48 protein-coding genes and 1 tRNA gene (2 of these 49 running past the window's edge) are annotated in these 57671 nt (G+C 66.7%); 32 read left to right on the forward strand and 17 right to left on the reverse strand.

Going from position 1 to position 57671, the window contains the following annotated elements:
• The 7 genes from ABG80_RS19020 to ABG80_RS19050 all read left to right on the forward strand — a co-directional run.
• A protein-coding gene (locus tag ABG80_RS19020; RefSeq protein ID WP_058089132.1) for a lysylphosphatidylglycerol synthase domain-containing protein crosses the window boundary here: on the forward strand, positions 1 to 315 show its 3' portion. 681 nt of this gene lie to the left of the window's left edge; 315 of the gene's 996 nt are visible here — the last part of the coding sequence; its start codon lies beyond the left edge, outside the window; the stop codon is at positions 313 to 315.
• 25 nt (positions 316 to 340) lie between these two features.
• Positions 341 to 1381 carry a glycosyltransferase family 2 protein gene (locus ABG80_RS19025; RefSeq protein WP_058089133.1) on the forward strand — a complete coding sequence of 347 codons (1041 nt, stop codon included), beginning with the start codon at positions 341 to 343 and terminating at the stop codon, positions 1379 to 1381.
• 74 nt (positions 1382 to 1455) lie between these two features.
• Positions 1456 to 3228: an ArnT family glycosyltransferase gene (locus ABG80_RS19030; protein ID WP_058089134.1), complete on the forward strand. Its 1773-nt coding sequence runs from the start codon at positions 1456 to 1458 to the stop codon at positions 3226 to 3228.
• Between the two features lie 6 nt (positions 3229 to 3234).
• Positions 3235 to 4017 (forward strand): phosphatase PAP2 family protein, encoded by a 783-nt coding sequence (locus ABG80_RS19035; RefSeq protein ID WP_058089135.1) that lies wholly within the window; start codon positions 3235 to 3237, stop codon positions 4015 to 4017.
• A gap of 69 nt (positions 4018 to 4086) precedes the next feature.
• The gene (gene nadA / locus ABG80_RS19040; RefSeq protein WP_058089136.1) at positions 4087 to 5208 is read left to right on the forward strand and encodes a quinolinate synthase NadA; all 1122 of its coding nucleotides are present in this window, start codon (positions 4087 to 4089) and stop codon (positions 5206 to 5208) included.
• 59 nt (positions 5209 to 5267) lie between these two features.
• Positions 5268 to 6173 carry a carboxylating nicotinate-nucleotide diphosphorylase gene (gene nadC, locus ABG80_RS19045; RefSeq protein WP_058089137.1) on the forward strand — a complete coding sequence of 302 codons (906 nt, stop codon included), beginning with the start codon at positions 5268 to 5270 and terminating at the stop codon, positions 6171 to 6173.
• Positions 6174 to 6322: 149 nt separating this feature from the next.
• Positions 6323 to 6607, forward strand: a complete 285-nt coding sequence (locus tag ABG80_RS19050) for a late competence development ComFB family protein (protein WP_058089138.1) — start codon at positions 6323 to 6325, stop codon at positions 6605 to 6607.
• 15 nt (positions 6608 to 6622) lie between these two features.
• Here the strand turns inward: ABG80_RS19050 and nadB are convergent, their stop codons facing one another.
• Positions 6623 to 8278: an L-aspartate oxidase gene (gene nadB / locus ABG80_RS19055; protein ID WP_058089139.1), complete on the reverse strand. Its 1656-nt coding sequence runs from the start codon at positions 8276 to 8278 to the stop codon at positions 6623 to 6625.
• Positions 8279 to 8429: 151 nt separating this feature from the next.
• On the opposite strand from nadB, the gene ypfJ reads away from it, so the two are divergent.
• Both ypfJ and ABG80_RS19065 read left to right on the forward strand, forming a co-directional pair.
• A complete protein-coding gene (gene ypfJ, locus ABG80_RS19060; protein WP_058089140.1) occupies positions 8430 to 9323 on the forward strand; it encodes a KPN_02809 family neutral zinc metallopeptidase in 894 nt (297 codons plus the stop codon).
• 73 nt (positions 9324 to 9396) lie between these two features.
• Entirely contained in the window at positions 9397 to 10374 is a 978-nt protein-coding gene (locus ABG80_RS19065; protein WP_058089141.1) for an NADPH:quinone oxidoreductase family protein, read from the forward strand.
• Positions 10375 to 10409: 35 nt separating this feature from the next.
• On the opposite strand, the gene queG is transcribed toward ABG80_RS19065, so the two are convergent.
• Positions 10410 to 11534: a tRNA epoxyqueuosine(34) reductase QueG gene (queG, locus tag ABG80_RS19070; protein ID WP_058089206.1), complete on the reverse strand. Its 1125-nt coding sequence runs from the start codon at positions 11532 to 11534 to the stop codon at positions 10410 to 10412.
• A 78-nt stretch (positions 11535 to 11612) separates the two neighbouring features.
• Here queG and tsaE point away from each other — a divergent pair, with 78 nt between their 5' ends.
• Complete coding sequence (gene tsaE, locus ABG80_RS19075; protein WP_058089142.1) at positions 11613 to 12152, forward strand: tRNA (adenosine(37)-N6)-threonylcarbamoyltransferase complex ATPase subunit type 1 TsaE; 540 nt, start codon at positions 11613 to 11615, stop codon at positions 12150 to 12152.
• Complete coding sequence (locus ABG80_RS19080; protein WP_058089143.1) at positions 12145 to 13656, forward strand: N-acetylmuramoyl-L-alanine amidase; 1512 nt, start codon at positions 12145 to 12147, stop codon at positions 13654 to 13656. The genes tsaE and ABG80_RS19080 overlap by 8 nt, the downstream gene beginning before the upstream one ends.
• A gap of 76 nt (positions 13657 to 13732) precedes the next feature.
• Here ABG80_RS19080 and ABG80_RS19085 read toward each other — a convergent pair whose 3' ends face one another.
• Positions 13733 to 14392 carry a DedA family protein gene (locus ABG80_RS19085; protein ID WP_058089144.1) on the reverse strand — a complete coding sequence of 220 codons (660 nt, stop codon included), beginning with the start codon at positions 14390 to 14392 and terminating at the stop codon, positions 13733 to 13735.
• A gap of 125 nt (positions 14393 to 14517) precedes the next feature.
• Between ABG80_RS19085 and mutL the strand changes: the two genes are divergently transcribed.
• The 5 genes from mutL (at position 14518) to ABG80_RS19110 (ending at position 21021) form a co-directional block, all read left to right on the forward strand.
• Positions 14518 to 16536 (forward strand): DNA mismatch repair endonuclease MutL, encoded by a 2019-nt coding sequence (gene mutL / locus ABG80_RS19090; RefSeq protein ID WP_083506283.1) that lies wholly within the window; start codon positions 14518 to 14520, stop codon positions 16534 to 16536.
• 7 nt (positions 16537 to 16543) lie between these two features.
• A complete protein-coding gene (locus tag ABG80_RS24005; RefSeq protein ID WP_083506284.1) occupies positions 16544 to 17770 on the forward strand; it encodes a pseudouridine synthase in 1227 nt (408 codons plus the stop codon).
• Positions 17771 to 17778: 8 nt separating this feature from the next.
• Positions 17779 to 19059, forward strand: coding sequence for a multidrug effflux MFS transporter (locus ABG80_RS19100; RefSeq protein WP_058089145.1), 1281 nt, complete (start codon positions 17779 to 17781; stop codon positions 19057 to 19059).
• A gap of 66 nt (positions 19060 to 19125) precedes the next feature.
• Positions 19126 to 20124 (forward strand): tRNA (adenosine(37)-N6)-dimethylallyltransferase MiaA, encoded by a 999-nt coding sequence (miaA, locus tag ABG80_RS19105; RefSeq protein ID WP_058089146.1) that lies wholly within the window; start codon positions 19126 to 19128, stop codon positions 20122 to 20124.
• Between the two features lie 126 nt (positions 20125 to 20250).
• Positions 20251 to 21021, forward strand: coding sequence for an oxygen-binding di-iron domain-containing protein (locus ABG80_RS19110; RefSeq protein WP_058089147.1), 771 nt, complete (start codon positions 20251 to 20253; stop codon positions 21019 to 21021).
• 30 nt (positions 21022 to 21051) lie between these two features.
• On the opposite strand, the gene ABG80_RS22170 is transcribed toward ABG80_RS19110, so the two are convergent.
• From ABG80_RS22170 to ABG80_RS19130, 4 genes are all read right to left on the reverse strand, one after another.
• Entirely contained in the window at positions 21052 to 22650 is a 1599-nt protein-coding gene (locus tag ABG80_RS22170; protein WP_058089148.1) for a DHA2 family efflux MFS transporter permease subunit, read from the reverse strand.
• Between the two features lie 3 nt (positions 22651 to 22653).
• Positions 22654 to 23904, reverse strand: coding sequence for an efflux RND transporter periplasmic adaptor subunit (locus ABG80_RS22175; RefSeq protein ID WP_058089149.1), 1251 nt, complete (start codon positions 23902 to 23904; stop codon positions 22654 to 22656).
• Positions 23901 to 25352, reverse strand: a complete 1452-nt coding sequence (locus tag ABG80_RS19125) for an efflux transporter outer membrane subunit (protein ID WP_235513957.1) — start codon at positions 25350 to 25352, stop codon at positions 23901 to 23903. The genes ABG80_RS22175 and ABG80_RS19125 overlap by 4 nt, the downstream gene beginning before the upstream one ends.
• Positions 25353 to 25451: 99 nt before the next feature.
• Positions 25452 to 25979 carry a MarR family winged helix-turn-helix transcriptional regulator gene (locus ABG80_RS19130; protein WP_235513958.1) on the reverse strand — a complete coding sequence of 176 codons (528 nt, stop codon included), beginning with the start codon at positions 25977 to 25979 and terminating at the stop codon, positions 25452 to 25454.
• 107 nt (positions 25980 to 26086) lie between these two features.
• Between ABG80_RS19130 and ABG80_RS19135 the strand changes: the two genes are divergently transcribed.
• The 7 genes from ABG80_RS19135 (at position 26087) to ABG80_RS19165 (ending at position 40243) form a co-directional block, all read left to right on the forward strand.
• Positions 26087 to 27877, forward strand: a complete 1791-nt coding sequence (locus ABG80_RS19135; RefSeq protein WP_058089210.1) for an ABC transporter transmembrane domain-containing protein — start codon at positions 26087 to 26089, stop codon at positions 27875 to 27877.
• Positions 27878 to 27955: 78 nt separating this feature from the next.
• A complete protein-coding gene (locus tag ABG80_RS19140; RefSeq protein ID WP_058089151.1) occupies positions 27956 to 28642 on the forward strand; it encodes an OmpA family protein in 687 nt (228 codons plus the stop codon).
• 155 nt (positions 28643 to 28797) lie between these two features.
• Positions 28798 to 33096: a hypothetical protein gene (locus ABG80_RS19145; RefSeq protein ID WP_200964348.1), complete on the forward strand. Its 4299-nt coding sequence runs from the start codon at positions 28798 to 28800 to the stop codon at positions 33094 to 33096.
• A gap of 42 nt (positions 33097 to 33138) precedes the next feature.
• The gene (locus tag ABG80_RS19150) at positions 33139 to 37848 is read left to right on the forward strand and encodes a hypothetical protein (RefSeq protein ID WP_058089152.1); all 4710 of its coding nucleotides are present in this window, start codon (positions 33139 to 33141) and stop codon (positions 37846 to 37848) included.
• Between the two features lie 117 nt (positions 37849 to 37965).
• The gene (locus ABG80_RS19155; RefSeq protein WP_083506303.1) at positions 37966 to 38808 is read left to right on the forward strand and encodes a thymidylate synthase; all 843 of its coding nucleotides are present in this window, start codon (positions 37966 to 37968) and stop codon (positions 38806 to 38808) included.
• Positions 38809 to 38820: 12 nt separating this feature from the next.
• On the forward strand, positions 38821 to 39315 hold the full coding sequence (locus ABG80_RS19160) for a dihydrofolate reductase (protein WP_058089153.1): 495 nt from the start codon (positions 38821 to 38823) through the stop codon (positions 39313 to 39315).
• 172 nt (positions 39316 to 39487) lie between these two features.
• Positions 39488 to 40243, forward strand: coding sequence for a TerC family protein (locus ABG80_RS19165; protein ID WP_058089154.1), 756 nt, complete (start codon positions 39488 to 39490; stop codon positions 40241 to 40243).
• Between the two features lie 49 nt (positions 40244 to 40292).
• Here ABG80_RS19165 and ABG80_RS19170 read toward each other — a convergent pair whose 3' ends face one another.
• Positions 40293 to 41177 (reverse strand): GGDEF domain-containing protein, encoded by an 885-nt coding sequence (locus ABG80_RS19170; RefSeq protein ID WP_058089155.1) that lies wholly within the window; start codon positions 41175 to 41177, stop codon positions 40293 to 40295.
• The gene (locus tag ABG80_RS19175; RefSeq protein WP_058089156.1) at positions 41177 to 41467 is read right to left on the reverse strand and encodes a hypothetical protein; all 291 of its coding nucleotides are present in this window, start codon (positions 41465 to 41467) and stop codon (positions 41177 to 41179) included. Before ABG80_RS19175 ends, ABG80_RS19170 begins: the two co-directional genes overlap by 1 nt.
• 184 nt (positions 41468 to 41651) lie before the next feature.
• Between ABG80_RS19175 and xth the strand changes: the two genes are divergently transcribed.
• Positions 41652 to 42434, forward strand: coding sequence for an exodeoxyribonuclease III (xth, locus tag ABG80_RS19180; protein ID WP_058089157.1), 783 nt, complete (start codon positions 41652 to 41654; stop codon positions 42432 to 42434).
• Positions 42435 to 42440: 6 nt separating this feature from the next.
• On the opposite strand, the gene mutY is transcribed toward xth, so the two are convergent.
• The 3 genes from mutY to mutM all read right to left on the reverse strand — a co-directional run bounded on the left by mutY (position 42441) and on the right by mutM (position 46578).
• Complete coding sequence (mutY, locus tag ABG80_RS19185; RefSeq protein WP_407638777.1) at positions 42441 to 43541, reverse strand: A/G-specific adenine glycosylase; 1101 nt, start codon at positions 43539 to 43541, stop codon at positions 42441 to 42443.
• Between the two features lie 31 nt (positions 43542 to 43572).
• Complete coding sequence (locus ABG80_RS19190; RefSeq protein ID WP_058089158.1) at positions 43573 to 45606, reverse strand: dynamin family protein; 2034 nt, start codon at positions 45604 to 45606, stop codon at positions 43573 to 43575.
• A gap of 141 nt (positions 45607 to 45747) precedes the next feature.
• Positions 45748 to 46578: a bifunctional DNA-formamidopyrimidine glycosylase/DNA-(apurinic or apyrimidinic site) lyase gene (mutM, locus tag ABG80_RS19195; RefSeq protein WP_058089214.1), complete on the reverse strand. Its 831-nt coding sequence runs from the start codon at positions 46576 to 46578 to the stop codon at positions 45748 to 45750.
• Between the two features lie 126 nt (positions 46579 to 46704).
• On the opposite strand from mutM, the gene ABG80_RS19200 reads away from it, so the two are divergent.
• The 7 genes from ABG80_RS19200 (at position 46705) to pth (ending at position 53045) form a co-directional block, all read left to right on the forward strand.
• Positions 46705 to 48606 carry a tetratricopeptide repeat protein gene (locus ABG80_RS19200; protein WP_058089159.1) on the forward strand — a complete coding sequence of 634 codons (1902 nt, stop codon included), beginning with the start codon at positions 46705 to 46707 and terminating at the stop codon, positions 48604 to 48606.
• Positions 48607 to 48797: 191 nt separating this feature from the next.
• A complete protein-coding gene (locus ABG80_RS19205; RefSeq protein WP_160322608.1) occupies positions 48798 to 49259 on the forward strand; it encodes a lipoprotein insertase outer membrane protein LolB in 462 nt (153 codons plus the stop codon).
• 11 nt (positions 49260 to 49270) lie between these two features.
• Positions 49271 to 50233, forward strand: a complete 963-nt coding sequence (gene ispE, locus ABG80_RS19210; RefSeq protein ID WP_058089161.1) for a 4-(cytidine 5'-diphospho)-2-C-methyl-D-erythritol kinase — start codon at positions 49271 to 49273, stop codon at positions 50231 to 50233.
• A 127-nt stretch (positions 50234 to 50360) separates the two neighbouring features.
• Positions 50361 to 50437: transfer RNA gene (locus ABG80_RS19215), tRNA-Gln, on the forward strand.
• Between the two features lie 187 nt (positions 50438 to 50624).
• Complete coding sequence (locus ABG80_RS19220) at positions 50625 to 51587, forward strand: ribose-phosphate pyrophosphokinase (protein WP_058089162.1); 963 nt, start codon at positions 50625 to 50627, stop codon at positions 51585 to 51587.
• Between the two features lie 87 nt (positions 51588 to 51674).
• Entirely contained in the window at positions 51675 to 52295 is a 621-nt protein-coding gene (locus ABG80_RS19225) for a 50S ribosomal protein L25/general stress protein Ctc (RefSeq protein ID WP_058089163.1), read from the forward strand.
• 108 nt (positions 52296 to 52403) lie between these two features.
• A complete protein-coding gene (gene pth, locus ABG80_RS19230) occupies positions 52404 to 53045 on the forward strand; it encodes an aminoacyl-tRNA hydrolase (protein WP_058089164.1) in 642 nt (213 codons plus the stop codon).
• Between the two features lie 523 nt (positions 53046 to 53568).
• On the opposite strand, the gene ABG80_RS19235 is transcribed toward pth, so the two are convergent.
• Genes ABG80_RS19235 through rsmD form a run of 3 tightly spaced genes read right to left on the reverse strand, consistent with a single transcriptional unit; the run spans position 53569 to position 55176 of the window.
• The gene (locus tag ABG80_RS19235) at positions 53569 to 53853 is read right to left on the reverse strand and encodes a YfhL family 4Fe-4S dicluster ferredoxin (protein WP_058089165.1); all 285 of its coding nucleotides are present in this window, start codon (positions 53851 to 53853) and stop codon (positions 53569 to 53571) included.
• 10 nt (positions 53854 to 53863) lie between these two features.
• The gene (gene coaD, locus ABG80_RS19240) at positions 53864 to 54397 is read right to left on the reverse strand and encodes a pantetheine-phosphate adenylyltransferase (RefSeq protein ID WP_407638778.1); all 534 of its coding nucleotides are present in this window, start codon (positions 54395 to 54397) and stop codon (positions 53864 to 53866) included.
• 44 nt (positions 54398 to 54441) lie between these two features.
• Positions 54442 to 55176: a 16S rRNA (guanine(966)-N(2))-methyltransferase RsmD gene (rsmD, locus tag ABG80_RS19245; protein WP_083506304.1), complete on the reverse strand. Its 735-nt coding sequence runs from the start codon at positions 55174 to 55176 to the stop codon at positions 54442 to 54444.
• Positions 55177 to 55231: 55 nt separating this feature from the next.
• Between rsmD and ftsY the strand changes: the two genes are divergently transcribed.
• Positions 55232 to 56398, forward strand: a complete 1167-nt coding sequence (ftsY, locus tag ABG80_RS19250) for a signal recognition particle-docking protein FtsY (RefSeq protein WP_058089167.1) — start codon at positions 55232 to 55234, stop codon at positions 56396 to 56398.
• 39 nt (positions 56399 to 56437) lie between these two features.
• Here the strand turns inward: ftsY and ABG80_RS19255 are convergent, their stop codons facing one another.
• Positions 56438 to 57388, reverse strand: coding sequence for a DUF2726 domain-containing protein (locus tag ABG80_RS19255; RefSeq protein WP_058089168.1), 951 nt, complete (start codon positions 57386 to 57388; stop codon positions 56438 to 56440).
• A gap of 163 nt (positions 57389 to 57551) precedes the next feature.
• Positions 57552 to 57671, reverse strand: partial view of a signal recognition particle protein gene (gene ffh / locus ABG80_RS19260; RefSeq protein WP_058089169.1) — the final stretch only. Its footprint extends 1260 nt past the window's final position; the window shows 120 of its 1380 coding nt (coding positions 1261–1380); the start codon falls outside the window, past its right edge; it ends in the stop codon at positions 57552 to 57554.

Below are 57671 nucleotides of genomic sequence, written 5' to 3' on the forward strand. Positions count from 1 at the left end.
TGGGTGGTCAAACTGGCCGCCGGGGCCTGCCTGCTTTCTGCCATCGCCGATGTCCGGTTGCCCATCGCCTGGGCTGGCGCTTTGGGTGGAGAATTGGCGGCCATCGTGCCTTTGCAAGGGCCAGCCGGTTTCGGCACCTATGAAGCCGGCGTCTGGGCCGGCATGGCCACGAACCTGGGGACTGGCTCTGCGCTGCTGACTCAAGCCATCCCCGCCGCCATCGCGCTGCACCTGTGTTTCCTGGTGTGCGCTGTGGTCGCTGGCGTGGTCGCGCTGCTGCTGACCCGGCTGCAGCCCGCGCCCGCCACCCGCTGAACACACGAAAACACAAGAACAAGCCATGAACACTGCTGTGACCTCTGCCGCCACTTCCGCCTCGGCCCTTGCCGACGTGCCCATGCACCGCCTGTCCATCGTGGTGCCGATGTACAACGAAGTGGAGAACGTCGAGCCCTTCGTGAGCGCCGTGCACGAGGCCCTGGCGAACTACGGCTTCCCCTGGGAGCTGCTGATCGTCAACGACGGCAGCCGCGACGGCACGCAGCAGGCCCTCGACGAGCAGGCGCGCCTGCGCGGCCCACATGTGCGCCCCATCCACCTGTGGCGCAACTTCCGCCAGACGGCGGCCATGCAGGCCGGCATCGATGCCGCACGTGGCGACGTCATCGTGACCCTCGACGGCGACCTGCAGAACGACCCCAAGGACATCCCGAAACTGGTGGCCCGGCTGCTCAGGGACGACATGGACCTGGTGGCCGGCTGGCGCCAGAACCGCCAGGACGGCCTGTGGCTGCGCAAGGTGCCATCGCGCATCGCCAACCGACTGATCCGCAAGGTCACGCAACTCGAATTCCAGGACCTGGGCTGCAGCCTCAAGGCCTACCGCGCCAGCGTGCTCAAGCGCGTGAGCCTGTATGGCGAGATGCACCGCTTCATCCCCGCGTGGATGGCGACGGTGACGTCACCGGCACGCATGGCCGAAGAGCCGGTGAGCCACCATGCCCGCACCCGAGGTGAGTCCAAGTACGGCATCTCGCGCACGCTGCGCGTGGTGCTCGACCTGCTGGCGGTGAACTTCTTCCTGCGCTTCTCGGGGCGCCCCGGTCACTTCTTCGGCGGCGTGGGCCTGGGTGTGGGCCTGGTGGGCATGCTGATCCTGTCCTACCTGGCGGTGCTCAAGATGTTCGGCGAACAAATCGGCGGCCGCCCCCTGCTGTGGCTGGGCTTCTTCTGCGTGCTGGGCGGGCTGCAGTTCCTCACGACGGGGGTGCTGGCCGAGTTGCTGATCCGCATCTACTACGATCGGGGCGATGTGGCGCCATACCACACCACGCAGGGCCCTGAACTGGCCGCAGAATCGGCCTGGCACCAGCCACGCTGAGGCCGCGCGTCGACTTCGCAGAAAGTCCGCTCAAGCATGACCGTCCCGTCCGCTGTACCGCACCCGCATCACCCATGACCGCTCCAACGCCTGCCACCGCGCCGCCTTCACCAGAAGCCCGCAAACCCGTCGGTCAGCGTTGGCCCGCCATCTGGGGGCCCATGCTGTGGGCATTGATCGGTCTGGCGATGTTGCTCCTGCTCTACCGCGTCTGGGTGGTCCACCACAGTGGCATCTCGCTGTTCTTTGACGAGGCCCAGTACTGGGACTGGTCGCGCAGCCTGCAATGGGGTTATTACTCCAAACCGCCCGTGATCGCCGCGATCATCCGCGCCAGCACCACGCTGTTCGGTGACGGCGTCATCGGCGTCAAGCTGCTGGCCATGTTGCTCTACCCGGCCACGGCGCTGGTGATGGTCGGCTTGGCCCGTGCGCTGTGGCCCACCAGCAGCGGTGTGCGAACCGGCATCGTCGCCGGTGCCTTGTTCCTGTGCATGCCGATGGTCGGCACGATGGGCCTGTTCGCGAGCACGGACGCCCCCTTGCTGCTGTGCTGGACGCTGGCCGCATGGGCGCTGTGGCGAGCACAGGTCACCAATCGCTTCCACCACTGGTTGCTGCTGGGCATCGCTTGCGGCATCGGCATCCTGAGCAAGTACACGATGGCGGCGTTCGCGATCACCGCGGTTTGGGCACTCTGGGGGGTGCACGGCCCGCGCCGAGGCTTGTTGCGCGTCGGTCCTTGGGTGGCCGTGGCGCTGACCCTGCTGATCGTCTCGCCCAACCTGGTCTGGAATGCGCACAACGGCTTCCCGACGCTTCAGCACACGGCAGAACTCACCACGCAATCAGAGCGCTCGGGTGGCGTGCTCAAGCTGCTGGAGTTCCTCGGTGGACAACTCATGATGCTCGGCCCCGTGGCCATCGTGGCCGCAGCCTGGCTTTGGTGGCGCACCCGGCGCGTGCCGGCCGCCCCGCTGGCCCCGGGCAGCCAGTGGGCAGCCAGCACCCAGGTGTCACCACCCAGCCAATGGGCCCACACCACGGCCATGGGGGGCCACAGCCTGCCCCCCGGCACGCAACCCCAGCGCAAAGCAGCGGCGCGCACGTCGGCCTACTACCTGGCATCGGTTTCCAGCTACCGCTTCCTCTGGATGCTGAGCCTGCCTTTGCTCGGCATCGCGGCCGTGCAGGCCTTCATGGGTGGCGCTCACGTGAACTGGGCGGCCCCCGCCATGGTCGGGCTGACCCTGCTGCTGGCCTCGCTCCTGAGCGCCCCGCTGGTGCCGCTTGCCGCACCGAGGCCGCAGCGCTGGCTGCTGGCCATCTTGCTGAGCAACGTGCTGCTGACATCGCTGGCGCTGCATGCACGAGACATCCTCTCCGACCCCGTGAACCCCAAGCTCGATGTGCTGGTGCGCATGCGTGGCTGGCACGAGGCTTTTCAGCAACTCGAGCCGGTGGTCACCGAGCCCCGCATCGCGGGCCTGCCCATCCTGGCCGACCAACGCGTGCTGATCACCCAGGCGCTTTACAACTGGCGCCAGCACAAGGTCCGGGCCTTCTACTGGAACCCCGACGGCAAACGGGACAACCACTACCTGCTGCAGCACAGCCTGCCCAACAAGATCGGCCCGGACGTGTTGTTGCTGACGGCCGACCCGAAGCCAGACGACATCACCTCGCGTTTTGCGATCGTCAAACCCATGAAGTCGGTGCGCATCGAGGTCGCCGACCAGCGGTTTGTCGAAGTGCATGCCTTTTTCCTGCGAGGCTTCCTGGGCTACACCCAGCAAACCTACATGGAGCAGTCTGGCGGCAGCGGCCACTTGCTCGAAACGCCCTGAGTTGCGATGGCCCAAGCGCGCCCCGACGCGGCGTCCGATCCCGATGACGACGCCGGCATGGACAACCGCCTGATCTGGGCGGTGTTCTTTTTCGTTCTGGCGGTTTACGCCAAGTTCCCCGCGTTGGACCTGATGGTGTCCTCACGCTACTTTGACGCAGCGCGGGGTTTCTTTCATGCCCAAGATCCGCTGGTGCTGTGGCTCTACGACTGGACGCCTCCCCTGGGTCGTGGTTTGGCACTGCTGGCGGCCGCGCACGCCCTGTTCGCCCCCTGGATCGCCAAGGTCCTGAACGCGGCTGGACGCACGGAAGCGGCTCAGCAATGTCGTGGACCCTGGCGGCATGTCTCGACCGTCTTCCTTTGCGCCGCCCTGCTCGGGCCCGGGCTGGTCATCGAAGGGGTGTTCAAAAACACCGTGGGCCGGCCTCGCCCGGTGCAGATCGAGCCATTCGGGGGCACCCAGGCCTTTCAGGGCCCGTTTGCCTTGGGCGACAACCCCGAAGCACACCGCAGCTTCTGCAGCAGCCACGCAGCAGCCGGCTTCGCCCTCATGGGACTGGGCCTGACCTGCGGGCCCGTGTGGCGCCGCCGCTGGTTCCTGATCGGCCTCGTCAGCGGTGCGGTCATCGGTGCGGGGCGCATCATGCAGGGCGGACACTTCCTCAGCGACGTGATTTTTGCGTTCTATGCCGTGTGGTTGTCGTGTGAGCTGGTGGCGTGGATCGACCGCCGCCGAATGCGGCGCAACCAGCCGCCTCCTTCGCGTCCGCACCGCCCAACGCTTTGACCTTCGCCGCGCCGCCCCCTAGGCCAATCAGCTTGCAAGCATCGCCCCCTGCCCCCACCTGACAGCGCCATGAACAGCCCCACCACCGTCAGCTACGACTACGACCTGCAGGACGCCTCGGGCGCCACCTGCACCGCCCACGCCTGGGCCCGTGTGCCCGCACCTTTGAGCCCAACGGCCAAGGCCGCCACCAAGGCCCGCATTGCCGAGCTGCTCAAGGCCCGCAACGCGGTCTTGGTGGCCCATTACTACGTCGACGGCGACCTGCAGGACCTGGCCATGGAAACGGGCGGCTGCGTCTCCGACTCGCTCGAGATGGCACGCTTCGGTCGCGACCACGCCGCGCAAACGCTCATCGTCGCTGGCGTGAAGTTCATGGGTGAGTCGGCCAAGATCCTGTCGCCCGGCAAAACCGTGCTGATGCCCGACCTGGACGCGACTTGCTCGCTTGACTTGGGCTGCCCGGCCGACGATTTCACGAAGTTCTGCGATGCCCACCCTGACCGCAAGGTCGTGGTCTACGCCAACACCAGCGCCGCCGTGAAGGCCCGCGCCGACTGGATGGTCACCAGCTCGTGCGCGCTGGCCATCGTCAAGCACCTGAAAGACCAGGGCGAGAAGATCTTGTGGGCACCCGATCGCCACCTGGGCCGCTACATCCAGAAGGAAACCGGCGCCGACATGCTGATGTGGAACGGCGCCTGCATCGTGCACGACGAGTTCAAAGGCCTGGAGCTGGACCTGCTCAAGAAAGACCACCCCGATGCCCTGGTGCTGGTGCACCCCGAGTCGCCCGAAAGCGTCGTCGCCCAGGCCGACGTGGTCGGCTCGACCTCGCAGCTGCTCAAGGCCGTGGTCGAATCGAACGCGCCCGAATTCATCGTGGCCACCGACAACGGCATCCTGCACCGCATGCGCCAGCTGGCGCCCCACAAGGTGCTGATCGAGGCCCCGACCGCCGGCAACAGCGCCACCTGCAAGAGCTGCGCGCACTGCCCCTGGATGGCCATGAACGGGCTGCAAGGCGTGCTCGACTGCCTGGAGCGCGGCGTTGGCGAGATCACCGTTGAAGAGGCCACCCGACTCAAGGCGCATGGCTGCATCGACCGCATGCTCGACTTCGTCGCCAGGAACCCATCGGCCATCACCAAACCGGCGCAAGGCTTCGTGCCCAACATCGGCTCGGCTTGAAGTCACGCCGACAGCCCGCGCCGATTCAACGCCAGCCCTCATCCTGCTTGCCATCCCCCATGTTCGACCACAACGAAAACCTCGAAGAAGCCCGTGCCCGCAACGTCCGTGACGCCCTGTTTGAAGACGTGGGCGTTTGCGACTGGACCGCACAGCTGGTACCCGCCAACGAGCGCGTTCAGGCTCGTCTGATCGTGCGCGAAGAGGCCGTGCTGTGCGGTCGCGACTGGTTCGAGGCCTGCCTGCTGCAGCTCGACCCCCGCGCTCAAATTGATTGGTGCTACGAAGAGGGTGCGCTCATGGCTGCCGACACGCCGGTCTGCCACATCCAGGCCGATGCCCGCGCGCTGCTGACGGCCGAGCGCCCGAGCATGAACTTCCTGCAGACGCTCTCGGCCGTGGCCACGCTCACGCGCCGCCACATGCAGGCCATCGAAGGCGCCTCGCCCAACCCGCGCGGCTGCGTGGTGCTCGACACCCGCAAGACGCTGCCCGGCCTGCGACTGGCGCAGAAGTACGCCGTGCGCGTGGGTGGTGGCGCCAACCAGCGCCTGGCCTTGTACGACGGCATCCTCATCAAGGAAAACCACATCGCTGCGGCCGGCTCGGTCACGGCCGCCGTGCGCAACGCCCAGGCCCTGGTTGCGGCCCAGGCCTCGCCGCTGCGCGAGCAGATCACCATCCAGGTGGAAGTTGAAACGCTGGACGAGTTGCGCGAAGCCCTGGCCGCCGACGCGGTCAGCGTCCTGCTCGACAACTTCAGCCTGGAGATGATGCGCGAGGCCGTGCGCATCAACCAGGAAGTGGCCCAGGGTCGCGCCTTGCTGGAGGTGTCCGGTGGCGTCACGCTGGCGCAACTGCGCGGCATCGCAGAAACCGGCGTGGACCGCATCTCCATCGGCAAGCTGACCAAAGACGTTCAGGCCGTGGACTTCTCGATGCGGGTGCTGGGCAAGGTGGCCTGACCGAAGCGGCTGAACGGTTTTCTGCCGCTTTTTTCACACCCCGGGAAAGCCGACGTCGGCGACACTCCTGAGAACCACACGCGCCACCCGTGCCAGCTGCGCTGGCTTGCCTTGGCCGTTGCCCGACCTCAGCTCGCCCAGCCCCAGCCATGCCCGCCGACTTCACCACCCTCCACAACTACTACGAACAGCAGGTCGTGAACATGGTGATGGACATGGCGCATCGCTATCCGCTGCTCACAGAAGACCACCACCCCGATGTGGCCTGCGTGGCACTGAACCGCCTGCCGCCGCGCTACATCCGTCACCAGGTGGATCTGGCCTTTCACATGACCGAGAAAGAGCGCCAGGACAGCGAGCAACTGATCCTGGACACGGTGGTCTACGCCTTCGAGTTCGTGCAGGCGCGCTTTGCGATGCGCGCGCGCCGCTGAATCACCTGGCGGTCATCAAGGCAACCAGGCGTCCTTTTTCTTGGGCTTCTTGCACAAGATGGTCGGGAAGCTGACCGGCAGCGTGCGCGGGTAATCTCGGCTGAAGTGCAGGCCGCGGCTCTCCTGCCGCGACAAGGCCGAGCGCACGATCAACTCGGCGCAATCGACCAGGTTGCGCAGCTCCAGCAGGTCGCGGCTGACGCGGAAGGCCGCGTAGTAGTCGTCGATCTCCTGGCGCAGCAGCTTGATGCGGTGCAGGGCGCGCTCCAGGCGGCGCGTCGTGCGCACGATGCCAACGTAGTTCCACATCAGCAGGCGCAGCTCGTCCCAGTTGTGGGCGATCACCACCTCTTCGTCGGCGTCGGTCACCTGGCTTTCGTCCCAGTCGGGCAGCTTGGGCGACTTGGCCGGGCGGCTGGCCTCGATGTCATCGGCACAAGTGCGGCCCAGCACCACACACTCCAGCAATGAGTTGCTGGCCAGGCGGTTGGCGCCATGCAGGCCGGTGTAGGTGGTCTCGCCCACGGCGTACAGGCCGGGCAGGTCGGTGCGGCCTTGCAGGTCGGTGACCACGCCACCGCAGGTGTAGTGCGCCGCCGGCACCACCGGGATGGGCTGCTTGGCGATGTCGATGCCCAGCGAGAGGCAACGTGCGTGGATGGTCGGGAAGTGCTCTTTCAGGAAGGCTTCGCCCAGGTGGGTCGCATCCAGCCAGACGTGGTCCAGGCCGTGCTTCTTCATCTCGAAGTCGATGGCGCGGGCCACGATGTCGCGCGGGGCCAGCTCACCCCGCTCGTCGTGCGCGGGCATGAAGCGGGTGCCGTCGGGCAGGCGCAGGATGGCGCCTTCGCCACGCAGCGCTTCGGTGATGAGGAAGCTGCGCTCTTGCGGGTGGTACAGGCAGGTCGGGTGGAACTGGATGAACTCCATGTTGGCCACGCGACAGCCCGCGCGCCAGGCCATGGCGATGCCGTCGCCCGTCGAGGTCTCGGGGTTGCTGGTGTAGCGGTAGACCTTGCCCACCCCGCCCGATGCCAGCACCACCGCGGATGCTGCCAGCGTTTCAACCCGGCCATTGGACAAGTCAAGCGCGTAGACGCCGTGGCAGCGGCCCGCGTCGAGCGATCGCACCGCAGTGTCTTGCTGCGAACGCTTGAGGTGGCGGTTGGTGACCAGGTCGATCGCCATCCACTTCTCGCGCAGCTGGATGTTGGGGTGGCGCTTGACCTCGGCCAAGAGCACGTCATGGATGGCTTTGCCGGTGGCATCGGCCGCATGCGCGATGCGGCGCACGGCGTGCCCCCCTTCGCGCGTGAGGTGCAAGCCCAGCGGCCCTTGCGGATCAGGCGAGAAGGGCACGCCTCGGGCGACGAGCCACTCCACGGCGTCGGCACTGTGGCGGGCGATGAACTCGGCCGTGCGCTCATCGACCAGCCCGGCCCCGGCCTCCTGCGTGTCCCGAACGTGTGACTCGATGCTGTCGTCGCTGCCCAGCACCCCGACGATGCCGCCCTGGGCCCAGGCCGTGGCGGCTTCTTCGAGCTGCCGCTTGGCCAGCACGATCACAGGCTGGGTCTCAGCCAGGTTCAGGGCCACGGTCAGGCCAGCCAGGCCAGCGCCGATGATGACAACCGGCAGCTTTGCTGCCTGAGCGACGGGGGTGTCTTGCATGGGGCGATTCTATCGGGCCGCTGGCCATGCCCCACATGGGTGAAGCGGCGATGTCCCGTGCGCCAACGTGGCGCAAGCCCCCCCCCGAGCCAGCAACGGTGCACTGCTAACATCCAGCGCGTCACACCACCACCGGGCCCAGGGAGTTCGCATGAAACTGGATGGACAGCGCGAGAGCGAAAACGTCGACGACGTGCGCGAATCAGGCGGTGGCCGTGGCCCCCGGCTGCCTTTGCCAGGTGGCAGGCTCGGCCTGGGCACCGTGGCCATCGCACTGGTGGCCAGCTACTTCCTGGGCATCAACCCGATGACGGTGCTCAATGTGCTGGGCGGCATGCAGGGCGGCCCGAACCAGGCCAGCGGCGAGGTGCAACGCCCAGACCCCAGCGCCACCCCAGCCCAGGACGCGGGCTCGCGTTTCGTGCGCCAGGTGCTGGCCACCACCGAAGACGTCTGGCGTGGCCAGTTCCAGGCCCAGGGTGCTCGCTACCAGGAGCCTCGCCTGACGCTGTTCCGCGGCAGCACGCCCACGGCCTGCGGCCAGGGCGAGGCGGCCATGGGCCCTTTCTATTGCCCGGCCGACCAGCGCGTCTACATCGACCTCGACTTCTATGACACCCTGAAAAACCGCCTGGGTGCGCCCGGTGACTTCGCGCAAGCCTACGTGATCGCGCACGAAGTCGGCCACCACGTGCAGAACCTGGTGGGCACCAGCGCCAAGCTGGAAGAGGCCCGCCGACGCGTCAGCCAAGCCGAGTACAACGCCCTGAGCGTGCGCCTGGAGCTGCAGGCCGACTGCTACGCCGGCATCTGGGCCCACGACACCGAGCAGAGCAAAGGCCTGATGGAATCTGGCGACCTGGAGGAAGCGATGAACGCGGCCTCGCAGATCGGCGACGACGCCTTGCAACGCGGCGCCGGCCGCGAAGTGGTCCCTGAAAGCTTCACGCACGGCAGCAGCGCCCAGCGCATGCGCTGGTTCAAGCGCGGTTTCGAGTCCGGCGACATGGGCCAGTGCGACACCTTCAACACCCGGACGCTGTGAGCCCCCTCTCAACATCCGAACAAAACGCGCAACAAGCGCGCCCCTAGCGCATCACCACGAGGAGACACCCGCGATGCAAGCCTGGTTCTGCGAAACCCTGGATGGCCCCGAGGCCCTGACCTGGAAAGAAGCCCCCACCCCCGAGCCCAGCAAGGGCGAGGTGCGCGTGGCCATCAAGGCCGCCAGCCTGAACTTCCCCGACCTGTTGATCGTGCAGGGCAAGTACCAGATGAAGCCGCCGCTGCCCTTCGTGCCCGGCGCCGAGTTCGCTGGCATCGTCGAGGCGGTGGGTGAGGGCGTCAAACACCTGAGCGTGGGCACACAGGTGGCAGGCTTCGCCGGCACGGGTGGCTTTGGCACGCACGTGGTGGCCCCGGCCGCCATGTTGATGCCCCTGCCCCCGGTCTTCTCGTTCGAGGACGCCGCCGCCTTCCTGTGCACCTATGGCACCACTTATCACGCGCTGATGGACCGCGCTGCACTGAAGGCAGGTGAGACCGTGCTGGTGCTGGGCGCCGCCGGTGGCGTGGGCACGGCCGCCATCCAGATCGCCAAGGCCGCAGGCGCCAAGGTGATCGCCGCGGCCTCTTCGGACGAGAAGTGCGCGCTGTGCAAGGAGCTCGGTGCCGACGCCACCATCAACTACAGCACGCAGAACCTGCGCGACGAACTCAAGACCTTGACCGAAGGCAAAGGCCCTGATGTGGTCTACGACCCGGTGGGCGGCGAGCTGACCGAGCAGGCCTTCCGCTCGATTGCCTGGCGCGGGCGCCACCTGGTCGTGGGCTTCGCCAACGGCGCCATCCCCAACCTGCCGCTGAACCTGGCGCTGCTCAAGGGCGCCTCGGTGCTGGGCGTGTTCTGGGGCGAGTTCGCCAAGCGCGAACCGCAGAACAACGCCGCCTGCCTGATGCAGCTGGCTGCCTGGTACATGGAAGGCAAGATCAAGCCCGTGGTCGAGCACAAGCTGCCGATGTCGCAACTCAAGGAGGCTTTCACGCTGATGGGTTCGCGCCAGGTGCGCGGCAAGCTGGTGCTGGTCAACGGCTGATCAGGCTCGCGCTTCGGGGCGGGGACCCGCTCGCATCAAGGCGCCCGATCATCGGCCTGCGCCAGCGCCCAGGCGACGTGCTCGGCCACCAACGCATGGTGTTCGCCAAGTTCGGGCGGCTGCCGTTGCCAGGTCTGCAAAGCCAGCAGCAGCTCATGCCGCAAGGCGGTTGGGCAGGCGCCCTCGCCGCCATGCAGCCGCCCCGCCAGGGTGTTGCCGATGGCCACCGCGATGTTGCGCTGCCAACGCGCAAACCCGATGCGACGGATGGCGCTGCCTTCTGTCTGCTTGAGGAAGGTGGCCTCGTCCCAGCGCCAAAGCTGCAAAAGAGTCGGGTCGGCCAAGTCCGGGCGCACGTCGAAGTCCGGCACCACCGCGCGGCGGGCAAACTTGTTCCAGGGACAGGTGAGCTGGCAGTCGTCACAGCCGTAGATGCGATTGCCCATCAGGGGGCGAAGTTCGTGCGGGATCGGCCCGCCCTGCTCGATCGTCAGGTAGGAGATGCATCGGCGCGCATCGACCAGGCCTTCTTCGACGATGGCCTGGGTCGGGCAAACATCGACGCAGGCGCGGCAGGTCCCGCAGCGGGTGGGCTCTGAATCCGTCAGTGGCAAGGCCAGGTCGACATAGATCTCGCCCAGGAAGAAAGCCGAGCCAGCTTCACGAGAGAGCAACAGCGTGTGCTTGCCTCGCCAGCCGATGCCGCTGCGGCTGGCCAGTTCGACCTCCAGCACCGGCGCCGAATCCGTGAACACGCGGTGTCCAAACGGGCCGATGCGCTCGCTCAACCGGTCGGCCAGCTTCTGCAGGCGCGCGCGCAGAACCTTGTGATAGTCCCGCCCCCGGGCATAGACCGACACGGTGGCCGCACCGGGCGAAGACAGCCTTTGCCACTCGATGGTCTGCCAGCCGTCGGGGTCGTTGCCAGGCAGGCTGTCGGGCAGGTAGTCCATGCGCGCCGTGATCACGCGCACGGTGCCCGGCACCAACTCGGCGGGCCTTGCGCGCTTGAGGCCGTGCGAGGCCATGTAGTGCATGTCCCCGTGGAAACCACGCGCCAGCCAGTCCATCAGACCCGGCTCGGCACTTGACAAGTCGACACCAGCTACGCCAATCTGAGAAAATCCCAGCTCTGTGGCCCATTGGCGCAATTGCGCCAACAACTCGGGCGCCAACAACTCGGCATCCTGCCCGAAGCCCTCCCGGACGTCTTGTTGGGCCGAGTCGGGTCGAAGTTCATGACGCATCCGTCCATCCTAGCAAGCCATCCGGCACTCGCGACGCTCGAAGACACCTGGCCCGATGAGGCCGGCTGTGCTGCGCTGGCTGAACGACTGGCTTTGACGCTGGCTCCAATGCTGCGCCAAGGTGGCAGCCACGTCATCGAGTTGCATGGCACGCTGGGCGCAGGCAAGACCACGTTCACGCGCCACCTGCTTCGAGCGCTGGGCGTGCAGGGGCGCATCAAAAGCCCGAGCTACGCGGTGGTCGAGCCGCACCAGGTGCCTGGCATCGACATCCAGCATTTCGACTTCTACCGCTTCAACGACCCGCAGGAGTGGGAAGACGCGGGCTTTCGCGACCTGTTTGGTGCCAACGGGCTCAAGCTGGTCGAGTGGCCGGACAAAGCCGCTGGCCTGCTGCCCTGCCCTGACCTGCGGCTGCTGATCGAGCCGCTTGACGAGCATCGGCGCCAGGTTCGGCTGCAGGCTTGCACCGCCGCAGGCATCGCATCGCTCAACGCGATGGCCCAAGCTGGGGAAGCCGCACATGGCTGAGCCGAACAACACCCGCCGCCGTCTGCTCAAGCAGGCCTTGGGCGGCTCCGCCCTGCTGGTGCTGGGCCCCGTCGAGCTGGCCTGGGGTGCGCAACTGGTGGCCGTGCGCCTGTGGCCGGCCGAGGCTTACACGCGCGTCACCCTGGAGTCGGACACGGCGCTCAACGCCACCTTCTTCGCGGTGGACAGCCCCAACCGCCTGGTCATCGACATCGACGGCCTGGAGCTCAGCCCGCAGATCAAGGAGCTGGTGCGCAAGGTGCGAGCCGACGACCCTTACATCGCTGGCGTTCGCGTGGGCCAGAACCGGCCGAAGGTGGTGCGCCTGGTCATCGACCTCAAGCAGGCCATCAAGCCACAGGTGTTCGGCTTGCCCCCCGTGGCGGCCTACCAGCACCGCCTGGTGTTCGACCTCTACCCCAAGCAGGCCATCGACCCGAGGCTGGGGCTGCAGGCGGCCTCGGCCCCTGCCAGCGGGGCTGCCGTGGGCGCCGGCGTGCCAAACACGCCCAGCGTGTCCGGCCAGCCCAATGCAGGCAGTGCCGGCAGCGCGGCAGCTGCCTCCTCCGCCCCAACCGGTCAGGTCGGTCAAACAACAACTGGGCCGGCCAGCACATCTTCCGAGCAAGCGGCTGACTCCATGAACGATGCCTTGGGCGAGTTCATCGGCAGCCTGCCAGGCAAAGCAGGCTCACCGGCCGAGCGACAGGCACAAGCCCCTGCTGGAACTGGCCGCCCACCGGTGCCCACGCCTGAGCGAAGCAAGGACACACCTGATCGGGCCACCTCCACCCAGCGCCTGATCATCGTGGCCATCGACGCAGGCCATGGTGGCGAAGATCCGGGGGCCATCGGGCCCAGTGGCCTGTATGAAAAGGACGTGGTGCTGTCTATCGCGCAGAAGTTGCGGGCGCGCATCAATGCCCAGCCTGGCATGCGCGCCATGCTGACGCGCGAGTCCGACTACTTCGTGCCCTTGAAGGACCGCGTGGGCAAGGCTCGACGCGTGCAGGCCGATCTGTTCGTCTCCATCCACGCCGACGCCTTCATGAACCCGCAGGCGCGGGGCGCCTCGATCTTTGCGCTGTCCGACAAGGGCGCCACGAGCGCCGCCGCCCGCTGGATGGCCAAACGCGAGAACGCCTCGGACATGGTCGGCGGCGTCAACATCAAGGCCAAGGACTCGTCGGTCATGCATGCGCTGCTGGACATGTCCACCACCGCCCAGATCAAGGACAGCCTCAAGCTCGGCCAGGCGGTGCTGTCGCACCTGGGCAAGGTCGGCAAGCTGCACAAGCCCAGGGTCGAGCAGGCCGGCTTTGCCGTGCTCAAGGCCCCGGACATCCCGTCCATCCTGGTCGAAACCGGTTTCATCTCGAACCCGGACGAAGAGTCAAAGCTGCGCGACGACGACTACCAGAGCAAGCTGGCCGATGCGCTGATGTCGGGCATCAAGCGCTACTTCGATCGCAACCCACCGTTGGCGCGCAACCGCGCGCTGTGACCTGAGCGGTGCACTGCGTGGTGCCCGCGAAGCCGAGCAGCGAGCGGCCAAGTGGCGCGCCCGCAAACCGTGGCACTCAGGCGGCGCTGGCGGTGCCCTTGTCGGCGCGGGCAGCACGCCAGCCGCCATACAAGGCGATCAGGCCGGGCACGATGATCATCGCCAGGATGATCTTGCTCAGGTGCTGCTGCACAAACGGGATGTTGCCGAACAGGTAGCCGGCCACGCAAAGCCCCACCACCCAGATCACGGCACCCACCACGTTGTAGGCCGTGAACTTGGCCCTGTCCATCTCGGCCACACCAGCCACGAAAGGTGCGAAGGTGCGGATGAAGGGCATGAAGCGAGCCAGGATGATGGTGACGCCGCCGTGCTTTTCATAAAAGGCGTGGGCTGCGTCAAAGGCCTTGCGGTTGAAGAAGCGCGAGTCCTCCCACTGAAAGACCTTGGGGCCGAAGTAGCGTCCGATGCTGTAGTTGAGCTGGTCACCGGTGATGGCAGCCACCAGCAAAATGGCGATGGCCACCGGCAGGCTCAACGCGTCGGCAGCGGCAAGGGTGCCGACCATGAACAGCAGCGAGTCGCCCGGCAGGAAGGGCATCACCACCAGGCCCGTTTCGACGAACACGATCAGGAAAAGCAACGCATAGACCAGCGTGCCGTAGGCATCGACGAACTCCTTGAGGTGCTTGTCGATGTGCAGGATGAAGTCGATGAGGAAGGTGACGATTTCCATGGTGGGCGCCCAGGCGGGCGGCAAAAAAGGCGTCGAGACAGAAAAAGGGCAGAAAGCAGCCAGGCGGTCAGGGTGACCGCTGACCCCAGGGCGGCCAAAGGGCAGCGCCCTTTTACAATCATGTCATGACAGCAGACCCCCTCCGCTCCGGCGGGTTCCCTCCAGAGGCCGCCAACACGCCCGATCCAGGGGGGAACACACCCAGGCGCACCATCCAGGCCCTGCCCGACGAACTGGTCAGCCAGATCGCGGCCGGCGAGGTGGTCGAGCGCCCGGCCTCGGTGGTGCGCGAGCTGGTCGACAACGCGCTGGACGCAGGCGCCACCCAGGTCACCGTCAAGCTGATGGGCGGAGGTGTGCGCCAGATCCTGGTCGAGGACGATGGTTGCGGCATCCCCGTGGCCGAGCTGCCCCTGGCCCTGCAACGCCACGCCACGAGCAAGATCCGCTCGCTGCATGACCTGGAACACGTTGCCACCATGGGCTTTCGTGGCGAGGCGCTGGCCGCCATCGCTTCGGTGTCCGAGTCGTCGATCGCCAGCCGCACGGCGGCCGATGCACATGCCCACAGGCTCGATGCCCGCTCAGGCGAGCTCAGCCCGGCCGCGCGCGCCGTGGGCACCAGCGTCGAGGTGCGCGAACTGTTCTTCAGCACGCCCGCTCGACGCAAGTTCCTCAAGTCCGACGCCACCGAGCTGGCCCACTGCCTGGAGTCGGTGCGCCGCCATGCGCTGGCCCGCCCGGACGTGGGTTTCAGCGTCTGGCACGAAGGCAAGCTGGTCGAGCAACTGCGCGCCGGCTCGCTCCAGCAGCGCGTGCACGACATCCTGGGCGACGCCTTTGTCGAAGGCAGCCGCGAAGTCGAGCTCCAGATCGGACCGATGCGCGTGTTCGGTCGCACCGGCCTGCCTGACGCCGCCCGCTCGCGCGCCGACTGGCAATACTGCTACGTCAACGGCCGCTATGTGCGCGACAAGCTGATCGCCCACGGCATTCGCTCGGCTTATGAAGACGTGCTGCACGGCAGCCGCCAGCCCACCTACGTGCTCTTCATCGAGATCGACCCCGAGCGGGTGGACGTCAACGTGCACCCCACCAAGATCGAGGTGCGCTTTCGCGATTCGCGCGAGGTGCACCAGGCGGTGCGCAAGGCGGTTGAAAAAGCATTGGCCTTGTCGCGGGCACAAGCGGCCACCCACGACAAGGCACAGGCGGATCACGCGGACACCTCCAGTTCACAAGGCTCGACAACCCAGCCGGGGTCAGCCGACATCTCAGGCAACGCACAGCCCACCGCTGCCCCCCTGCTCTCGAGCCGCCAGGACGCCCTGCCCTGGCAAGCGGCCGACGGTGCCACCGAGCGCCGCTGGGCGGGTTGGCCACACGACGGCACCCCGACGCAACCGACCTCGCTGCAAACCGGTGGATCGGTGGACGCATTCGCAGGCATGAACCTGCCTCGCGTCGTGCGCCAGGCCGACGAGGGCCTGCAGGCCGGGACAAACACCGCCTCGAGCGCGCTGCCTCGCGGCGCGTCAGACGCATCGCTGCCCGAACACGAATGGCCGCTGGGCCGCGCCATCGCGCAAGTCGGTGGCATCTACGTGCTGGCAGAAAACGCCCAGGGCCTGATCATCGTGGACATGCACGCCGCTCACGAGCGCGTGGTCTACGAGCGGCTCAAAGCCCAGTTGTCTGCTGATCGCCTGGCCAGCCAGCCGCTGTTGCTGCCCCAGACTTTCGCCGCCACGCCGCAAGAATGCGCAACGGTTGAAAGCCACCACGAAACGCTGCTGCAGTTGGGACTGGACGTCGGCCTGATCGGCCCAGGCAAGTTGGCCGTGCGAGCCCTGCCCACGGCCCTGGTGCAGGCCGATGGCGTCGAGCTGACCCGATCGGTGCTGGCCGACCTGGCACAGGTCGATGCCAGCGATGTGCTGCAACGCGCCCAACACGAGTTGCTGGCCACCATGGCCTGCCACGGCGCCGTGCGCGCCAACCGCCGCCTGACCCTGCCCGAGATGAACGCCCTGCTGCGTGACATGGAAGCCACCGAACGCGCAGACCAGTGCAACCACGGCCGCCCCACCTGGCGCCAGCTCACCTTGAAGGACCTGGACGCGCTCTTTTTGCGCGGCCGCTGAGACCCCGATGACCGAACGCAAGAAGATCAGCCTGTCGCGCCCCGCCGCCACGGGCGACGCCCCCTCCGCCCACAAGCCGCCGGTGCGTGGCTCCGGCAGCGCGCCACGCAAGCGCATGACCGCTGCCGAGGCAGAGCAGGCCCGCGTTGAACGTGCCGAGCGCGAAGCCCGCGCGGATCGCCGACCTCATCCACGCCAGGATGGCCCCACCTCTCGCCACGCCGATGACCACCGGGTCAATCCCGGCCCTCGTGGCGATGGCCCACGCCGCGACGATCGTCCATCACGAGGGCCTCGCCCTGATGGTCGTGATGATGGCCGCCCTGTTGGCCGCACCGGTGCGCCGCGCCCCGACCCTCGTACGGACACCCCGGTGCATCACGAGCGCCAGCGCTTTCAAGCAGAGCCCCGTGCCGCCGAAGCGCCCATGGCGCCGCGCCAACCGGCTTTTCAGCGCCCGGTCGAGGACGATGGCCGCGTGCGCCTGTCCAAGCTGATGAGCGAGCGAGGCATGGCCTCTCGCCGCGAGGCCGACGAGTGGATCGCGGCCGGTTGGGTGCGAGTCGATGGCGAGGTCATCGCTGAGCTGGGCTTGCGTGTCCTGCCCGACGTCACCATCGACATCGACCCGCAGGCGCACCAGCAACAGGCCCAGCGCGTCACCATCTTGCTGCACAAGCCCATTGGCTATGTGAGCGCACAGGCCGAAGACGGCCACGAGCCGGCCATCACCCTGATCACCCCCGACAACCGCTGGTCCGACGACAAGCTGCCGATCAAGCTCAACCGCGCGCACCTGCGCAACCTGGCGCCAGCCGGGCGCCTGGACATCGACTCGACAGGCCTGCTCGTGCTGACGCAGGACGGGCGCATCGCCAAGGCGCTGATCGGCGAGGACTCCGGCGTCGAGAAGGAGTACCTGGTGCGCGTGCAAAACGTGGCCCAGCCAGACGCCGAGAACGTGCAAGCCGCCACGCCTGAAGAGGCCATCGCGCTCATGCGCCACGGCCTGGAGCTCGATGGCAAGCAACTCAAGCACGCGCAGGTGTCGTGGCAGAACGAGCAGCAGCTGCGCGTGGTGCTGCGCGAAGGCCGCAAGCGCCAGATCCGCCGCATGTGCGAACTGGTGGGCCTGAAGGTGGTCGGACTCAAGCGCGTGCGCATGGGTCGCGTGGTGTTGGGCAAGCTGCCGGCCGGCCAATGGCGCTTCCTGCGTCCGGACGAGCGCTTCTGAAGCGGCCCATGTCCGCAGCATCGCCGGCCTCCAAAGCCACCGGCTCCGCCCCCATCCCGGCCTGGGTCGTTGTCACGGCCCTGGGCTTGCTCACAGGGTTGCAGCCGCTGACCACCGACCTCTACCTGCCCGCCCTGCCACAACTGCAGCAGGGCCTGGGCCTGAGCCCGGCCTCGGCGCAGTGGACCTTGTCGGTGCTGATCCTGGCGTTCGGCATCGGGCAACTGGTGTGGGGCCCGATCTCCGATCGCTTCGGTCGCCAGCCGGTGCTGCGTTGGGGCCTGGGTCTGTACACGCTGGCCAGCGTGGGTGCGGCCCTGGCGATCAACTTCGAGACGATGCTGCTGGCGCGCATCGCGCAAGGTGCGAGCCTGTCGGCTGCGGTGGTGTGCGGCCGCGCGATGGTGCGCGACCTGTATGCACCCGAAGCCGGCGCCCGCGCCATGGCCCGGGGCATGACGGGCTTGGGCATCCTGGCCTTGTTCGGACCGGTGCTGGGAGGCCTGGCAGCGACGCACGGGGGCTGGCGAGCCACCATGGCCCTGCTGATCGTGTTCGGCGGCTTGATCTGGGCCTTCGTGTGGCGACAGCTGCCCGAGACCTTGCCCGACGATCGGCGCCAGCAGCGACTGGATTGGGGCTCGATGCTTGAGCAATGGATCGGCATCTCGCGTCACCCCACGTTCCGTGCGCACGCGCTGTTGACATCGAGCACCTACGGTGGCTTGTACGTCTACCTGGCGCTTTCCCCTTTCGTTTTCATCGAGCTGATGCATGTCGGCCGCACGGCATTTGGCGCCACCATGGCCACGCTCTCGCTGTCCTACCTGGTGGGCACGCTGTTTTGTCGGCGATGGCTGCCTCGCCACGGCCTGCTGGGCACGGTGAGGCTGGCAGGCTGGTGCTCGCTGGGCGGAGGGTTGTGGATGGCCCTGGTCTCGGCTTGGCAGGCCAGCGCCCTGTCTGAGGCCCACCCGGTGCACCCGGGCGCCTTGCTGCCCGGCCTGTGGCTCTACGCCTTCGCGCATGGCATCCACCAGCCTTGCGGCCAGACCGGCGTGGTCGCGGCCTTCCCGACCCAGGCTGGTGCCGCTTCGGCATTTTCCGGCTTCGTGCTGGCGACCACGGCTTTCGTCGTGGGTGCCGTGCTGTCCTGGTGGACATCGCTGCCCGGCTGGGCTGGCACCCTGCACCCGATGACGCTGGGCCTGGCCATGGGTGGCGCCCTCACCGCTTGGACCGCCTTGAGGCGGGTGCAACGCCATGGCCTGGCGCCGCATTCGGCCTGAGCACCCGTCAACAGCCACCTCATCAGGCCCATCCATCAGCCTCATCCACACGTCGCCCCCCAGCCCATGCACGCCACCACGCCCGCCCCTGCCCAGCCCGACGAGCCGCTGTGGGTGCTCACCGGCCCCACCGCCTGCGGCAAAACGGCCGTGGCGCTGGCCATGGCTGAGCGACAACATGGTGGCCGCCCCATCGAAATCGTCAGCGTCGACTCGGCCTTGATCTACCGCGAGATGGACATCGGAACGGCCAAGCCGACCGCCCAGGAACTCGCCCAGGCACCGCACCACCTCATCGACATCGTCGACCCGCTTGAGCGCTACAGCGCCGCCCGCTTCGTGGCCGAGGCCACCGAGGCCATCGCAGGCATCCGCTCGCGCGGTGGCAGGCCGTTGCTGGTGGGCGGCACCATGCTCTACCTCAAGGCCCTGCTCGAAGGCATGGACGAGATGCCCGCCATCGCACCCGAGGTGCGCGCCGAACTCGACGCGCGCATGAAGGCCCAAGGCAGCGTGGCCCTGCACGCGGAGCTGCAGCAGGTGGACCCCATCACCGCCGCACGACTGGCGCCAGGTGACACGCAACGCATCCAGCGGGCGCTGGAGGTCTTCCATGGCACCGGGCAGCCGCTGTCGCATTTCCACAGCAAGCAGGCCGATTCGCCGCCTCGCGTGAGCGCCACCCTGGTGTCGCTCGAGCCCACCGAGCGCGCCTGGCTGCACCACCGCGTGGCGCTCCGCTTCGAGCAGATGATGGCGCAAGGCTTCATCGACGAAGTCCGGCGCCTGCGCGCACGCGGCGACCTCGATGCCGACCTGCCCTCGATCCGCTGCCTGGGTTATCGCCAGGTGTGGGAGGCCTTGGATGAGGGCTTGAACCTGGCCGACCCCCAGGTGCGCCACGAGGTCACGCAGCGGGGCATCGCGGCCACACGCCAACTGGCCAAACGCCAAGTGACCTGGCTGCGCAGCATGCCGAACCGACACGTGCTGGCCTGCGACGATGGCCGCGACGCGCAAGCGCTGGCCGATGCCGCGTGTGGCATCTTCACGGCACACGCATGATGCCAACGCGCCTCGCGCGACCAGCCCGCAGCAGACTTGATCTGAGTTAAGGCTCCGGGCGGTCCGGCTGCCTACAGTCCCCATCCACGTTGGCCTCGTTGAGCCAACCCAGATCAAGGGACACCCATGCCGCAAGAGCTTTTCCGCCAGGGCGACCACGCCTGCCTGATGTTCTCCAACCTGGGTGACGAGGGTGGCGAGGCTGTGCAGGCCAACCAGTTCCTCATCGTCGACGGCGACCATGGCGCCATCATCGACCCGGGCGGCAACCTGGCTTACAGCGAGCTCTACCTGGGCATGACGCGGCACTTCCCGCCCTCGAAGCTGTCGGCCATCCTGGCCTCGCATGCCGACCCGGACATCATCGCCTCGCTGGACCGCTGGATGACGGCCACGCCCGATGCCAAGCTCTACGTCTCGACGCTGTGGGAGCGGTTCGTGCCGCACTTTTGCAAGCCAGGCAAGACAACGGGCCGCGTGATCGGCATCCCCGACGGCGGCATGCGCATCACCGTGGGTCGGCGCGAGCTCATCGCCCTGCCCGCGCACTTCATGCACGCAGAGGGCAATTTCCAGTTCTACGACCCGACGGCCCGCATCCTGTTCTCGGGCGACCTGGGTGTGTCGCTGGTGCCGGGCGAAGAAGCGCTCAGGCCCATCTCCTCGCTGAACCCACTGCCGCGCGGCATGGAGGGCTTTCACCGTCGCTACATGGTCTCCAACAAGGTGCTGCGCTGCTGGGCACGCATGGTGCGCGAACTCAAGATCGACATGATCGTGCCGCAACACGGCTCGCCGCTGGTGGGCGAGGCCGTGCCGCAATTCATCGCATGGGCCGAGAACCTGGTGTGCGGCATCGACCTCATGAGCGAAGCGCACTACCGCGTGCCAGCCTGAGCCAGGCCACGGCCTGCATTGATGAAGGGCTCAGTGCGCCCCGCCATCCACTGCCGCAGCGCCCTTTTTCACCTTCGCCAGCCAGATCAACGGGATCAGCAGCAGGAAAAAGCCCGCCGAGGCCAGGAAGACATCGTCGGCCGCCCGCGTGAACGCCTGCTGATCGATCAAGCGATTGACCTGCGCGGCGGCCTGCTGCATGGACAGCCCCGCCGATTGCAAGGCCGAGAACGCCTCGACCGCACCCGGGTCGGTGGTGCTGATGTGCTCGACCATGTGCGCGTGGTGCATGGTCGCCCGGCTGTCCCACAGCGTGGTGACCACCGACGTGCCCATCGCCCCCGCCGTGATGCGCACGAAGTTGCTCAAGCCCGATGCCGACGGGATGCGGTCCGGCGTCAGCCCCGCCAGCGTGATCGCGCTCAAGGGGATGAAGAAGAACGCGATGGCGCCACCTTGCAAGATGGTCGGAATCATGATGGTGGTGAAGTCGGCCTGCACCGTGAAGCTCGAGCGCATCCACAACACCAGCGCAAAGAACAGGAAGGCCACCGTGGCCAGCAGGCGCGGGTCCACCTTGGTCACGTTCTTGCCCACGATGGGCGACAGCAAGATGGCCAGCAAACCCACCGGCGCCACCGCCATGCCCGCCACCGACGCCGTGTAGCCCATGTGCTGCTGCAACCACAAAGGCAACAGCACCACGTTGCCAAAGAACAGCCCGTAGCCAATGGACAGCGTCAGCACCCCGAAGAGGAAGTTGCGCGAGGCGAACAGGCGCAGCTCGACCACCGGGTGCTCTTCGTTGAGCTCCCAGATCAGGAAGACGACGAAGCCCACCAGCGCCACCACAGCCAGGGCCACGATCTCGCCACTCTCGAACCAGTCCAGCTCCTTGCCCTTGTCGAGCATGATCTGCAACGCACCCACCCACAGCACCAGCAAGGCCAGCCCCACCTTGTCGATGGGCAAGACCTTGATCGGCGTCTCGCGCTTGGCGTAGATGCGCCAGGTCACGGCCGCCGCCGCCAGCCCCACAGGCACGTTGATGTAGAAGATCCAGGGCCAGCTGACGTTGTCGGTGATCCAGCCCCCCAATAACGGCCCCGTCACTGGCGCAACCAGCGTCGTGATCGCCCACATCGCCAAGGCCGTGCCGGCTTTGGCTGGCGGGTAGCTCGACAGCAGCAAGGTCTGCGACAGCGGGATCATCGGCCCCGCCACCAGGCCCTGCAGCACGCGGTAGCCGATCAGGGCCTCGAGCGAGCCTGCCAGACCGCACAGCCACGAAGCCAGCACGAACAGCAGCACGCTGGCTGTGAACAGCCGCACCGCACCGAAGCGCTGCGTGAGCCAGCCTGTCAACGGCACCGAAATGGCGTTGGCCACCCCGAAGCTGGTGATCACCCAGGTGCCCTGCGTCGGGCTCACACCCAGGTCACCCGCGATAGCGGGCAGCGACACGTTGGCGATCGACGAGTCCAGCACGTTCATGAACGTGGCCAGGGACAAAGCCAGCGTGCCCAGCGCCAGCGAGCCGCCTTGCAGCGGCGCATGCTGCAGAGCGGGCGCAGCCGCAGACTGCGCCTCAGGCGGCGCCACATCGGCGCCCGGGTTGGCGGTCGACATGGGTCAGGCGCCCGCTTGGGTGCCAGCGCTCACGCGAGCACCTCGCCCCAGGTTGCGATCGACGATGCGGTTGACCAGGGCGTCGGCGTCTTTGCTCAAGGCATCGAACACATCCGTGTGCGCCACGTCGTGCGGACGCGGCTCGGCCGCCAGCACGCCCCCCTCCTGGTGGCTCACATCCACCTCGACCAGCATCGACAAGCCCACACGCAAGGGATGCGCCGCCACCTCTTTGGCGTCGAGCGCGATGCGCACCGGCACGCGCTGCACCACCTTGATCCAGTTGCCGGTGGCGTTCTGCGCAGGCAGCAGCGCAAAGGCCGCGCCCGTGCCCGCGCCCAGGCCCGCCACGGTGCCGTGAAAGACCACCTTCTGGCCGTAAACGTCAGCCGTCAAGGTGGCCGGCTGGCCAATGCGGATGCGCTTGAGCTGGCTTTCCTTGAAGTTGGCGTCCACCCAAGCCTGCTCCAGGGTCACCAGCGACATCACCGGGGCGCCGGGCTGCAAGCGCTGGCCGACCTGGACGCTGCGCTTGGTCACGAAGCCGTCAACGGGAGCGATCAGGGCCGAGCGTTGCAAGGCCAGGTAAGCCTCTCGCACGCGGGCCGCAGCCCGGGCCACGTTGGGGTGCTCGGCCACCGACGTGCCATCGGTCAGCGACTGGTTCGACACCAGTTGTTCGCGGGCCGCCGCCAGTGCCGACTCGGCTGCGGCCACCGCACTGCGAGCCGATTGTTGTTGCGCCTGCGCGTGCTGAAACTCTTCCTTGCCAACGGCCCCGGTGGCCACCAACGGGCTGCGACGCTGCACATCGTCCTGCGCGCGTGCGAGCTCGTTTTGCACACGCGCAAGATCGGCCTGGCGCAGTTGCACCTGAGCCGACAGCGTGCCGTTGTTGGCGAACAGGGTGCGCACCTCGCGCACGGTCTGCGCCAACTGGGCTTCGGCTTGGTCCAACGCCACGCGGGCATCGGCCTGATCGAGCTTGACCAGCACCTGACCGGCCTTGACGCGGTCGGTGTCGTCGGCACCGATGGCCACCACCGTGCCGCCCACCTGAGGCGTGATCTGCACGACGTTGGCCTGCACGTACGCGTTGTCGGTGTGCTCGTAGTGACTGGCCACCAGCGCGTAGTAAGCGGCATAAGCACCGCCGCCGAGCAGCACCGCCGCTGCCACGATGGTCAGTGCCTTCTTGCGTCGCGCAGCAGGGGGCTGGGATGCTGGCGTGGGGTTCGTCGAAGGCGAGGTCATGAACGGTCTCCGGACTGCGAGGGGGTGTTCTGGGTGAGGGGCGGCGCTGGGGTCCAGCCTCCACCCACGGAGCGGATCAGCGCAAAGCGGGTGTCCAGCGCTCGGGCTTTGAGGTCGACGGCCTGGCGGCGTTGCGCCAGCACAGCGGACTCGGCCGACAGCACCGTGAGGTAGGCGCCCAGGCCCGCGCGGTAACGCTGCGTGGCCAGGTCGTAGGCGGACTCGATGTGGCTTTGCGCCACTTGCTGCTCGCCTTGCTGGCGCGCCACCGAGCGCACGCTGTCGACTTGGTCGACCGTTTCCTGCACGGCCTGCAAGAGGGTCTGGTTGTAGCTCGCCACGGCCGCGTCCTGGTCGGCCACGCGGGCACTCAGGTTGCCAAGGCGCCTGTCTCCATCGAAGATCGGCAGGTGAATGGCTGGCAGCAAGCCCCATTGCAGGCTGCTGGCCTGGAGCACCTGGTTCAGGCCGATGGCGTTGTAGCCCGCGTAACTGGTCAGCTCGATGTTGGGGTAGAAGGTCGCCCGCGCGGCGTCGCTCATGCCGCGAGCCGACTCCACACGCCAGAGTGCGGCCATCACGTCGGCGCGGCGGGCCAGCAGGTCCAACGGCAGGCTTTGGGGCACATCGGGTGCACGCAGGCGCTCCAGCGACACGTTCAAATCGTCCAGCGACTTGGGGGCTCGCCCGACCAGCACCGCCAAGGCATGCCGGGCCAGGCTGAGTTGCTCGTCGAGCGCAGCGATCTGCTGGCGTGTGTCAGGCACCGCGCCCTGCCCTTGCCGCAGCTCCACCTGGGTGTCCAGGCCAGCCTCCACCCTTTGGCGGATCAGCGCCAGCACCTCCTCGCGCTGGGCCAGGGTGCGCATCGCCACCTCGCGTTGTGCCTGCAGTCGGCCAACCTGCACGTACTGGCGGGCCACCTGCGACGACAGCAACAAGCGCGCGGCCTGAAGGTCTGCCTCCGAAGCGCGACGCTGGCCGATGCTGGCCTCGATCTCGGCGCGCTGTTTGCCAAACAGGTCCAGCTCCCAGGCGCCTTCGAGCTGCAAGGTGCCCGTGGTCAGGGTCGAGCCAGCCACTGGCGGCGGGTACAAACCGTGTTCGGTGAAGCGCTGTCGGTCGGTCTTGCCGGTGAGCTGCAACTGCGGCTTGTCGGCGCCGCTGCTGAGCATCTCCTGGGCCTGGGCGCGCTGCAGGCGGGTTTGCGCCACCTGGATGGTCGGGCTGTCGGCCAAGGCCTGCGCGATCAGGGCATCAAGCTGCGCATCGCCGCACGCCCGCCACCACTCGGTCATCTGCGCCGAAACCGGCTGCGGCCCGCTTGCGCTCACGCCAAGCGCACTCGCATCCAAGGCCGTCAGCTTCGGCTGGATCGCCTGGTGCGCACACCCGGTCATCAGGGCACCCCACCCGGCGAGCACCAACCAGGCCAGCGGTCGGCTCACCCGGTTCACGGGCCTCGCGGGGGACAATCGATTGAACTGCGTCATCGGGAACACCTTCTCGTGGGCTGGGGCAGCCCTCTCATCGTCGTTCGGGGCGCGTCAACTCGCGTCGGTGGAGGGGGCGCCATCGCCCGTGCACTCGCCTGGCTGACAGTCCTTGAGCGCCTCGGCGTTGCCGACGATCCGCTGCAGGAAGCCCATCAAGGTCTCCCACTCGGCTGGCGAGAAGCCCTGAAGCATCGCGTTGGAGACATCGCACAGGATGCCGGGCACCGGTTCGGCGGCTTTTTCGCCCTCTGGCGTGAGCATCAGGTGCACCACGCGGCGGTCTTCGGCCGAGCGCTCGCGCCGACACAAGCCCTTGGCCTCCAGCCGGTCCAGCGTTCGGGTCAAGGCCCCGGCATCGACCTGCAGTTCACGCGCCAGCGCGGCCAGGGTGTTGGCCTCACCACGGTGGATCAGGAACAGCGGCGCCCACTGGGCATGGGTCAGCCCCGTGCAGCCAAGACGCCGGTCCACCTGCCCCACCATCAACTGCGTGATGCGGCGCATGAGGTAGCCCATGCTGTTTTCGCGGCAATAAGTGGCCCGGTCGTAGATCGGGGGGGTGGGGCGCTGACCTTTCATGGGTGGCAAATTTATTTGCCTACGCAAATATTGTCAAGGCATCATAATCACGGCAACGCGAACTTCGCACGCCGCCAGGCATGGCCAACGCCGAGCCCAGACCCAACATGTCCACGACCAGCCCCACCGCCGCAGGCAAGTCCATCCGCCCGCTGGGCTCGCTGCGCCCCTTCTTGATGCCCTACCGCGGACGCATCGCGCTCGCGGGGTTGTTCCTGGTGCTGGCCGCCATCACGACGCTGGTGCTGCCGCTGGCCCTTCGCACCTTGATCGACCAGGGATTCGTCTCCCCCGACCCGGGCGAGCGCGTCATGCAGATGCGCCAGCACTTCCTGGCCCTGTTTGGCGTGGGGGCTGCGCTGGGCGTGTTTTCGGCCTCGCGCTATTTCATGGTGACCTGGTTGGGCGAGCGCATCACGTCAGACATCAAGGGAGCCGTTTACGCCCACGTCCTGCGCCAAAGCCCCGAGTTCTTCGAGACCACGCAAACCGGCGAGGTGCTCTCTCGCCTGACCGCCGACACCACCCTGATCCAGACCGTGGTGGGCACCAGCGTGTCCATGGGGCTGCGCAACGTGATCATGGCCATCGGTGCGCTGACGATGCTGGTGGTGACCAACCCCGTGGTGATGGCCCAGGTGCTGGGCGGCCTCGTGCTGATCGTGCTGCCCGCCATCGCCTATGGCCGGCGCGTCAGGCGCCTGTCGCGTGCCAGCCAGGACCGCATCGCGGACTCATCGGCCATCGCCGCCGAGGTGCTCAACGCCGTGCCCGTGGTGCAGAGCTACACCGCCGAGTCGCGCGAAGCGCAGCGTTTCAGCGAAGCCAACGAGAACGCCTTTCGTACCGGCGAGCGCCGCATCCGCGCACGCGCCCTGCTGGTGGGCTTCATCATCACCGCCACCACCGGGGCCCTGCTTTGGGGCCTGTATCAGGGCACCCAGGCTGTGCTCGACGGCCGCATCACGGCTGGCCACATGGGTCAGACCGTGGTCTACGTGATTTTGCTGCTGAGCTCGGTTGCAGCGCTCTCGGAGGTGTACGGCGACATCCTGCGCGCCGCTGGCGCCACCGAACGCATGATGGAGCTGTTGAAAGCGCGTTCACGCATCGAGTCACCCACACAGGCTCGATCGCTGCCGGCAACCACGGCTGGCTCCACCGTCAAGCTCTCGGGTGTGCAGTTCCATTACCCCTCCAGGCCTGCCCAGCCCGCGCTGGAAGACTTCAGCCTGGACGTGGCCGCCGGTGAAACCGTCGCCCTGGTCGGCCCCAGCGGCGCGGGCAAGAGCACCGTGTTCCAGCTGCTGCTGCGCTATTACGACCCGCAAGGCGGGCACGTCGAAATCGATGGTGTGAAGCTGCCCGAGGCCAGCCTCGACGCGCTGCGCGAACGCATCGGCATCGTCCCGCAGGACAGCACCATCTTCTCGGCCAGCGCGATGGAGAACATCCGCTACGGTCGCCCCTCGGCTTCGGACGAAGAGGTCTTCGCCGCAGCTCGCGCCGCCCACGCACACGACTTCCTGCAGCGCCTGCCTGAGGGCTACCAAACCTTCCTGGGCGAGCGCGGTGTGCGCCTGTCAGGCGGTCAGCGTCAGCGCATCAGCATCGCCAGGGCCATGCTGAAAAACGCGCCTTTGCTCTTGCTCGACGAAGCCACCAGTGCGCTCGACTCCGAGAGCGAGCGTGCGGTGCAAGCCGCCCTGGAAGAGGCCATGAAGGGCCGCACGACCCTGGTCATCGCCCACCGCCTGAGCACCGTGGTCAACGCCGACCGCATCGTGGTGATGGACGGTGGCCGCATCGTCGATGCCGGCACCCACGCAGAGCTCATGGCGCGCAATGGTCTGTACGCTCGGCTGGCGGCCATGCAGTTCGACCAGGCCGCCGCATGAGGCTCGGGTGTCATCCAGGACGCCCCCTCGCGCGTTGACCAGCGTGTGCCGGCTTCGGCACCACAAGGAGTTGACAAGATGATTTTCAAGACCAAGCAACGCTCTGTCCAACGCACCCTGATCATCGGCAGCACCATCGCCGTTGCCCTGTTCACCACGGGCTGCGAAACCATGGGCCCGCAGGAAAAAGGCACCGCCGCCGGAGCCGGCATCGGTGCCGTGGCGGGCGCGGCCATTGGTGCGATGACCGGTGGCAAGAACACAGTCCGGGGCGCCGCCATCGGCGCGGCCGCTGGCGCCATCGCCGGCAACCTGTGGTCCAAGCGCATGGAAGACCAGCGCCGCGCCATGGAAGCTGCCACGCAAGGCACCCCCGTCGAGGTCACCCGCACCGATGACAACCAGCTCAAGCTCGACATCCCCAACGACATTTCGTTCGCAACGGGCAGCGCTGCCCTCAAGCCCGAGCTGCGCGGCGTGCTTGACTCCTTCGCACAGGGACTGAAGTCCGGCGGCAGCGGCACCCTGGTGCGCGTGGTCGGCCACACCGACAGCACTGGCAGCGACGCCATCAACAACCCGCTGTCGCGCGAGCGCGCCGAGAGCGTGCGCGACTTCCTGGAAGACCGTGGCATCGGCAGCAACCGCATCGAGGTGATCGGCCGTGGCTCGCGCGAACCGGTGGCCAGCAACGACACGGCGGAAGGCCGCGCCAAGAACCGCCGCGTCGAGATCTTCATGCGCGACCCGGCCCAGGCCAACTGACGTCGGTTCACGCCTGGCGCGACCGTTTGCGGCAGATGGTTACCCCTCGACACAACCTCTGCCGCGCGCATCCCTAAGCCTAGGGGCGCCCATCGGCCGATTGGCCGAACCCCATCACCTAGAGTCACTGGATCGACTCGAAAGATGGGGACACGATGCCGAAGAATCCGATCCTTCCCGGCAAGAAGTTGCGTGGGCTGCTGCAACCTGCAGGCCCGATCAAGCCTGAACTCGACATCAAACTGCCGCCTGGCGTGTTCGTGCAAAGCGCGGTCAGCAGCCTGTTCCAGCCTGGCCGGCCAGGCAAGCCCGCGGTGCGACCCGACGACCTGCTGGCTGTTCGCTTCGAACTCGTGAACCTGCAGGTGCAGGCCGGCACGCCGCCGAAGGTGCGCAAAACGGCTTCGGGCGACAGCTTCATCGTCCTGCACTTCCCGCCGCAGTCCATCGCAGAAGAGGTCTTCTTCGAAACGGCCGCCCCCGGCATGAACGTGCCCGACGTGCCCCCGCCTCCGCCGGGCATCCAACCCAAGTTCGAACCCGCCAGCACCGAACCCCCCGCCGAAGCGCCGATCCGCGCGCGCGTCGCCAACGAGTCTCGCGTCGCCTTCAAGGTGCCAAACGGCTTCGAGGCAACCTACTCCATCGACGGGCTGCTGCAGGCCTGCAACCAATTGGGTCTGAATGTGCCCGCCAACGCCCTGCCGCGCACGCGCCCCCTGCCGGTGCTGCCGGGGTTCGTCAAGGCCGCCGACCTGGCCAAACTGCCCAAGCTGCAGCGCGCGCGCCTGGCGCTGGGCACGGTGCGCAGCCGGCAACTTGCCATCAGTGAAGGCGGTCAGTCGGCGGTGGTGCGTGCCCGCATCGGACAGTTCGAACTCGGCAGCACCGGCCTGGGCTCGCTCAAGCTCGGAGACATCCGCAGCCCCGTGCTGCCCCTGGCGCGACCCAAGCCCGGCATGCCATCGGCCCGCCAGACGGCCATCGAGATGCCCTGGCGCCTGATCCTGTCACCGCATGCGGGCGAGCGCTTCCAGCACGCCACCGGCCCGGTCACCTCGCCGCTGACGGGTCGCACCGAGCTGTGGCACACCCGGCTGGTCGCACCCGCAGGCGACGGCAGCGTCATCCAGCCGCCGCACCTCGACCCTCGCCGCACGGTGCGCGCCGTCTGGGCCCTGACCGGCGAAGGCTCGGGCACGCCGATGCAAAGCGCCTTCCCCTCCAGCACGCAATTGCCCGACACCGGCTCGCCGCCCTCGCCCTTCCTGGCCACGCTCGACGACTTCGATCGATTCCAGATCGCCCACCTGTCGTCCAACTTCGAGCTGAGTAACTACACCCCCGAGCCCATCGACACCCACCAGCTGATGCTGTCCTCGCTGGGTGGCTGGCTAGATGCGCGCGGCGAGTGGGATCCTCCTGGCCTGTCCGTCGAGGAATGGAGCCACCGCGCCAGCATGGGCCGCGACCACTATGTACGCGTGGTCTACAAAGGCTTCCTCTTTCCCTTCGGCCACCGCGTCTCGCTCATCAAGGTCAGCGAGCGCAAGTTCCACAACGGCACCCAGAACACGCCCAAGATGGAAGGCAACCCGGCCTACCTGCGCCAGCGCATGTTCATCGTCGTGCGAGAGCGCGAGCGCACCTTCGTCGACGAGCAACTGCTCAAGCCCGATGGCAGCGCTTTCCAGCGGCAGTTCCCGTTCAACAGCGTGCGCATCCTGACCACGGTCACGCCGAACCTGGACCAGCCAACCTCTGCCGCCAGCCTCGTCAGCAAAAAGGCGGGCGGAGCGTATGGGCAAAAGGTGTTCTGGCCCTGCGTGGGCGGCCAGCCCTTCGCCTTCCGCTGCGTGGGCACCGACATCGATGGCCGCAAGGTCAGCTTCGAGTTGCCGCTGATCTTCATGGACAACAGCACGGCCAGCCCGCGCTTTCGCGCCAAGCCGACCGACAAGTTCCTCAGCCCCGACTACGCCACGGCCGAGCTGCACGCGGCCCAGGCGGCCAAGGCTTGGCAGGCCAACCCCACTCGCCGAAGCGCCCAGCTCAAGGGCCAGCGCATGGCGCTGGCGCCCAGCCTCAAGCCGGGCGACACCATGGTCGAGGCCGTGCGCATGGAGATCGGCGTCGAGACGCTGGCCAAGAAGCTCTCCAACTCGGCCAATCTGTCGAGCAACGGCCTGCGCAGCTTCTCCGAGGAGCTCAAGCGCCCGATGTTCTACCCCAGCGTCACCGAGGTCGAGGCCCGCATCGCCGCGTTGTCTCAGCTGTCCGGCTCGGGCGACACCAACTTGCTGAGCTGGAACGCGCACTACCTCAAGCAAGGTTTCGCGGGCAACGTGGGCGAGGTCTTCGCCAACGTGGCGGGCAAGGCCAAGCTCGACTTCTCTTCGCAAGGCGACCGCTCGGGCGGCTTCGTCATGCCCAACCTCGCGCCCAAGGCGCTGACGCGCTCCAGCGGCCCCGCTTCGCTTGACCCGGCCAAGCTGGTCTCGGGCACCAACATCGGCGGCACCGACCTCTTCCCGACCTCGCTGAGCGACCTGCCACTGCCGCTGCTGTTCGGCTGCATCCCGCTGGGTGAGGTCATCCAGGCCGTGGCCAACCTGGGCAACAGCCCGGACAAGGTGCCGCGTTTCGCCTCTGAGTCGGCCACGCAGCTCGAGTCCTTCATCGGCACACTGGTGCGCGCCTTCGAGATGGTGCGCAACCTGGGCGGCCAGGGCACCTCTTTGGGCAAGGCTGCGGTCGATGTGCTGCGCGGCATCCTGGCCGACCTGCAGGCGCAGGCCATGTCGCTCGTGCAAGCCGAAACGCAAGAGCTGCGCGACGCCATGGCCCAGCTGCAGGCCGCCTTCGACGCCGTGCGCGCCAAGCTCGCTGCCGTGGTGCCCGACACGCTCGATGGCGCCAGTAGCGGCACGGTTCTGCCCTCGATCGACAGCATCCCCTCGCTGAACTCGATCCAGGCACCCATCAACAACGCCATCTCGGCGCTGAACACGGTCGAGGACAAGCTCGAAGACTCGCCCCTGCCCGCCGGCTTCAAGCAAGGAAGCCTGGGCCTCATCCAGCAGGCCCGCAACACGCTGCAGGACGTCCAGACGCTGCTGACGCTGATCCCGCAGGGCAAGGCGCTGTTCCAGGCACTCGACGCCATCGTCGGCAACCCCGACGGCCTGGGCGACCTGCTGAGCAACCCCGCCGCGCTGGACCCCAAGATCACCGCGCTCAAGAACGCCCTGGCCGACGTGCGCACCACCCTGGCTGGCTTCCGCCTGCTCGAAGGCGCCGCGCGCAAGGCCGTGCTCGACGTGCTGCAGGCCCTGGTCGACATCCTCGACGTGGCCGACGACATCCTGGATGTGCTGGCCGGCCTGCTGGGTGAAGAGCTCACCATCCGCTTCGACTGGAGCCCCGAGATCAAGCCCTGGGGCTTCGAGCCCGGCAAGCCACTGTTCCGTCCGAACGACCCGCACGGCTTCACCGTGGCCGTGGAAGCCAAGGTGCGCAAGGACGGCTCCAGCGCGCCCAAGATCCGCGTGGTCTGTGGTCTGAAGCACTTCGACCTCATCCTCATCAACCCCGCCGCCTTCCTGGAGCTGAACTTCGAGAAGATCGAGTTCAGCGTGGACACCGGCGCCAAGATGGGCGTGGACGTGCTGCTGTCGGACATCAAGTTCGTCGGCCCGCTGTCCTTCGTTGAAACGCTCAAGGACCTCATCCCGCTCGACGGCTTCTCCGACCCGCCCTACCTTGACATCACGCCCAAGGGCATCGACGCCGGCTTCTCGCAAGGCCTGCCCAACATCGCCGTGGGCATGTTCTCGATCAGCAACATCAGCCTGGGCGCGGGCTTCACGGTGCCCTTCATCGGCCAGCCGCTGTCGGTGCGCTTCAACTTCTGCACCCGCGAGCAGCCCTTCAACCTCACGGTGTCGATGTTCGGCGGTGGCGGCTTCTTCGGCGTCACCATCTCGCCGGACGGCGTGCAGATCCTGGAAGCCGCCTTCGAGTTCGGCGCCTCGGTGTCGATCGACTTCGGCGTGGCCTCGGGCGGCGTCGAGGTCATGGCCGGCATCTACTTCCGCATGGAGCAGGACGCCGCCTCGCTGACCGGCTACTTCCGCCTGGGCGGACACGTCAGCGTGCTCGGTCTGATCTCGGCCTCGCTGGAGCTCTACCTGGAGCTGCGCTACGAGTTCGAGACCGGCAAGGCCATTGGCAAGGCGCAGTTGACCATCGAAGTCGAGGTGTTCTTCTTCTCGGCCGACGTCACGATCACCTGCGAGCGCAAGTTCGCCGGCTCCAACGGCGATCCGACCTTCCGCCAGCTCTTGGGCTTCGACCCGTCGCTGTCGCTGGCCGAAGAGCTCGCTCAGATCAAGACCGGCCCCGCCGACGCCACCGACTACGCCTGGCGCGAGTACTGCGACGCTTTCGCCTGACCGCACCTCGCCCCCAGCACCCGAATCCCTGGAGCCTGATTCATGGCCAAACAATCCATCCTCTGGACCGCCCTGCCCTTCGGTCGCGTGAGCGAGGGCCCGCAAGCCGGGTCCCTGCGCCTGTCCATCGTTGTCTCGCCCCGCCTGACCCCGCAGAACGCCGCCGAGCAAAAGCTGGGCGCAGCCGGTTTCGCCGACTTCCACAACTGGCCTGAAACGCTCGACCAGGTCAAGCTGGGGCTGCGCATCGGCAACCAGACGGTGCCGGTGCAACGCATCTCCAAGACCGACCCGCAACTGTGGCAGCAGGTCTTCGGCCCCGACACACCGGTGGCCGGCTTCACCTTCCGCGACATGAGCCGGGTGAACCTGCGCTCCTTCCCCGTGCGCCACGTGCTGGGCTTCGTGCGCGAGCACCACGGCCGCATCGCCCAGGCCAACCCGGTGACCCCACCCACGCTGCTGCCCTGGCGCGGCGCCGACCCAGCACTCAAGGACATGCTCACCGGCCTGGGCACCCGCGTCGAAAAAATAGACCTGGGCAGCACCTCGCTGGAGAAGATGCACCCTGGCTTCGACCGCTTCTTCGATGACCGCCGGGAAGAAGCACTCGAAGCGGTCGTCGACAAGCTCGTCTTCAACGATCAGGGGCGCTACCGGCACCCGGTCACCGGCATCGATGGCAAGACCAGCGAGAAGTCAGCTGCGCCTTTGCGCGTGCTGCCCTCCGAGTGGCAGGATCCCGACCTGGGCGGCCCCGACGCCATCCTCATGGACCACTTCGAAAGCGCGGCCGAGTACACCTTCTACCAGGCCAACCGCTTCTACCGCCGCCGACCGGCCACGAAGGCCGAGCAGGCCATGCGCCGGCCGAACTTCGCCAACGTGCCCGCCGCGCCCAAGGCCCCCGAGTTCGACTTCCACCGACTGGTGGCCTCGCTGTCCGACATGCCGCAACTGCTGCGCCGGCTCGGCCTGATCATCGACGTGGTGCTTCCCGCCAACAACCCCATCGCACAAGCGCTGAAGAACCAGCCGCAGGCCGAAGGCACGGTGGGCGTCGAGGTGTTGTCCTGGCCGGGTCACGACCTGGGTGCCGACCGCTACCCTCGCACCGCCTGGCGCGCCACCCCGCGCCGCTTCGTCACCCGCGCGCGCACCAGCGACCAGCAAGACGGCCTGTTGGCCCTGGCCGGCACGGTCGATCCGACGCTCACGCCCACGGTCAAACAGCGTGGCAACTTCGACCTCTTCCAGGTGGACCCGGATGGCGCCGCGCTCAAGACGGTCGACTTCCTGCTCTCGGCCCAGAACCTGGTCGGCCGCAGCATCAAGTCCGGCACCCATGGCGCCGTCACCTACACCACGGGCGACAAACAGCCCGTGGCCGCACTGCGATCAGGCGGCCTGGGCATCTCGCGCCATGGCCGCGCGGCTCAGGTGGCCATGCTGGCTGCTGCCACCAAGCTCAAGAACGATGCCGCCCAGGCCTCGGCCGACGATTCGCGCAAGGTCGTGCTGTTCTCGGAAGACGTGACCCGCGGATACCGCATCGACGTCCACACCCGCGACAAGTGGCACAGCCTGTGCGCACGCGAAGGCGACTACACCCTGCAAGCCACCGGCGAGAAGATCGAACTCAAGCCCGATGAGGGCTACATCAAGGGCGCTTCGACCACCGGCGACGGGCAGGACGACCACTACCTGCACGAGACCCTCTTTCGCTGGACGGGCTGGAGCCTGGTTGCGCCCCGCCCGGGCCGCACCATCCTGGCCGTCGATCAGCCGGGCAGCGGCCTGCAAGGCGAAACCGTCACCGAGGTCGACGACCGTGCCGAGAAAGGCCACGGCGTCCTCGCCCAGTTCAAGGCTCAAAAGGGCACCCTGCCCCGCCTGCGTTTCGGCTGGACTTACCGTTTCCGCGCCCGCATGGCCGACCTCGCCGGCAACAGCCTGGCCCTGGACGATCCCAGCCTGAAAGAAGACGCCCAGGTCACCGAACCCGTGCCCTACCTGCGCTTCGAACCCATCGACCCACCGGTGCTGGTGCACGCCCACCGCGTCAGCGAAGGTGAATCTCTCGAGCGCCTGGTGCTGCGCAGCAACCACGACAGCACGCCCGCCGACTACCTGCAGTCGCCCGACTTCAAGACATCGACCCAGCAGCCCCCTTCCGCCGACTTCGCCTACGTCGCGACCTGCGACCGCCACGTGGTGCCGCCCAAGTCCTCGCAATTGCAGTGCGAGCAGCACGGCCTGTTCGACGAAGCCATGGGCAGCGGCGACCCCGCCCGCGTCAAGGCCGCCTACGCGCTGGCTGGCCGCGAGGCGGGCACGCTCTACGACCAGACGGACGGCAGCGACATCGAACTCGTGACGCCCACATCGGTGGCCGCATCGGCGCGCACCGACTCGGTCCCCCCGAAACTGCCCGACGCCGAGCACCCCACCGGTGAACGCCTGGTCGGTGGCCAGTACATCGTCCACCACGAGCACTTGGTGCAAACGCCTTACCTGCCTGACGGTGCCGCAGCGGGACTGGCCATCACCGCGCTCACCCGTGGCGACATGCGCCGCATCGGCGTGATCGAGCCCACCATCCTGGGTGAAGACGCCGCCATCGTGCTGGGCCCACAGGAAGAGTTGGTGATCGTCGTGCGCCATGGCAAGAAGTGGCCCGACACCACCGGCCTGCGCATCGTCATGGCCGAGCGCCAGCCCGCCCCTCAAGTCGACGACGACACCGCCCAGGAAGAGCCTGTCACGGCCGCCGACCGCCCCGTTTGGGACGCGGACAAACGGGTGCTGACCCTCTTCGTGCGCAAGGGCCACATCGCCCGCCTGCGCTACGCCAGCCTGCTCGACAGGGCGTTCCTCTCGCACATGGGCCTGCCCCTGTGGAGCAACAGCGGCGCCGAGTTCCAGAAGATCGCGCGTCGCGCCCTGCTGGGCCTGCACTGGATGGTCACGCCCCAGCGCGAGCTGACCCTGGTGCACGCCACGCAACAGCCCGTGTGCACGCCGCGCCTGCTGACCATCGGCGTGCAGCCACGCCAGCCCGGTGACACCTTCGCCGACCTGCAGGCTCGCGTGCAGCTGCACGGCCCCAGCACGGGCAAATTCGAGGTCGAGGCCGAGTGGGACGAATGGCTCGACGACCTCAACCAGCCGGGCCCCGTGCACCGTGTCATGAGCGGCCAGCTCGCCGAGGTCCCGTTGGCCGACAACCATGAGAACCTTTTCAGCCTGTCTGCCGCTGCCGAGGCACAAAGGCCCCCCGCAGGCAACGCAGGTGGAGGCAAGGGCGACCGCGCCCTGGGCAACCGCCACGAGTTCGGCGACCAGCGCTTCCGCCTGGTGCGCTACCGACTCAAGGGCACGACGCGCTTTCGCGAGTACCTGCCGCCCTCGCTGTACGCCCAGACCCCGCTGGTGACGCGAACCGGCCCGCAGGCGCTGCCAACCCAAGCCAACGTTGGCGCGCCAGGCGACGCAGGAGCGCCGGTGTTGTTCAACTTCGCGGGCAGCCAGCCCAACGGCGTCATCGTGCCGCACACCGGCATCCCCGACACGCCGCCGGTGATGTGCGTGCTGCCCACCATGAGCTGGCAGCGTCAGCTCGGTGCCGCTCGCACCGTGCAGCTCAGCACGCGCCTGGGCAACAGCCTGCGTATCTACATCGACCGTCCCTGGTTCCAGACCGGCAACGGCGAGTTGCTCGGCGTGGTGCTGCACCCCAACGACAACGGCGCCTTCAACAAGCTCACCGAGGCCCAGGTGCCCTTCGTCACCCAGTGGGGCCTGGACCCGCTGCATGACAGCGACCACCCCAAAGCCATCGCCAAGGCCACCGATTTCCCGGCCCGTGTGTTCACCGAGAACGTGGCCCTGCTGGAAAACGGCCAGACGGTGACCGTGGTCGGCCACCGCGTGCAATGGGACGCGCAGCGCAAGCTCTGGTTCGCCGACATCGAGATCGCCGCTGGCACCAGCTACATGCCCTTCGTGAGGCTGTCGGTCGTGCGCTACCAGCCGCATTCGCTGCCAGGCAGCAAGGTGTCGCGCACCGTGCTGACCGAATTCACCCAGGTGCTGCCGCGCCGCAAGGCCGTGGTCAAGCGCGTGGGCCAGCGAGACTTCTCCGTGACCCTGCACGGCCCCGTGCCCGAATACGGCCCGATGCGCCTGCTCAACGATTCGGCGCACATCGGCATCTCGCTGATCCCGCAACCGGGCACCGAGATCGAAAGCGGCCGCAACCGCATCGAGCTCGTGCTGCAATCGCGCGACCCGCAGATCGACTCCGACCTGGCCTGGAGCGACGTCAAGGTGCTCGCCAGCGGCCTGGCCCTGCCTCCCGGCGCAACGCTCGACCGGGTGCCCGGTGGCGTGTTCGTGAGCCCCGCAGGCGCTGTGACCAAGGCCGGCGACGCGGCCGCGATCAAGGTCAAGCCCGGCATCGTGCCCACGAACACCAAGCCCTTCACGGTGCTCGACCGCCTGGGCGAGGTCCAGCGCTTCGAGCGCGAACTCAACGTCACCCTGCCACCGGTCTTCGAGCTGTTCGACCCGGCCATCTGGCAGGGTCGAGCGAGCTTTTCGGCCACCGACCCTGCCCCTTACCGGCTGGTGGTGCGAGAGTTCGAGCGCTACTACACCGACCGCACGATCCCCGAACGCCATGGCGAGCGGTTGCTGCAGCGCCGCGTGGTCGAGGAGCGGCTGGTCTACACGGAGTTCTTCCCGATCTGAGTTCCTCAACAGGCAGCAAAACCTCCCCCGGGCTTTCATCACACGAGAGACCGGACCACCTCAACAGCCGGGATAATCCGGCTGTTGCCTTTTCTGGCGCCCATCTCCGACCTCGACGTGACCAGCCCCACCGCCCAGCGCCCCGTGCGCAGCCAGTACGAAGACTTCATGCGCCACGTGCACACCCACGGCGTGCTCAAGACCGACCGAACCGGCACCGGCACGCGCAGCGTCTTCGGCCACCAGATGCGCTTCGACCTGTCCGAAGGCTTCCCGCTGGTCACGACCAAGAAGGTGCACCTGAAATCCATCATCGTCGAGCTGCTGTGGTTCCTGCGTGGCGACGACAACGTCAAGTGGCTGCAAGAGCGCGGCGTCACCATCTGGGACGAATGGGCCCGTGAAGACGGCTCGCTGGGCCCGGTGTACGGCGTGCAATGGCGCAACTGGCCCAAGCCCGACGGCACCCACGTCGACCAGATCACCGAAGTCGTCAAGCAGCTCAAGACCTCGCCCGACTCGCGCCGCATCATCGTCAGCGCCTGGAACCCCGGCCTGATCGACCAGATGGCGCTGCCGCCCTGTCACGCCTTCTTCCAGTTCTACGTGGCGCCCGCGCAAGACGGCGGCCGCCCCAAGCTCAGCTGCCAGCTCTACCAGCGCAGCGCCGACATCTTCCTGGGCGTGCCTTTCAACATCGCCTCCTACGCCTTGCTGACCCACATGCTGGCCCAGCAGTGCGACCTGGACGTGGGCGACTTCGTCTGGACGGGCGGTGACTGCCACATCTACAGCAACCACACCGAACAGGTCGAGCTTCAGCTCAGCCGCACGCCGCACCCCTATCCCCTGCTCAACATCAAGCGCAAGCCCGCCTCGATCTTCGACTACGAGTACGAGGACTTCGAAGTGCTCGAGTACGAACACCACCCGGCCATCAAGGCGGCGGTGGCGGTCTGAGGACGGGCCAGGATGTCGAACACCCCTCGAACGCTCTCGCTGATTGCCGCCGTGGCCCGCAACGGCGCCATCGGCAAAGACAACGCCCTGCTGTGGCGCCTGCCCGAAGACCTGAAGTTCTTCAAGCGCACCACGCTGGGCTGCCCGGTCGTCATGGGTCGCAAGACCTGGGATTCCATCGGTCGCCCCCTGCCGGGTCGGCGCAACATCGTCATCACCCGCAACACCGCGTGGCAGGCCGAAGGTGCCGAGGTTTTCCATGACCTCGCCAGCGCTTTGGCAGCCACGGCCGATGCCCCCAAGGTCTTCGTCATCGGAGGGGGCGAGCTCTATGCCCAGGCCCTGCCCCTGGCCGACGAGCTCGTGCTGACCGAAGTCGATGCCGACTTCGACGGCGACACCTTTTTCCCTGACTGGGAACGCAGCGCCTTCACCGAGGTCAGCCGCGAAACCCACACCGCCGATGCCGGCTGGGCTTATCACTTCGTGGTTCGGCGACGCAGCTGAAGTCGCGCCTGGCTGAAAGCTGCGGCCAGCTGGCGCTTTCGATTCGGTTTTTTCGAATCATCGACGCCATAAATTCGAAGTAACTTGCGCGAATGATGCGCCTGGTTTGATCAGACAATGCTGGGTTTTGCCCAGCATTCGGCCCCCCTCTCACCCCCAAGACCGCCAAGCCATGGACTTCCTGCTCGACCCCAACATCTGGATCGCCTTTGCGATGCTCACCGCCCTGGAGATCGTCCTGGGCGTGGACAACATCATCTTCATCTCCATCCTGGTGGGGCGCCTGCCCGCGGACGTGCGCGACAAAGCACGCCGCCTGGGCCTGGGTTTTGCCATGGTCTCGCGCCTGGCGTTGTTGTTCTCCCTGAGCTGGGTGATGGGCCTCAAGGACGACCTGTTCCAGCTCCTGGGCCAAGGCATCAGCGGGCGTGACCTGGTGCTGCTGGGCGGCGGCCTCTTCCTGCTCTACAAGGCCTCCCATGAAATCTTCGTGGAAGTGGAGGCTCGCGAACAGGACGGCCCACCTCAGACCGACCCCGCCACCGTCAAGGCTGCCGGCACGCGTCTGTTCTGGGGGATCATCGGCCAGATCGCCATCATCGACATCGTTTTCTCGCTCGACTCCGTCATCACCGCAGTCGGCATGGTGGACCAGATCGGCGTCATGGTGGCTGCGGTCATCACCTCGGTCGGCGTGATGCTGTTCGCGGCCAAACCCATCGGTGAATTCGTCGACGCACACCCGTCGGTCAAGGTGCTGGCGCTGGCTTTCCTGGTGATGGTCGGCATGGCCCTGACGGCCGAAGCCTTCGAAGCCCACGTGCCCAAGGGCTACATCTACGCCGCAATGAGCTTCTCACTGGTCGTGGAAGCGCTCAACATCCGGGCTCGCAAGAAGCGCCTGGCGGCGGCCGCCTCGACCCGCTGAGCCAAGCACCGAGCAGGACAAGGGCCTGCCGCCACAAGGCAGGGGTGGCTCACGCCACCCTCACCTCGGTCACCAGGGGGGCCAGCATCGACACCACGCGGTTGCGACCCTCGCTCTTGGCCCGGTACATGGCCTGGTCGGCCCGGCCCAGTGCCACCTCGGGCGACTCACCTGGCAACAGCACGGTCACACCAATGCTGGCCGTCAGCCGCACGTTTTCATCGGTGAGCCGGAGCGGGTGATCCGCCAGCAGCCCTCGCAGGCGCTCGGCCACCCCCTGGGCCTGCTCCACCGAGGCGCGGGGCAACAACACGGCGAACTCTTCGCCACCCAGGCGTCCCATCGTGTCCTGCACGCGCATGCAGCGCTGCGCCACCTCCACGAAATGCCGCAAGGCGTCGTCGCCAGCGCTGTGACCCCAGGTATCGTTGATGCGCTTGAAATGGTCGAGGTCGATCACCAGGATGGGCAGAGCAGGCCGCTGACCACCGCCATCACTGAGCTGCTGCAGGCGATGCAAAAAGGCGCGACGGCTGTGCACGCCCGTCAATTCATCGCGGTCCACCAGCCTGCGCAACTCGCCATGCGAGTACTCGGCCACCAGCAGCAGCACGCAAAAAGCCATCACGTTCATCGCCACGGCCGACTCCAACAGGATGAACGGTGAGATGGCCGTCATCCGCGCCAGGCTCATGGGCCCACTCAGGTCGAAGGAAAACAGCCAGGGGCGCCCCAGCATGAACAGGCCATGCAGCAAGCTGACTGCCGCCAACAGGTAACGGGCGGGATAAGCGCGAACGCCGCCCTTGGCCATCGCCTGCGCGGTCAGCACGAACAGCACCCCCAGCGACAAGCTGTGGATGAGGAACCGGGCCGTGAAGTCCGGGTGCACCGACGTGAAGTAGACCGCCACGGAGGTGACGGCTCCGATCATCAAGGCACCGATCCAATGAGGGGGGGTGGCTCACCCACGTGGCGCCTGGCGCCCACGAAGATGAAGTAGCCCATGCCCAGCAACAGCCCTTGAGCCAGGGCCACCGACACGACACCGGGCCAGCGCCCTCGCAGGAGCAACTCCAGGCATGCCAGGAAGCCCAGGCCGTGCGCCAGGCTCCACCAGGTCAGACCAGGCACCAGGCGGTTGATGCGCCAGACGGTCGCCATGACGAGCGACATCAGGCCCATCAGGATGGTCATCAGGATCAGCAGGGTGGGACTGTGCAAGGTGTCAACAACTGGAAAACAACAAACCAGGTCGCAGCCGCACATTGTGTCACGTGGCCTGCGCACCGACGCATCCGCCATTCATCGTCCACCAGGCGAAAAGCTTGAGCGGTTTTTCACGCTCTTACAACGACTCATCGCACCGGGTTAGGATCCGCGCACGCCATCTTGATCTGCTCGCGCTGTGAAACTCGCCACCTGGAACGTCAACTCCCTGTCCGTCCGCTTGCCCCAGTTGCTTGACTGGCTGGCGGCCAACCCGGTCGATGCCCTGGTGCTTCAGGAAACCAAGCTCACGGACGACAAGTTCCCGCAGGCCGACATCGAAGCGGCCGGCTACCAGTCTCAATGGTTCGGGCAAAAGACCTACAACGGCGTGGCATTGCTGAGCCGGCAAGCTGGCATCGACACGGTGCGCAACATCCCTGGGTTCTCCGACGAGCAGGCGCGCGTCATCGCTGCCACGGTGCCGCATGCCACGCTTGGCAGCGTGCGCGTCATCGGAGCCTACTTCCCCAACGGCCAGGCGCCCGACAGCGACAAGTTCGTCTACAAGATGGCCTGGCTCGAAGCGCTCAACGCCTGGGTCAAGGACGAGCTCACCCGCCACCCTCACCTGGTGCTCATGGGCGACTACAACATCGCGCCCACCGACGGCGACGTCTACGACCCGGTCGGCTGGAAAGACCAGATTCACTGCACGGTGCCCGAACGCGAGCATTTCCAGCGCCTGATCGGCCTGGGCTTGACAGACGCTTTCAGGCTCTTCGAGCAGGCACCCAAATCATGGAGCTGGTGGGACTATCGCAACCTGGCGTTTCGCAAGAACCAAGGCCTGCGCATCGACCACATCCTGGTCAGCGATGCGCTCAAGCCCAAGGTCAAGGCTTGCCACATCGACAAGCAGCCGCGGCGCAACGAACGCCCGAGCGATCACGCACCGGTGATCGTCGAGCTCAGCGACTGACCAGGCTCATTCGCCTAGCAGCCAGCGCTGAAATGGCTTGGGCAAGGCTTTCTCGCCCTGCGCCAGCGCAGACAAGCTCACCCATTGGCCCTCGCCGAGCAGCGGCTCGGACACACGCGACATCACTCGCCTCACATCGCCTTCTTGCGCCACGCTCGCCTGCGCGCGGGCCAAGTGCAAGCGCCAATCAAGGTGGGTGAGCACGTGCGTGACTGGGGGCTGAAGTTCAGCTGGATGCGGCCAGGCTGCCTTGAAATCGACCTCCGAGGCAAACATGGGCAAGGTCCACAAACCGGACCAGATGCCGGTGTGCGGCCGCTGAACCAGCCAGACCGCATCGTCCTTTTGCAGCCAAAGGCACCAGTTCTCACGCTGGCTGCGCTTGAGCTTCTTGGTTTTGACAGGCAGGCGCTCGGGCTCACCCTGTTTGCGCCCTTCACACAGGTCTGACCATGGGCACGTCAGGCAGGCCGGTTGGCGCGGCGTGCACAGCGTTGCACCCAAGTCCATCAGGCCCTGGGTGTAAGGCACCATGTCAGCTGGCTGGACAGGCACCAGCGCCTGAGCCGCCTCGGTGAGCGCACGCTCATGCGCTCGCACGGAAAGATCGCCCTCCCAGCCCAGCACGCGGCTGAGCACCCGCCTCACGTTGCCATCCATGATGGAGATGCGCTCACCAAAGCAGAAGGCCGCAATGGCCGCCGCCGTCGATGGCCCGATGCCCGGCAACTGCTGCAAGGCAACCGCGTGGACAGGGAAGCTGCCAGCGTGCGCGTCCCGAATCACCTGGGCACAACGGTGCAGGTTGCGTGCTCGGCTGTAGTAGCCAAGCCCACTCCAGAGGGTCAACACCTCGTCGAGCTCCGCATTGGCCAGCGCCACCACCGACGGAAACCTCGTCAAGAAGCGCTCGTAGTAACCCAGGACCGTGCTGACCTGCGTCTGCTGCAACATGATCTCCGACAGCCAAACGCGGTACGGGTCGCGCGTTTGCTGCCAAGGCAGGTGGTGCCTGCCTTGCGTGCGCTGCCAGGCCACGAGGCGATCCGGCAGGTCGGGGTGCAGTCGTTTGGCCCTGCCCATCAAGGCGGCCGCGTCAGGTTCCATCACAGCTCAAGCAAACAAGCAACGGCAAGACTCAGGCTGTCTCTCCAGCAGCCGGCACATCACTCACCTGCCCCAGGTTGAGGTCCAACGAAAGCGCCTCGATCGCCGCAGCGCTGGGTTGAGGCACCTGGGCCACGTCGGCCTGCGCGCTGGGGTCGGCCATCTCACCGAGCTGATCCATCAGCGTTTGCAGGCGAGTCTGCAACTGCAGCACACGCTCATCTTGCGCTTGCACTTCCTGCAGACGGGTGTCGAGTTCGTTCGAGGCCGACTGGATTCGATCAAGCGACTCGTAACGGCGCTTGAAGTTGCGACGACGCTCGCGCAACTGGCTGTCGACCTGGGCCGAAGCCGTCTTGTTCCACAGCTCGATGTCGTTGCTGATGGTCTCGAAGACCACGCGCAGACGCGAGATCAGCATGCGGCGGAACTGCTCCTGAAAGCCAGGCTGCGCCAAGCGGAAGGCCTGGCTCAGCCCCAGGTACTGCACGTAGTTGCGCTCGATGAGGTTGAGGTCATCGGTGTACTTGCGCACATCCAGCGGCACATCGGCCACCAGGCTGAAGCCGAACTCGGCGTTCAGGCGCGAGAACGAAGCCACCAGCATCGCGTGGATCTCGTCGTTGCGCTGCTGCGCCTGCTCGATGAGCTCACGCAGGCGGGCACACAGATCGACGAAGGCTTTGCGGGCCCCAAGGGGCAACCAGGAGCCACCCAGCACCTGCTGCAGCACGTCGACTTCTTGACGCAAGCGCTCGGAAGACAGGTCATGCAACATGCTGCGCAGCATGCGCGCGTGGATGCTGCGCATGGCGTGCAGGCGTGCGGTGCACTGCTCGAACTCGGCCGCCTCGGCCTGCACCCGCTGGATCATCAGCTGGACCTTGCCCGAGCTCTTGCCGCGCAGGCCACGCAATTCGTGCAGCTGGTCGGCATGCAGGCGCCGCATTTCACCGAAGCGACGCGTGAGCTGCTGCTGGAACTGTTGGGCCCCCGACCACGAGGCCTGGGCCAGGTTGTCTCGGCGCCTGGGCAGCAAACCTTCGGACAGGGCGTGCTCGAAAGATTCCAGGCGACTCTGAACCAAACCTTGCGCGTCACCCGTCAGGCGGGCCGCAAGGGCCTGGCGCGCAGAAATCGGGAACACGTTCTCCGTCGGGATCTCGAGGGTCTGGGCAACGCTTGCGCACTGGCGGGTGATGACCTGCTGCACCTGTTCGGGCGTGCTCAGCGGGTCGGCCAGCGTGTCGATCTTGTTGAGCACCACGTAGCGGGCCAGTGCCGGACCACTGAGGTGGTCGCGCCAGATGTCGAGGTCTGACTTGGTCACGCCCGTGTCGGCCCCCAGGATGAACACCGTGGCGTGAGCCTGGGGCAGCAGGCCCAGCGTCAGTTCAGGCTCGGTGCCGATGGCGTTGAGCCCGGGGGTGTCGAGCACCACCAACCCTCGCTTGAGCAGCGGATGAGGCAGGTTGATGCGCGCGTGACGCCACACCGGCACCTCGACCTGGCCATCGGCAGACAAGGGCGGGTTGTCTGTGGGGCGCTCAGCGTCCCAGAAGCCCAGTGCCGTGGCCTCTTCGGGCGAAACCATGCGGGTGCGCATGACTTCTGCCAGGGCCTTGGCCATTTCATCGGGGTTGGCCAGGTCCAGCACATGCCAGGTCCAGGCCTTGGGCTGCACACGGTACTCGGCCAGCGACGTGGCTTCCAGCCGCGTCTCGATGGGCAGCAACGACAGGCCCACCGGGTCTTCTGCGTCATACCCCAGCTCAACCGGGCACATGGTGGTGCGCCCAGCCGAAGCAGGCATCATGCGACGCCCTTTGTCAGAAAAGAAGATGGCGTTGATGAGCTCGGACTTGCCGCGAGAGAACTCGGCCACGAAGGCCACCATGAGCTTCTCGCCAGACAGCCTGCGGCGCATGGCCTCGAACCACTCCGCCGAGCCATCGTCGAGCAAATCGTGCTCACGCGCGAAGCGGGCCAGCGCGGCCAACCGGGCATCGGTTTCGAGGCGCCATTGACCAAAGGCGTCAAGGTGGCTGGCGAATGTCGGCTTCATGTGGTTGATCCTAGCGCATGGAACACCGCCCATTGCATCTGGTGCAAGCGAGTTTGGGACAAAAGGTACATCGTTATCGGCAGATGGCAGCCGATGCCCAATCGATTAATGCCCCGAAGCTGAGTCCAACTTCACGCCAACTCACCGGCGCTGACAGGTGCCGCAAAAGAAGGTCGAACGCTGGGCTTGCACGATGCGCCTGACGGGCGAGCCACAGGACCTGCAAGCCTGCCCCTCCCGGCCGTAAACCTGGGTCGCCAACTGAAAATGCCCCTGGCTCCCATGGGCGTCGCGGAAGTCACGCAAGCTGGAGCCACCTTGCTCGATGGCCTCGGCCAGCACGGCTTTGACTTCCTGGAGCAAGCGGGCCGCTCGCGGCCGGCTCAGCTTGCCAGCCTGCAGGCGAGGGTCGATGCCCGCGCGAAACAAGGCCTCGCAAGCGTAGATGTTGCCCGCACCCACCACGATGTCTCCAGCCAGCAAGGCCTGCTTGATCGCGACCCGCTTGCCCACCAGCGCGGCATGAAAGTGCGCCACGTCGAGCGCCGCATCGAATGGCTCCAGGCCCAGGCCCGCCAGCAGCCGGGCAGGCAGCCCATCCTGCAGCGACGCGCCCCAGATCACCGCCCCGAAGCGGCGCGGATCGGTCAGCCTGAGCACACCACGGTTGGTGTTGAGCTCGAAATGATCGTGCGGCCCAGGCTCGCCAGGCGACCACTTGAAAGCCAGCGAGCCCGACATGCCGAGGTGGATCAGCAGCCCGCCCGAGCGATCGGCAGGAAGCACCAGAGGCAGCCAAAGGTACTTGCCTCGGCGCACCACCTCACCCACCACACCGCCTCGCAACTCGTCCACGTCCAGCCCGAGGGGCCAACGCAGCGGCTTGCCCAATTGAGCAGACAACACCTCGGCACCAAAGATGCGTTGCGCAAAACTGCGACGGGTGACCTCGACTTCCGGGAGCTCTGGCATGGGCGGGATCATAAAAGCTCGGTAAAGGCCCGACAGGCCCGATGTGGAATCGAGGGCACAGACCCACCTCGACCGCACGCACCCGTTCATCCATCCCTAGAATGGCGCGAGCACCCTGGAGATTGCATGCTGCGTTCTGCGTTCCGCCCCATCAGCAACACCGCCCAAGCAGGCAACCACCCATCGGCACGGCCCGAGCGGGCCCTCGAGGCCAAGGGCCCACGACCCAAGCTCAAAAAGGGCGGACATCGCCCAACCCTGGCATGGATTGGGCTGAATCTGCTGATCGGAACCGCGCTCGCCGCCCCCATGCAGCCTCGCCAGGGCTGGCAGCAAACACTGGCGCAAGCCTCCCCCGCCGCGCCCCCAGCGCAGCCGGCCTCGCCTCCTGCTGCAACCACCCCTCCCACCCGCTCGGCGATGGACGCCAACCTGTTCTTCCAGGTGTTGGTCGCCGAGATCCAGGCCAACAGCGGTGACCCGGGTTCCGCCTACCAGATCTACCTCGAGGCCGCACGACGTCTGCAAAACGGTCAGCTCTACCAACGCTCTGTGGAGGTCGCTCTGCGTGCTCGCGCCGGCGAACAAGCCCTGACCGCGGCCAAGGCTTGGCGCCAAGCCCTGCCCCAATCTCGAGACGCAGCAGAGTTCAACACCCAAATCCTCATCGCCTTGGGTCGGAGCAAGGAACTGGCAGCTCCTTTGCGCGCGCTCATCCAGCTCACACCGACCGAGCAACAAGCCCAACTGATGGCCAGCTTGCCGCGCAGCCTGGCACGCCTGCAAGACCGGGTGGCAGCCGCCCGGGTGATCGACGAAGCCACGCAGCCCTGGCGCAGCGCGCCCATGGAATCGGCCGCGGCCTGGGCCGCCAGCGCAGAAGCGTGGCTGATGGCCGGCCGCACTGACACCGCCATGGATGCCGCACGCCAAGCCTTGAAGCTCGACCCCGGCCAGCTCGGTGCCCAGTTGGTGGCCACCGACCTCATCGGCCAGCAAGCCGACGCCGAGGCCCTGGTCAAGTCACAGCTGACCCGCCAGGATGCCCCCCCGGTGCTGCGCCTGGCCTACGCTCGCAAACTGGCCACCGCCCAGCGTTACGCGGAATCTGCCGAGCAACTCGAAACCCTGATCGCCGCGCAACCCGATCAGGACAGCCACCGCGTGCTGCTCGCCGCCATCCGACTGGAGATGCGGCAGGTCGACGCTGCCGAGGCCGTCATCAAGCCCGTTTTGCAAAGAACCACCACCCCACCCAGCAAGGACCACGAACAGGCCTTCCTGCTGATGGCCCAGGTGGCAGACCGCCGCAACCAGACCGCAGAAGCCTTGCGCTGGTTGGACAAGGCCGACACCAAGCACGAAAAGCTCGCGGTTCAGAGCCAGAAGGCCCGATTGCTGGCCTCACAAGGCAAGCTGACCGAGGCTCGCAACAACCTGCGCAAGCTGCCCGAAACCGAAGCCCGCGACGGCATCCTGAAGATCCAGACCGAAGCTCAACTGTTGCGCGAACTCAAGCAATGGCGCGAGGCCTGGAACGTGCTGGAGCAGGGATCTCAGCGTTTCCCGGAGGACCCCGACCTGCTCTACGACCAGGCCATGGTTGCCGAAAAGCTCCAACGTTTTGAAGACCTGGAAAAGCTGTTGCGCAAGGTCATCGCCCTCGCCCCCGACAACGCAGGCGCTTACAACGCACTGGGCTACAGCTTCGCAGATCGCAACATCAACCTGCCAGAGGCGCGCAAACTCATCGAACAGGCCCTGGCCCTGCGCCCGAACGATGCGTACATCGTGGACAGCCTCGCGTGGGTCGCCTTCCGAGAGGGCAAGCTTGACGAAGCCCGGCAGCTGCTGAGCCAGGCTTATGCCAGCCGCCAGGATGCCGAAATCGCCGCGCACCTGGGCGAAGTGCTGTGGCTTCAGGGCGACCGCGAGGGTGCAATGAAGCGCTGGCGCGAAGGTTTGGCCATCGACAAAAACAACGAGACCCTGAAAGAAACGGTGCAGCGATTCGGGGTTCAACCGTGACAGGCGCAAACCGCGGGCTGCGCCGCCGGGCCTGGCTGCTGAGCGCCCTGGCGAGCACCTGCCTTGCGATCGCTTGTGCACCCGCACCCATCACACCGTTGCCACCGGTCGCACAGGACGGCGCACGCCTCGGTGACCCTGTGCGGCCTGACACGCCTCCACCGAAGCCCAGCACCTCGGTGGACACCACCATGGCGCTGCAAGGCCAGATGGGCATCAAGCTCGGCGCCTGGCAGGACGAGCCTGCGAAAGGCATGAGCTTCGGCTTCTTCTTTCAGGGGCAAGTCGAACGCGGCAGCCTGGCGCTCATGACACCGCTGGGCAGCCAAGTCGCCCAGATCGACTGGACGCCCACCGCCGCCACCCTTCGCCGCGTCGGACCCGGAGGTGGAGAGGACCTGCGCCGAGGCGGCATCGAGGAGCTGGCCGAAGCCGCCTTGGGCGAGGCGCTGCCCCTTCAGACCCTGGTGCACTGGATGCAGGGGCGCCCCGATCCAGCGCTGCCTCACACCCCCAAAACCGAGGCAGGCCTGTTTGAACAAAGAGGCTGGCTCATCGACACGCGCGAACGTGCCCAAGGCCGCATCCTCGCCACGCGCCACGGCCGCCCCGGCTTGCGCGATGCTCGCATTTCGATGCGACTGGATCCCTGACCCCACACGACATGCCCAGCCTCCATGACCTGGCAGCACCTGCCAAGATCAACCTGTTCCTGCATGTCACCGGCAAACGACATGACGGATATCACCTGCTTCAGTCCGTCTTCGTGCTGCTGGACTGGCATGACACCTTGCACATCGAGACCCGCGAAGACGGCCGCATCATCCGGCATGACATCAACGTCCCGCTGCCCGCCGACGACCTGTGTGTGCGGGCCGCCCGCCTGCTGCAAGCAGAAGGCGGCACCCAGCGCGGCTGCGACATCCACATCGAAAAATCATTGCCGTGGGGCGCCGGGCTGGGCGGCGGCAGCTCGGACGCCGCGACCGTTCTGCTGGCACTCAACCGACTTTGGGGCCTGAACTGGTCAGCACAACGCCTCGAAGCCCTTGCCGTCAAGCTCGGTGCAGACGTGCCCTTCTTCGTGCGAGGCCGCAACGCCTGGGTCGAAGGCATCGGCGAGCAGATCACCCCCATCGAGCTGCCACCCGAGGTGTTTGACACACCACTTGCGCTGCTCAAGCCCCCTGTTGCCATCCCAACCTCGGCGATTTTCGGCAGCCCTTTGCTCAAACGCGGCACAGAGCACGCTATACTTGCCGCCTTTCTTGCAGCGCCAAAGCGCTTTGGTCGAAATGACCTGCAGGAGCCCGCCGAAGCCTGGCGCGAGACCGAGCTCCCACCTGCTGGGGATGCCAACGGCCTCAGGCCCGAAGCGAGCGACGGCAGGCAGGTCAGCCAAGCTTTGAGCGCCATGCAGAACCGCTTCGGCAACAGCCGGATGACCGGTTCGGGCAGCACGGTGTTTTCATGGGTCACCCCTGAGCAGACGCCCCACCCCGAGCAGGTCCTTCAGGCGCTTGGGGCGAGCCTGCATGGAGGCCACTGGGTCGGTCGCGTCTGTCGCGTGTTGCCGTGTCACCCTTTGCTTCACCTGATTGGCAGCGATGCAGCCAAACAGCGATGAAGCGAAGCAAAAACACAACAACTTGCAATCGCAGTCAAAAACGGGCTAGAATGTGAGTCTCTCGTCAAGAGAGCAGATTACAAGGTTGCAAGACGCAAGGCTTCGGCCAGTGACTTGAGACCTGTGTAGGGGAATCGCCAAGTTGGTTAAGGCATCGGATTTTGATTCCGACATACGAGGGTTCGAATCCTTCTTCCCCTGCCAAATTTCCAGATGATCAGCGCATCACAGCAAACTGATCATCTACTTGCCCCAAGCCTGCCACCCTCATGGGTGATGTCTGGGCGATGGCCAAGGCAAGCCCTGGTGAACACCAGCTGCGCATGCCGGGCTTCCTCGACGGGCAAGTGAAGGGCAAGACGTTTTCGCAGCCATCACCGTCACGCCCGCCATGCTTTCCGACACCGTTCTGTTCACTGGCAACGCCAACCCGGCCCTCTCCCAGGAAATCGCCACCCAGCTCGGCGTTTCACTCGGCAAGGCATCCGTGGGCCGATTCTCCGACGGCGAAACCACCGTCGAGATCCAGCAGAACGTGCGCGGCCGCGACGTGTTCGTGGTGCAGTCCACCTGCGCCCCGACCAACGACAACCTGATGGAACTGCTGATCATGGCCGACGCGCTCAAGCGCGCTTCCGCCCAGCGCATCACGGCCGTCATCCCCTATTTCGGCTACGCCCGCCAGGACCGTCGCCCGCGCTCCACCCGCGTGCCGATCTCGGCCCGCGTGGTTGCCAACATGCTCGAAGCCGTGGGCGTCTCCCGCGTGCTGACCATGGACCTGCACGCCGACCAGATCCAGGGCTTCTTCAACATCCCCGTCGACAACATCTACGCCTCGCCGGTGCTGCTGTCGGACCTGCAGTCCAAGAACTACAGCGACCTGGTGGTCGTGTCGCCCGACGTGGGCGGCGTGGTGCGCGCTCGCGCCTTGGCCAAGCAGCTCGGCTGCGACCTGGCCATCATCGACAAGCGTCGCCCGAAGGCCAACGTTTCCGAGGTGATGCACGTCATCGGCGAAATCGAAGGCCGCAACTGCGTGATCATGGACGACATGATCGACACCGCCGGCACCCTGGTCAAAGCCGCCGAGGTGCTCAAGGAGCGCGGCGCCAAGAGCGTCTACGCCTACTGCACCCACGCCGTGTTCTCGGGCCCGGCCATCGAGCGCATCAAGGCCTCGCACCTCGACGAGGTCCTCATCACCAACACCATTCCGCTGAGCGACGCTGCCAAGGGCACGCCCAAGATCCGCCAGCTCAGCACCGCTTTCCTGTTTGCCGAGACCATCCGTCGCATCACCGACGGCGATTCGGTGACCTCCCTCTTTTCGGAACAGAACAACAACTTCTGATTCCGAAAATCCCCGGTCGCTTCGGCAACGCAGCGGCCATTTTCCAAGCGCCTGGTCGCGGGCGCTTCACTCAACTGGAGTACTTCCATGAAATTCACCGCTTTCGAGCGCAACGTGCAGGGGACCGGAGCGAGCCGCCGCCTGCGTGACGCTGGCAAAACCCCTGGCATCGTCTACGGCGCCGGCAAGGCCCCCGTCGTCATCGAGCTGGACCACAACGCGCTGTACCACGCCATGCGCAAAGAGGCCTTCCACTCGTCCATCCTCGAGATGGACCTGGGCGGCACGGTCGAAAAGGTCCTGCTGCGCGACTACCAGAAGCACCCGTACAAGCAGCTCGTGCTGCACGTGGACTTCCAGCGCGTTGACGCCACCACCCGCATCCACAAGAAGGTGCCCGTGCACTTCGTGGGCGAGGCCGACGCACCTGCCGTCAAGCTGGACAAGTGCCTGATCAACCACGTCACCACCGAACTGGAAATCGAGTGCCTGGCTGAACAGCTGCCCGAATTCCTGACGCTGGACCTGAGCAAGGCCGTCAAGGGCCAAGTCTTCGGCGTGGACGACCTGGGCCTGGCTGCCCACATCAAGGTGATCACCCACGGCCGCAAGGCCCCGACGCTGGCCACCGTGGTCGAGCCGGTGGAAGAAGTGATCGCTGCCCCAGTGGCCGCCGCCGAACCCGCCAAGGGCAAGAAGAAGAAGTAATCTTCTTCCCCTGCCTGACAAGGCCCCCAAAGCCATGCGCTTTGAGTCAAGCCCCGCTTTGGCGGGGCTTTTCTTTTGCTGACCTGATCGCGAACAATCGCCGCCATCATGATTCGACTGTTTGTCGGCCTGGGCAACCCGGGCCCCGAGTACGAAGACACCCGCCACAACGCCGGCTTCTGGTACATCGACGGCATGGCCCGGCGCCTGGGCGTGTTCCTGCAGCCTGATCGGGCCTACCACGGTCTGGTCGCGCGGGCCAACACGCCGCAGGGCCCGGTGTGGCTGCTGCAGCCGCAAACCTACATGAACCTCTCGGGCAAGTCGGTGGGGGCGCTGGCGCGCTTCTTCAAGGTCAACCCTGACGAGGTGCTGGTGGCCCACGACGAACTCGACCTGCTGCCAGGTCAGGTCAAGCTGAAAAAGGGCGGCGGCCACGCCGGCCACAACGGCCTGCGCGACATCCACGCTCAACTGGGCTCACCCGATTACTGGCGCCTTCGCCTGGGCATCGGGCACCCCGGCGTCAAGCACGAGGTCGCGGCCTTCGTGCTGCGCAAGCCTCCGCAAGCCGAGCGCGATTCCATTTTCAAGTGCATCGACCAGTCGCTCGACGCCACCGAGGCCTTCCTCAAGGGTGAGATGAACGAGGCCACCAAGGTCATCCACGCCGGACCCCAACGACCCAAGCCACCACGCAAGGAGCCCCTGCCGGTACAGGGCAAAAACGGCGAGGCGGGGGGCAACTGAAACGCACCATGCACCTCGCCACCGCCGCCCTCGCCTGCCCGTCGCGCACCAGCCATGCTTTGGTGATGTGGCTGATGTCGCTGATGGCTTGCGCTCTTCTCGGCACGCCAACAAGCGGGTCTGCACAGACCGACCAGGTTTGGCGGTGCGCCACCCGCGAAGGCGGGGCAGCCACCTATCAGTCCACGCCTTGCCAGAGCGGCGGTCGAGCCCTGCCCGCGAGCCAGGGGCCGTCGCCAGAAGACCAGCGAGCGTCTGCGCAGGTGGCCAAGCGGGAAGCAGATCTGGCACGCACCATGAGCCGGCAACGCATCAGGCACGAGAAGGTCCGCGCCAACGTCAACGCCCACGCCAGCCTGAGCGGCCCAGTCCGACAAGTCAGCGTTGGCGAGCCAGGCAGCAGCCAGCTCAAGGCGAGCAAACGACGCAAGGCGCAAGCCAACAGCAGGCACGCACGACCGCACCGCAACGACGTGTTCAGGGCCGAGGCGCCAAGTCCGCGCAAACGATCAGGTCAACCTTCTCAGGCAGGAGCGACTTCGGCGTCCCCACCTTGAGCAGCCAGCGCCTGCAGGCCCTGGTACTTGATCATCAACTGCTCGGCGGTTTCCACGCGCATGGGGTCGACCGGGATGCATTCGACCGGGCACACCTGCACGCACTGGGGCTCATCGAAGTGCCCGACGCACTCGGTGCAACGGTTGGGGTCGATCACGTAGATGGTCTCGCCCATCGAGATGGCCTGGTTGGGGCACTCGGGCTCACAGACGTCGCAGTTGATGCACTCTTCGGTGATCTTCAGGGCCATCGTGGCGAGCCTATCGAGAAGTCAGCGAGGCCGCGCCGGCACCACGCTGGCGGGAGGCCAGCTTGTCCTGCAGCCGCTGGAGCACGCTGGGTGCCACGAACTTGGACACGTCCCCACCCAGCATCGCGATCTCGCGCACGAAGGTGCCCGAAACAAACTGGTACTGATCGGAGGGCGTGAGGAACACCGTTTCGACGTCCGGCATGAGCTGGCGGTTCATGCCGGCCATCTGGAATTCGTATTCGAAGTCGCTGACCGCGCGCAAGCCCCTCACCACCACCTGACCGCCGTGCTGGACCACAAAGTCGCGAAGCAGGCCATCAAAGGCCATGACTTCGACGTTGCCATGCTCGCTCGCGAGCTCCTGGGCCATGGCCAGTCGCTCTTCGACGGTGAACAAGGTCTTTTTGTGGTGCCCCGCAGCCACCGCCAGGATGAGGCGACCAAAGAGCCGGCTGGCGCGCCGCATGAGGTCAGCGTGCCCCAGCGTCATGGGGTCGAAGGTGCCTGGGTAGATGGCGGTCAACACTTGTGGTGGGTTCAATCGGTGCTCCATTGGAGGCGACGAGAGCGACGCCAGTGTAAGGCTCAGTCGGTCGAAGCAACCGCAGGCTGGTAGAAGGCCTCGCGGCGAAACAGGTGAAAGTGCACTGCACCGGCCTGTCCGTGACGATGGCGGCTCAGAGCGTGCACCCAAGCGCAGGCCCCAGCATCCGCCGTTGATGCCGGCCCGCCCAGCTCGTGGGGTGCCTCGACATAGATCCATCCGCCCTCGGGCACGCAGGTGCAGGCGGCATCCAAGGCTGCGTCAAAAAGGCCTTCGTCAAAAGGTGGGTCCAGCAAGACCAGGTCAAAAGCCTGCCGGGCAGACGGCATCCAGCTCAGGGCATCGGCCTGCAACACCTCCAGGCGCTGCCCTGGCTGGGCTGAAGTGCCTTGCGTCAGGCGTTGAACGACGGCTTTGAGCGAGCGCACCAGGGTGGCATCGCGCTCGACCAGGGTCACGCGTTCGGCGCCTCGAGAGGCGGCCTCCAAGCCAAGGGCCCCAGAGCCGGCAAAAGCATCCAGCACACGCCAGCCGGAGAGGTCCTGGCCCAGCCAGTTGAAAAGGGTCTCTCGCACACGGGCAGGCGTCGGGCGCAAGCCTGCTGCAACGGGCACGGGCAGGGGCGTTCGTTTCCACCGGCCACCAATGAGGCGCACTTCCTGGGTCGAGCTCGCGGCCACGCGTTGCGCCGAGCGAGCCTGGCGCTCGCGGACACCCTGGGTCGCATCGGGGCGGTCGGCTGGGCCGCGAGGGTGGCGGGGGGAGCGTGGTGGCATGGCGTGTCGTGCAGGAGCGCGCATTGTAGAGAGGCGCCCCTCTACAATCCTGCACATGTTCAGTTTCATCAAGAAAAAGCTGGGGTGGGGCGCGGCTCAACCCGATGCCACCCCGAGCGAGGCGCCACCCACCGACGGCGCAAAGGGCAAGGCAAGCGCGGCCGAATCGGCAGCGCCGCCCAAGCAGTCGCTCGGCGACACCGCCTTGTCGCCTCGCGCAACGGCGGCAAGCGCCCCCACGCCTGCGTCGAACGCCGCCCCTGCCGCGGTGGCCGATGCGCAGCCCGTGGTGACGAGCGCCGAACCTGCGCGCCGCTCCTGGCTCGACAAGCTGCGCAACGGCCTGCGCAAGACCGGATCCAGCATCGCACAGGTTTTCACTGGCACGCAGATCGACGACGCGCTGTACGAAGAGCTCGAAGCCGCCCTCTTGATGGCCGATGCTGGCGTGGCGGCCACCGAGCACCTGCTGCAAGACCTCAAGCGCCGCGTCAAAGAGGCCAAGGCCACGGACCCGACCCAGGTCAAGGGTCTGCTGATCGACGCCATCACCGACTTGCTGCAGCCCCTCGAGAAAAGCCTGGAGGTGGGTGAGCACACGCCGACGGTCATCATGGTCGCCGGCGTCAACGGTGCGGGCAAGACCACGACCATCGGCAAGTTGACCCGTCACCTCTCGGATGCTGGCCAACGGGTGCTGCTGGCCGCCGCCGACACCTTCCGCGCCGCGGCGCGCGAGCAGTTGCTGGTCTGGGCCGATCGCAACCGCGTCGACATCGTCAGCCAGGACGGCGGTGACCCGGCAGCCGTGACCTTCGATGCCGTTCAGGCAGGCAAGGCCCGTGGTTGTGACGTGGTCATCGCCGACACCGCAGGCCGACTGGCCACGCAACTGCACCTGATGGACGAGCTCAGCAAGGTCAAGCGCGTGATCGGCAAGGCCATGGACGGCGCCCCCCACGAGGTGCTGCTGGTGGTCGATGGCAACACGGGCCAGAACGCGCTGGCACAGGTCAAGGCCTTCGATCAGGCCCTGGGTCTGACAGGCGTGATCATCACCAAGCTGGACGGCACGGCCAAGGGCGGTGTGCTGGCTGCCATCGCGCTTTGGTCGCGCGAGCGCCAGGCGACGGTGCCGGTTTACTTCATCGGCGTAGGCGAAAAACTGGAAGACCTGCAAACCTTCCAGGCACGCGAGTTCGCCCAGGCGCTGTTGAGCTGATCGACCTGCCCCGGCGGTTCGCTGGGGCGTCCTGACAGGTCAGGCCTTTTCAGCAACGCGGGTGCCGTGGGCCCCGTCGAGCGGCATGCGCCCTGAATCGAGGTCCATGTCGTCGAACCACGTCGACGGAGGGGGCTCCTTGCGCTCACCGTCGGGGCCACCGCTGGCCTCCCACTCGTCCATGGCCTCATCGATGACCACGTCGATCGCCCGCTCCTGCATCGAAAGCCCTTCGAAGTTGCCGCCGCCTTGCAGCGAAGCCACGACAGCCGCAGCTTCCGCGTCGCGACGCGCCGTGTCGTTGCCCGACTGACTCTGCGGCCCGGTGCTGGCTGTGGCAGCGCCCAGGATGGCCTCGCGAGCCACCACGGGCCCCGGCAATGCGCCTTCCAGCCAGATGTGAACAGGGATGCGCGCGCCATCGAGCACGCGATCCATGCGCGCATGCCGACGGCGGGCGCGCTCGTTTTCTTTCGAAGCCGGTTGGCGCACCTCGACCACGGCGATCACCTGGGACTGAGCGTCGCAGACGACCAGGTCAGCGCACAAGGACCCGACGCGACGCAGCCACTCTGAATACGGGTTGCGGGTGGGCACCTTGATGAACCGGGCCACCGGCACCTGCCCCAGCACCATGTGATCAGGCAGCGCCCGGCGCAGGACGTGCCAAGCCTCTCGCTCATGGGCGGTCAACACACGCGTGGCCACGGGGGCCCAGTCGATCAAGGTGTCGAGTTGATCCGGGGTTCGCTCTCCTCGGCCCCGAGACAAGCCCAAGCGCCGCCCTTTGCCCGCGTCGCGGTGTTCCCGACGAGCCGATGCATCGGAGCGATCGTCATCACGACCGGCCTTTTCAGGCCTTCGGCGAGCGGCGCGCGAGGCCCGCGCACGCTGCGAAGCGGCGCGCTGACGCACCACCCACAAAGCCGCAGCCAGCCCCAAGGTGCCCACGCCTGCCAGCCACATGGGCCACATCGAAACGACGTCCATACCAAACCTTTCCAACTCGGTCGTGGGTGAAGCCATCCACATCCGCCGGATCATCGGCTGTTCAGGCGATGACTGAAGGCCACCTCAACCAAGCGGTACAGACGTCACATCCGCTAACAGGTGTGCAAAAGTTGGCGGTCGGGCTCACATGCGGCTCAACGGCTCAGCGCCCCATGCCGGGCAGGCCCTTCATGCCGCCCATGCGTTTCATCATCTTGAACAGGCCGCCGCCCTTCATCTTCTTCATCATCCCCTGCATCTGGTCGAACTGGTTGAGCAGGCG

This window comes from Aquabacterium parvum (genome assembly GCF_001447195.1).
Taxonomy (GTDB): domain Bacteria; phylum Pseudomonadota; class Gammaproteobacteria; order Burkholderiales; family Burkholderiaceae_C; genus Aquabacterium; species Aquabacterium parvum.

Coding starts and splice junctions, on each gene's coding strand:
- ABG80_RS19025 (WP_058089133.1), top strand. CDS start 341: ATGAACACTGCTGTGACCTCTGCCGCCACTTCCGCCTCGGCCCTTGCC.
- ABG80_RS19030 (WP_058089134.1), top strand. CDS start 1,456: ATGACCGCTCCAACGCCTGCCACCGCGCCGCCTTCACCAGAAGCCCGC.
- ABG80_RS19035 (WP_058089135.1), top strand. CDS start 3,235: ATGGCCCAAGCGCGCCCCGACGCGGCGTCCGATCCCGATGACGACGCC.
- nadA (WP_058089136.1), top strand. CDS start 4,087: ATGAACAGCCCCACCACCGTCAGCTACGACTACGACCTGCAGGACGCC.
- nadC (WP_058089137.1), top strand. CDS start 5,268: ATGTTCGACCACAACGAAAACCTCGAAGAAGCCCGTGCCCGCAACGTC.
- ABG80_RS19050 (WP_058089138.1), top strand. CDS start 6,323: ATGCCCGCCGACTTCACCACCCTCCACAACTACTACGAACAGCAGGTC.
- nadB (WP_058089139.1), bottom strand. CDS start 8,278: ATGCAAGACACCCCCGTCGCTCAGGCAGCAAAGCTGCCGGTTGTCATC.
- ypfJ (WP_058089140.1), top strand. CDS start 8,430: ATGAAACTGGATGGACAGCGCGAGAGCGAAAACGTCGACGACGTGCGC.
- ABG80_RS19065 (WP_058089141.1), top strand. CDS start 9,397: ATGCAAGCCTGGTTCTGCGAAACCCTGGATGGCCCCGAGGCCCTGACC.
- tsaE (WP_058089142.1), top strand. CDS start 11,613: ATGACGCATCCGTCCATCCTAGCAAGCCATCCGGCACTCGCGACGCTC.
- ABG80_RS19080 (WP_058089143.1), top strand. CDS start 12,145: ATGGCTGAGCCGAACAACACCCGCCGCCGTCTGCTCAAGCAGGCCTTG.
- ABG80_RS19085 (WP_058089144.1), bottom strand. CDS start 14,392: ATGGAAATCGTCACCTTCCTCATCGACTTCATCCTGCACATCGACAAG.
- mutL (WP_083506283.1), top strand. CDS start 14,518: ATGACAGCAGACCCCCTCCGCTCCGGCGGGTTCCCTCCAGAGGCCGCC.
- ABG80_RS24005 (WP_083506284.1), top strand. CDS start 16,544: ATGACCGAACGCAAGAAGATCAGCCTGTCGCGCCCCGCCGCCACGGGC.
- ABG80_RS19100 (WP_058089145.1), top strand. CDS start 17,779: ATGTCCGCAGCATCGCCGGCCTCCAAAGCCACCGGCTCCGCCCCCATC.
- miaA (WP_058089146.1), top strand. CDS start 19,126: ATGCACGCCACCACGCCCGCCCCTGCCCAGCCCGACGAGCCGCTGTGG.
- ABG80_RS19110 (WP_058089147.1), top strand. CDS start 20,251: ATGCCGCAAGAGCTTTTCCGCCAGGGCGACCACGCCTGCCTGATGTTC.
- ABG80_RS22170 (WP_058089148.1), bottom strand. CDS start 22,650: ATGTCGACCGCCAACCCGGGCGCCGATGTGGCGCCGCCTGAGGCGCAG.
- ABG80_RS22175 (WP_058089149.1), bottom strand. CDS start 23,904: ATGACCTCGCCTTCGACGAACCCCACGCCAGCATCCCAGCCCCCTGCT.
- ABG80_RS19130 (WP_235513958.1), bottom strand. CDS start 25,979: ATGAAAGGTCAGCGCCCCACCCCCCCGATCTACGACCGGGCCACTTAT.
- ABG80_RS19135 (WP_058089210.1), top strand. CDS start 26,087: ATGTCCACGACCAGCCCCACCGCCGCAGGCAAGTCCATCCGCCCGCTG.
- ABG80_RS19140 (WP_058089151.1), top strand. CDS start 27,956: ATGATTTTCAAGACCAAGCAACGCTCTGTCCAACGCACCCTGATCATC.
- ABG80_RS19145 (WP_200964348.1), top strand. CDS start 28,798: ATGCCGAAGAATCCGATCCTTCCCGGCAAGAAGTTGCGTGGGCTGCTG.
- ABG80_RS19150 (WP_058089152.1), top strand. CDS start 33,139: ATGGCCAAACAATCCATCCTCTGGACCGCCCTGCCCTTCGGTCGCGTG.
- ABG80_RS19160 (WP_058089153.1), top strand. CDS start 38,821: ATGTCGAACACCCCTCGAACGCTCTCGCTGATTGCCGCCGTGGCCCGC.
- ABG80_RS19165 (WP_058089154.1), top strand. CDS start 39,488: ATGGACTTCCTGCTCGACCCCAACATCTGGATCGCCTTTGCGATGCTC.
- ABG80_RS19170 (WP_058089155.1), bottom strand. CDS start 41,177: ATGATCGGAGCCGTCACCTCCGTGGCGGTCTACTTCACGTCGGTGCAC.
- mutY (WP_407638777.1), bottom strand. CDS start 43,541: ATGGAACCTGACGCGGCCGCCTTGATGGGCAGGGCCAAACGACTGCAC.
- ABG80_RS19190 (WP_058089158.1), bottom strand. CDS start 45,606: ATGAAGCCGACATTCGCCAGCCACCTTGACGCCTTTGGTCAATGGCGC.
- mutM (WP_058089214.1), bottom strand. CDS start 46,578: ATGCCAGAGCTCCCGGAAGTCGAGGTCACCCGTCGCAGTTTTGCGCAA.
- ABG80_RS19200 (WP_058089159.1), top strand. CDS start 46,705: ATGCTGCGTTCTGCGTTCCGCCCCATCAGCAACACCGCCCAAGCAGGC.
- ABG80_RS19205 (WP_160322608.1), top strand. CDS start 48,798: ATGGCGCTGCAAGGCCAGATGGGCATCAAGCTCGGCGCCTGGCAGGAC.
- ispE (WP_058089161.1), top strand. CDS start 49,271: ATGCCCAGCCTCCATGACCTGGCAGCACCTGCCAAGATCAACCTGTTC.
- ABG80_RS19220 (WP_058089162.1), top strand. CDS start 50,625: ATGCTTTCCGACACCGTTCTGTTCACTGGCAACGCCAACCCGGCCCTC.
- ABG80_RS19225 (WP_058089163.1), top strand. CDS start 51,675: ATGAAATTCACCGCTTTCGAGCGCAACGTGCAGGGGACCGGAGCGAGC.
- pth (WP_058089164.1), top strand. CDS start 52,404: ATGATTCGACTGTTTGTCGGCCTGGGCAACCCGGGCCCCGAGTACGAA.
- ABG80_RS19235 (WP_058089165.1), bottom strand. CDS start 53,853: ATGGCCCTGAAGATCACCGAAGAGTGCATCAACTGCGACGTCTGTGAG.
- rsmD (WP_083506304.1), bottom strand. CDS start 55,176: ATGCCACCACGCTCCCCCCGCCACCCTCGCGGCCCAGCCGACCGCCCC.
- ftsY (WP_058089167.1), top strand. CDS start 55,232: ATGTTCAGTTTCATCAAGAAAAAGCTGGGGTGGGGCGCGGCTCAACCC.
- ABG80_RS19255 (WP_058089168.1), bottom strand. CDS start 57,388: ATGGACGTCGTTTCGATGTGGCCCATGTGGCTGGCAGGCGTGGGCACC.